The following is a 56,813-nucleotide window of genomic DNA, read 5'->3' on the forward strand; positions in this document are numbered from 1 at the left end:
TAGCCGCCGTCGACGACGGTCAGCTTGCCGGTCGGCGCGTAGGAGGAGGACACCAGGGTGTCGGGGTTCTCGGCCCACACGTCCTGCTGCGCCTGGTCCTCGAACAGGGCCAGCTGCCACGGGTGCGCGCCCAGCACCGAGGACACCCACGCGGTGGACGGGCACACGGTGCCGATCGCGCGGATCACCTCGTAGAAGGCGACCGGGGACTCCTCCATGCCGCCGAAGCGGGCCGGCTGCAGCATGCGGAACACACCGGCCTCGGTGAGCTCGGCGATGCTGGCGTCGGGCACCCGCCGCTGCTCTTCGGCCTGAACCGCGCGTTCCCGGATCGCGGGCAGCAGATCGCGGACCCGATCGAGCACCTTGTTAGTCATGCGGGCGTTCCTCCTCGTGCAGAGTTTCCTGCCATCGAAGTTATGACCATCCAGGTGTTTCGAACCGAAATAGTCCCGATGATCGGAACCTCGGTTCCGGAACCGGAGTGCGGACACTCGGGGTAGAAGCCGGCCGGGCCTATTTGTGCGCGTACTCCCAGGTGATGTCCTCGTCGAGGGCCGTGCGGATGGCGGCGTCGAGGCCGGGGTTCCAGTCGGCCGGCTGGGCGACGGCGACCCAGCCGTCGAGGACCAGGTCGCCGTAGCGGTGGCCGTGGCCCGAGGGCACGCCCTGCGCGTTGGCCAGGTCGGCGCTGATCTGCCAGAAGGTGACGATGGGCCACCAGCGGATGGACTTGGAGACATCCTGGCCGCGCGGTTCCTTCAGCCAATCCGGTTGGGTGAACAGCAGATCCGGCGACCACCACACGATGGGGTCGGAGGCGTGTTGCAGGTAGACCACCCGCGGGTCGATCCACTGGCGGTCCGGGCGGGCGAGATCCGGTGCGGTGGCGGCGAAGCGGACGATGAGGCCGTCGGCGTAGATCGGCAGGATCTCCGGCGTCCCCACGTCGCGACGCTGCTCGATCTGGCTCCAGATGCGGTTCGAGTTGGGCGGGCCCACCCACAGCACGCCGTCCACCATGCTGCGGATGTCGTCGAGTCCGGAGAACGCGCCCTCGGAGCCCTGCGAGCCCAGGCTCTCGCCGTAGACCAGCAGTTTCGGCCGATGCTCCGGGGGCAGCTGGGCCCACCGTTCGTGGACGGCGTGGATGACCAGCCGCCCGGACTCGGTGGCCTTCTCACGGTCGGACAGGAACGACAGCACGCTGGGCAGATACGAGTACTGGGTGGCGGCGATGGCGCTGTCGCCGCCGTACATGTACTCGATCGAGGAGGCGGTGGTGGAGTCCACCCATCCGGTGCCGGTGGTGGTCACCACCACCAGCACCTTGCGGTCGAAGGCGTGCGTGCGGTCGAGTTCGCGCACCACCAGGGCGGCGATGTCCTCGGGCTCCTTCGCCGAGTCCAGGCCCGCGTACACCCGAATCGGTTCGCGCGCGGGCCTTCCCGTGACCTGCGCGATCCGTTCGGCGGTCGGCGCGGTGGCCACGAACCAGCGGCCCTCCGAACCGAGGGTGTCCCATCCGGCCAGAGACTGTGGGCTGCCGGACCTTTCGGGCAGCTGCGGCTGGACGGCGCTCTCCGAGGTCTTGCCGTTGCGCAGGCTGAATGCCGAATTGGCCGTGGCGAAGAAGGCTTTGGCCAGCACGCCCTGGAACAGCAGCACCGCCAGCACGCCCACCACGACGACCGCGCCGGGGTAGGCCAGGCCGCGCGGAATGTGCCAGTCGATATTGAGCAGCCGCACGATCAGCCGGATCAGCCACCGTACCACGCGGTACGCGGCGATCACCAGGGCCAGGGTGGCCGCGGCCAGCAGTTCGGCGCGCAGGTAGCTCGACGTGGTGGTCGGTTCCATCCCCATCAGCATTTCGAGGTCGCGCTGCCAGCGGGCCGACCGGGCCAGCACCAGCGCGGCGCCGACGATGGTGCCGACCAGGATCACGACTTTGCCGACGGCCCGGGTGGTTTCGCTCGGATTCCACAGTTTGGCCAGGCCCTCGGCGGAGTCGGGCAGCCGCGGCTGCACCCACTTCGCGAACGCCCACGCCAGCACACAACCCACGCCGTAGCCGATGGCCGCGCTGATCCCGCAGACCAGGCCCTCGAACAGCCAGGTGCGGGGCAGCAGGGAGGGCGACACCGCCCACAAGAAGAAGATCCATGCCACGATCAGGCCGGGATAGTTCGGGTTGATCGCGCGTTCCACGCGGGCGATCACCGCCCACACGCGGGACGGGAACGATCGGGTGTCCGGCTGCGCGGCGTCGGCGAGCATGTCGTCGGCGGGCTTGTCGAGGTCCTGACCGTCGGCCTTCATGGCTCCGAGTCTGGTCGCCCGGACTCGCCCGGACCGCAGCGACACGCGCGCACGACACCGGCGCCGCCGGACGCCGGGGGCTCAGGCCGGTGTCCGGCGGCGCCGGTTATCCGAGATTCCCTCATCGGGAAATGAGGGGTGCGCCTCATCGGGAAATGAGGCGGCCACGAACCGCAGGGAGGTTCGCGGTGGACGACGCAGCCCCCCGCGTTGTCCGCCCACGTCTGGCAACGGTAGGGCGTTCCGTCAGCAATGTGAAACAGCTATTTTTCGGTGATTGACAAGCGGCACTTGTCAATCAGAGGTGAGCCGGTAGCGTCCGATCCTCGAAATCGGGCCGTTCCAGCAGCTCGACCAGTTCCGGGCGCGCGGCCCGGACCTCCCGCGCGATCTCGACGAACGAACGCACCAGCGGGGTCTCGTGTTCCGCGGGCCAGGCGACGGTTACCTCGTTGCGCGGGGCATCGACAATCGGCAGCAACCGGACCCGGGGAAACGGCATCCAGCGTGCCGACGCCACGGTCAGCACCACGCCGACGCCCGCCGACACCTTGTGCAGCTCCTCCAGCAGCGACTTCGACCGCGACACCACCGGCGCGGGCGTCCCGTCCCGGTGATCGTGCAACTCCCAGAACGCATTCCACACCGGATCGTCGTTGTCCGCGCCGAGCAGCGGCTGATCCAGCAGGTCCCGCACCCGGACCTCGGGCAGTTCGGTCAGCGGATGCTCGGCCGGCACCAGCGCCACCAGCGGCTCGGCGAACAGCGGCTCGACCCGGATCCCGTCCGCGCGGAACGGAAGCCGCGCGAAGGCCACGTCCACGCTGCCGTCGGCCAGTCCCGCGGCGGGCTCCTCGTAGGTGAACTGCCGCATGTCGACGGTCACGTCCGGATGCCGTTCCCGGAAGGCCGCCAGGATCGGCTCGGTGAGGGTCAGCGCCGCGCCCTCGAGGAAACCGAGCACCAGCCGGTCCGATTCGCGCCGCTGCGCCACCCGCGCCCGCTCGACGGCCAGGCCCAAGGTGGTCAGCGCGCCGCGGACCCCCTCGAGCAGCGCCTCCCCCGCCGCGGTGAGCTCCACACTGCGCGTGGTCCGGGTGAACAGCACCAGGTCCAGAGCCTGCTCCAACTGTTTGATCTGCGCACTCAAGCCCTGCTGCGCCACGTGCAGCCGCTGCGCGGCCCGCGTGAAACTCAGGTCCTCCGCCACCGCGACGAAATACCGCAACTGCCGCGAGTGCACATCCATAGCGAGCGAGTCTAGATCGAAACCGCCTGCCCGATTCGCGAGTTCACGCCCGGCGGGCGGCGGCGGTTCCGGCCCGGCGGCCGAAGAAAGTGCCGTCACCCAGTGAGGTTCCGGAGATGTAGCCGAACCCGTGCAGCCCGTTGGCGGCCCGGCCCGCGGCGTAGAGGCCCGCGATCGGCTTGCCGTCGTGGTCGAGCACGTGCCCGTCGAGATCGGTGTGCAGGCCGCCCAGGGTGAACACCGAGGCGCCGGTGCCGCGCCGGTCACCGGCCTCCGACGGCGGGCGGACCCCGGCCTTCACGTCGATGGCGGCCAGCGGCGGGGTGAGTTCCCGCAGCCAGCGCGCGGCCTTGTGGTGATCGAGATCCGCGCCCTGCCGGGCGAATTCGTTGTAGCGGCCGATGGCGGTGGTCAGCGACCCCGCGGGCAGGCCGGTGAGTTGCTCGAGCTCCTCGGGCGTCTCGGCGACGTGCGTGGGCCGCACGCCCCAGCGCTGGGGTTCGGGGACGTCCTCGAAGCCCTCCTCGTCGACGATGACCCACATCGCGGTGTCGTCGCCCGCCCAGCTGCCGCCCATGTTCTGGCGGTAGAGCGCGTGCTGGCCGATCCGGCCCGGGTAGGTGTCCTCGTTGACGAAGCGGCGGCCCAGGGCGTTGACCACCATGCCGCGCACGGCCAGCCCCGGGATCAGGGACATGCCGACCTGCCCGGCGGACATGTGACGCACCGCCGCGCCCAGCGCCTGGGCCATCCGGATGCCGGACCCGTCGTCGGTGCCCGCGCTGACCTTGGTGTGGCCGAGCAGCTGCGGCGCGTGGGCGGCGAGCATGGCGTCGTTGTCGACGAAACCTCCGGTGGTGAGCACGATTCCGCGCCGGGCGCGAATGGTGATCTCCTCGCCGTAGCGGCGCGCGACCGCGCCGACCACGACGCCGTCCTCGTCGACGACGAGCGCGCTGACATAGGTGTCGAATCGCGTGGTGGCCCCGGCGGCCTCGGCCGCGGCGGCCAGGCACTCCATGAGCAGCTTGCCGCCGAAGTCGTTGGCGGTGGGCCGATGCCCGCGCGGGGCGGGGTGGGCCAGTTCGGTGAAGGGCCAGCTGTTCTCGCCCAGCCACATCAGGCCGTCGTCGGTGGGCGGCACCCAGGTGGGGGCGTTCCACATGGTCGGCTTGAACGGCACGCCGCGGTCGACCAGCCAGTGGAAGTGCTCCACGCTGCCCGCGCAGTACTCGTCGATCTTGGCGGTGTCCGCGCCCGCGCCGAGCGCGGCCTTCAGGAACGCGGCCATGGCCTCGGGGGTGTCGTCGAAGCCGCAGGCCACCTGGATCGGGGTGCCGCCGCCGAGGTAGATCTCGCCGCCGGAATTGGCCGACGCGCCGCCCGGACCGCCCGCCCGGTCCACGATCAGCACCTGCGCGCCCGCGTGCGCGGCCTCGAAGGCCGCCGCGGCCCCGGCCGCGCCGTAGCCGACGATCAGCACATCGGTCTCGATGTCGTAGAGGCCCACCTCGCCGGCCGCCCGCGGCGTGACCGAATTCCGCACTGTCATGCCTCGACGGTGCCCGCTCCGACCGCCATTCCTTAGCGGTCCATCTTGCTGACCGATTCGCCGATCCCGTTCAACGGGACTGCGACCCGTCACACCCTCGGGTAATGGGGATGGTGTGTGAACGGCGTCACTGTGGTTGGGGACGCCTGCACGAGGAGGAGAGTCAATGCGGATTCTGGTCACCGGAGTCACCGAGCCGAGCGGCCGTGCCGTCGCGCGCATGCTGCTGGCCGCCGGCCACGAGGTATCCGGTCTGGACCGGCAGCGGCACCGCTACGTGGACCCGCGGGTCGAGGTGACCGTCGGCGACCTGTCCGACGCGCAGGTGTGCGCGCGGGCCGCGACCGGGGCCGACGCGATCGTGCACCTGGCGGGCCCGGCGGTCGCGGCGATCGCGAAGGCGGCCCAGGAATCCGGTGCGCGCCTCGTGGTTCCCGTTGCGGCGGGCGCTGATTCGAGCATCGAGAAGATCGTGGCCGGCTCCGGCGCCGACGCGCTCATCGTGCGCACCGCGCTGGTGGCGGGCCGCCGCGTCGATCACGGCGGCTGGCGCACCCTGGAGAGCCTGACCGGCGGCGGCAAGGGCAGCGTGCAGGTGCTGCACTACGACGACCTGGAGCGCTTCCTGGTGCTGGCGGCGCTGTCGCAGCGCGGCGGCGTGGTCGAACTGGCCGCGCCCGGCGAGGTGTCCAGCGCCGAGGTCAAGCGCATCCTGTCCGAGGCGGGCGTGAAATACGGTGCGTGGCTGCCGAAGTCGTCGGCGACGCAGACCAAGGTCGACGCGAGCGCGGCCCGCGAGGAGTGGGGCTTCCGCTACGGCTGGAACGCCACCGAGGTCATCGCCGACACCGCACGTGGCCTGCACGGCCGCAAGAGCGGCGGCTCCGGCTTCCGCAACCGCCGCGGCGCGATCCCGCTGCCGACCCACGTGGTGCCGCAGAACGCCCCGACCTCCGACGGCTACCGGCTGACCTCCGCCGCCCCCGAGGGGCTGCAGGGCGAGTTCGACGATCTGATCGACGACCGCATCCCGGTCTACACCGCCACCAACACCTCCGAGGCACTGCCCGGTCCGCTCACCCCGCTCACCATCGACCTGCAGGCCGGGGCCATCCGCCTGGGCAACGAGGCGATGGGCCACATGATCGCCATCGAGGGCATCGCGCTCGAGCACTGGGTGTCCCGGGTGACCAGCGTGCTCGGCCACCACATGTACATCAACGCCTCCATCGGCGTCTTCTCCGCCGAGAACATGCCCGGCTGGGACGAGGAGAGCGTGCGCCGCGACGTCTACGGCACCATCGGCGACCTCGAGCTGCACCCCAAGGGCCGTCCCGCCATGCCGACCGGTATGGCCGCCCGGGCGGGCACCTTCAAGGCGATGGGCCGGGTCGCCTCGACCGCCCTGCAGTTCAGCAAGACCGCCGAGCTGATCAATGCCGCCTCGCACGCGGAGGCGCTGAACCGCGACCAGATCTCCGAGCTCACCGACGAGCAGCTGCACGCCCGCGCCCTGCTCTGGCGCGACCGCCTCAACCAGGCGTGGCAGGCGGCCTCCATCGGCGTCATGATGACCGGCGCGGCCACCGCCGCCCACAAGGGCGAGGTCAAGATCGACCTGAACCGCCTGGAGTCGGCCAAGACCATGCTGGCCGTGGAGCGGCTGGCGGGCCTGTGCCGCAAGGACGCCGGGCTGCAGGCGCTGGCCAAGACCGGTGATGTGGGCGCGTCCCGCGAGAAGTCGCCGGAGTTCTCCAAGGCTCTGGACCAGGAGCTGGCCAAGATCGGCCACCGTGGTCCGGGCGAGTGCGAGCTCATCAACAGCACCTTCGGCGACCGCCCCGAACTGCTGGTCACCGCCGCCGGGCGGGCCGCGGAAATGCCCGCGCCGCACCGCGAGCCGGTGCCGGAGCCGACCAGCCGCACCGCCAAGATGGCCGTCGGCGCGACCGTCTACCGCGAGCGCGCCCGCGACGCCGTCGTCCGGGTCACCAACTGCCTGCGCCTGGCCACCCAGGAGCGCGCCGCGCGCCTGGTGAAGGCGGGCAAGCTCACCGAGATCGAGGACTCGGTGTTCCTGAACCTGGACGAGATCCTCTGGGCCCCGGCCGATCTGCAGGAGCGCGTGGCGCGCCGCCGGGCCGAGCGCACCCGCTTCCAGGCCGTCCGCATGCCCGACGTGGTCAACGGCCCGTGGGAGCCGGAGGAGATCTCGGGCGCGATCGCGGTGGGCGAGACCATCACCGGTCTGGGCGTGAGCCCGGGCGTGGTGGAGGGCACCGTCAAGCGCGTGCTGACCCTCGACGACGACATCGAGCCGGGCGACATCCTGGTCGCCTCGGTGACCGACACCGGCCACACCGCCATGTTCGCCTACGCGGGCGCGGTGGTCACCGATATCGGCGGCGCGGCCTCGCACGCCGCCATCGTGGCCCGCGAGTTCGGCGTCCCCTGCGTGGTGGACGCCAAGGTCGCGAGCACCGGCCTGCAGGACGGCCAGCGCGTCCGGGTGGACGGCGCGGCCGGGACCATCACGTTGCTGGCCGACGCCGAATAGGCGCGGCCCGCAACCGAATCCGCCTCGGGCGCGCCGCGCTCGCGCCCGAGGACGGTCGGTCCCGACTGGAAACCAACCAGTCTCCTTCTTACGCGAGGCCGTCCCGAAAGCGCCCCAGAGCCCGGACCGCGACACACCCCACGACGCGCTCCGTGACCGAAAGGAATACCCCCAGTGACGATCTCGCGCGCCGTACGCGGCACTCTGACCGGTGTAGCCGCCGCCCTCATCGCCATCACCCCGATCGCCGTCACCCCCGCGATGGCCGCGCCGGTGCCGGTGCTGCAGACCCCCAAGGGCGTCTCGCTGAACCTGGCCACCGCGCCGAACGCCCGTGACCTGAGCGGCATCCCGCTCGGCGGCGGCGCCAAGGTGAAGGCGGGCTCGGTCTACCGTTCCGACGCCCTCAACAAGCTCACCGCCGATGATCAGCAGAAGCTGGTGTCGGCGGGCATCGCCGAGGTCATCGACTTCCGCAGCCCGATCGAGCGCCAGCAGAACCCGGACAAGCTGCCGGGCTCCATCCCGGCCAAGTCGCTGCCGGTCTACGACCCGAACAACGACTTCTACCTGTTCTTCGCCAAGGCCGTGCAGGGCGGCCCCGAGGTCCAGCAGCAGCTGCTCGGCGACGGCAAGGGCAGCCAGTACATGATCGACTACTACAAGTGGCTGGTCACCGACGCCACCTCGCGTGGTCAGTTCTCCGCCGCTCTGAAGGAGATCGCCAACGCCAACGGCCCGGTGCTGTTCCACTGCACCGCCGGTAAGGACCGCACCGGCTGGATGTCGGCGATCCTGCTGACCGCCATCGGCGCGAACAAGGGCCAGGTCTACAACGACTACCTGGACTCCAACGAGAACCTGGCCGCCGCCAACAAGGCCACCCTCGACGGCCTGGTCGCCGCCGGCCTGGTCACCGATCGTTCGCTGTTCGAGCCGGTCCTCGGTGTCGACCGCGCCTTCCTGGATTCGGCCTTCGACGCCGTCCAGGCCAACTACGGCTCCTTCGACAACTTCCTGTCGCAGGGCCTGGGCATCGACGCCGCGACCGTCGCGACCCTGAAGTCCAAGCTGGCCTAGCTGTATCCTCCGCAATGCCGGCGCCGTGGTGGGACGGCGTCGGCATTCGCATGTCCGCCCCATGTCCGCTTCCCCATGTCGATCGCCATGCGAAAATACGCATGGTGCACGAGATCTGGCAGCTGGACGGGCGGCGCACCCGCTCGGTGAGCGCGGAGAACCCGACCGGTGAGCCCGGTGGGGGCGGGCGAGCCATCTCCGGGACCGGTGCGTTCGCGGCGGCGGGGCTGGGGCGGGGCTGGAAGGTCTCGCCGTCCATCGACCTGCGACCCGGCGAAACCGCCACGCTCGCCGACCTTTCCGGGCCCGGCGTGATCCGGCACCTGTGGCTCACCACCGATCGCGCGCTGCTGCGCGACTTCACGCTCCAGATGTACTGGGACGACGCGCCGGAACCGGCCGTCGCGGTGCCGCTGGGCGACTTCTTCTGCAACGGCTGGGACCAGCTGGCCCTCGTCGACTCCGCCATGATCGTGGTCGCGCCGGCGGGCGGTCTGAACAGCTACTGGGCCATGCCGTTCCACTCCCGCGCGCTGATCACCCTGCACAACGGGTCCGAGCAGGCCGCGCCGGTCTACTACCAGATCACCTATCTGGAAGAGGACTTACCGGGCGCCGCCGGGTATCTGCACGCCCGGTGGCGCTGCTCCGATCCGCTGGGCACGCCCGCGGAACATCCGATCGTCGAGATCGACGGCGGCCCCGGCCGCTACGCCGGAACGTATCTGGCCGTGCAGCCGCGCGCCACCGGCTGGTGGGGCGAGGGCGAGCTCAAGTTCTATCTCGACGACGACACCGAATTCCCCACCCTCTGCGGCACCGGGACCGAGGACTATTTCGGCGGGGCCTGGAATTTCGACCTCGACGGCGCTTATCGCCCCTACTCCACCGCCTATCTGGGCATGCCGCAGGTGCTGCCGCCGCATCGAATCTACGAGCCGCACCAGCGATTCGGCATGTACCGCTGGCACATTCCCGACCCGATCTGTTTCGAGTCCGGGTTGCGCGCCACCGTGCAGGCGCTGGGCTGGCGCGAAGACGGCCACTACCTACCGCTGGACCAAGCCCATGTGGCGTCCACCGCCTTCTGGTATCAATCGCTCCCCTGATCCCCCGAACGTCCCGTAACGATTGTGGGACAGCAGAAAGAATGCGATTGCTATTGCGTAAAACGCGTCGAGCGCGTGGCACGCGGGTGCATGGTATTGCTATGCGCGCCTTGGTTGTCGAGAAGCCCGGACAGTTCTCGGTCGAATCGGTGCCGGATCCGCTGCCCGGCACCGGTGAGGTCGTGATCCGGGTGGACGCTGTCGGGATATGCGGGACGGATATCCATATCGTCGAGGGCGAATTCCCGCCCACCCCCTATCCGATCGTGCCCGGACACGAATTCGCCGGGGAAGTGGTGGCGCTCGGCGCCGACGCGGCCGGGGTGCGGATCGGCGACCGGGTGGCGGTGGATCCATCGTTGTTCTGCGGCCGCTGCCACTATTGCGCGATCGGGCGCGGGAATCTGTGCGAGAACTGGGGCGCCATCGGCGACACCGTGGACGGCGCCATGGCCGAGTACGTGAAAGTGCCCGCCGCCAACTGTTATCGGCTGCCCGGGCACGTGTCGCCCGCGCACGGCGCACTGGTGGAACCGCTCTCGTGCGCGGTGCACGGATTCGACGGGCTGCCACGGCGACTCGGCTCGCACTATCTGATCTACGGCGCGGGCACCATGGGTCTGCTCATGCAGCAGCTGGCGGCCGCGGCGGGCGCGGCCTCGGTGTCGGTGGTGGACACCAATGCCGACCGGCTGGCCGTCGCCCGCACCCTGGGCGCGGATGCGGCCACCGTGTCGGCCGACGACATGGACCGGCCCGAGGGCTGGGAGATCGTGATCGATTGCAGCGGATCGGTGGCCGCGATCGAGGACGGGCTCTCCCGGGTGCGGCGCGGCGGCACCTATCTGCAGTTCGGGGTGGCCCCGGCGGCGGCGCGGGCCGCCGTCTCGCCGTTCCGCATCTACAACGACGAGATCACCATCGTCGGATCCATGGCGGTACTGCACAGTTTCGGCCGGGCGGTGGACCTGCTCGGCGAGGGCGTGATCGACGCGGACACCGTGATCACCCATGATTTCGCCCTCGAGGAATTCGGCGATGCCCTGCGGACCTTCCGCGCGGGCACCGGACGCAAGATCCAGCTGCATCCCGGACGGGCGGCACGATAGAGGGTGGTGGCCAATGGCGGTCGTTGCCGGAGTGGATTCCTCCACTCAGTCCTGCAAGATCGTGGTGTGCGACGCCGATACCGGAACGGTATTGCGGCAGCGCCAGATTCCGCACCACGACGGCACCGAGGTGCCGCCGGCCATGTGGTGGGAGGCGTTGCGCGCGGCCTGTGACCGGATGATGCGCGATGTCGAGGCCATCGCGGTGGCCGGGCAGCAGCACGGGCTGGTGGTGCTCGACGCCGCCGGGCATCCGGTGCGGGACGCGCTGCTGTGGAACGACACTCGCTCGGCGGAGGCCGCCAGTCAGCTGGTGGGCGAGCTGGGCGGGCCGCAGGCGTGGGCGGACGCGGTGGGCAGTGTGCCGCTGGCCGCGCACACCGTGGCCAAGCTGCGCTGGTTCGCCGACCACGAACCGGAACTGGCCGACCGGACGGTCCGCGTGCTGCTCCCCCACGACTATCTGACCTGGCAGCTGCGCGGCGGCGATCCGGCGATCGAGCCCACCACCGATCGTGGTGACGCCTCCGGCACCGGGTACTGGTCCCCGGCCGCCGACGCCTACCGGCCCGACCTGCTGGCCATGGCCTTCCGCGGCCGCAGTCCGGCCCTGCCCCGGGTGCTCGCGCCCGCCGAGATCGCCGGGCACACGCCGGGCGGGCGGCTGGTGGCCGCGGGCACCGGCGACAACGCGGCCGCGGCGCTGGGACTGGGCATCGCGGACGGGGACGTGGTGGTGTCGTTGGGCACCAGCGGGACGGTGTTCACCCGGGCCACGGCGCCCAGCGCCGATCCCTCCGGGGCGGTCAACGGGTTCGCCGACGCCACCGGCGCGTTCCTGCCGCTGGTCTGCACGCTCAATGCCGCCCGGGTCCTGGACGCGACCGCGGTCCTGCTCGGCACCGACGTGTCTGGCCTGGAAGTCTTGGCCGCGCAATCCCCCGCGGGCGCGGACGGTCTCACCCTGCTGCCCTACATCGCGGGCGAACGCACCCCGAATCTGCCGCACGCCACCGGCAGTCTGCACGGCCTGCGCCCGCACACGATGCGCCCGCACCATCTGGCCCGCGCCGCCATCGAGGGCATGCTCTGCAATATCGCCGAGGCCTTGGACCGCCTGCCGACGGTCCCGCATCGAATCCTGTTGATCGGCGGCGCATCCCGCTCCCGCCTCATCGCCCACGCGGCGGCCACCATCTTCGGCCGCACCGTGACGGTCCCCAACCCGAGCGAGTACGTCGCCCTGGGCGCGGCCCGCCAGGCCGCCTGGGCACTGCGCGGCGGCCCCCGCCCACCCCGCTGGCCCACCCCGCCGGGCACCGAATTCCACACCCTGGCAGCGGGAGTCGGCGCCGCGATCCGCCAGCGCTACACCGAGATCAGAGACACCTACTACCCGTAGACGACCGGGCCGTCGGACAGGTAGTCATCCCAGGTCTGGTGCCGGGTGATGTAGTTCCGGATGGCGTCGCGGGCGATCTCCTGTTTGGATCGCCCTTCCATCGCCGCCTGCGCACCCAGCGCAGCTTCTTCGTCCTCGCTGAGCCGCAAAGTCCATGCCACCGCGAATTCATACCACCCCGGTGTCACCGTGTCTGCCGAACGACCGTCCAGTTGGCAACCATCACATGACGAACAGGTAGCCGAGACCCGGGATGCACACCGGCTATTGCACTCACGCCGAGTTCAACCATCGTCAGCACCGGTCGCTGACTCGTAGCTTCACGGGGTATGACGACCGAGCGCCGCGCGCTACGCCGAACGCAGCGGGCCGTCGACGAGCACTGCCCGGTGCTGGACCTCACCACCGGCCGTACCCCGGTCGAGACCACCCTCGTCACCCAGTAGCAGCACCCCACCCACCGGAGGCCCCGATGACCGAGTCCGTCCTGCCCGAAGACCCCAGCGCCACCTGGAGTTTCGAGACCAAGCAGATCCACGCCGGGCAGCAGCCCGACGCCACGACCGGCGCCCGCGCGCTGCCGATCTACCAGACCACGTCGTACGCGTTCCGCGACACCGACCACGCCGCCGCGCTGTTCGGGCTCGCCGAGCCGGGCAATATCTACACGCGGATCATGAACCCCACCCAGGACGCGGTGGAGCAGCGGATCGCGGCGCTCGAGGGTGGCGTGGCCGCCTTGCTGCTGGCGTCGGGCCAGGCGGCGGAGACCTTCGCGATCCTGAACCTGGCGGGCGCCGGGGATCACATCGTGTCCAGCCCGCGGCTGTACGGCGGCACCTACAACCTGTTCCGGTACACGCTGCCGAAGCTGGGCATCGAGGTGAGCTTCGTCGAGGATCCGGACGATCTCGAGCAGTGGCGGGCGGCGATCCGGCCGAACACCAAGGCGTTCTTCGGGGAGACGGTGTCCAATCCGCAGAACCACCTGCTCGACATCCCCGGGATCGCGGAGGTCGCGCACGGGTCGGGGATTCCGCTCATCGTCGACAACACCGTCGCCACCCCGTATCTCATCCAGCCGTTCGCGCACGGCGCGGACATCGTCGTGCACTCGGCGACCAAGTACCTGGGCGGGCACGGTGCGGCCGTCGCGGGCGTGATCGTGGACGGCGGCACCTTCGACTGGCGCGGTGGACGATTCGCGGGCTTCACCGAACCGGATCCCAGCTACCACGGTGTCGTCTACGCCGACCTCGGCGCGCCCGCTTACGCGCTCAAGGCGCGGGTGCAGCTGCTGCGCGATCTGGGTTCGGCGATCTCGCCGTTCAACGCCTTCCTCATCAGCCAGGGGCTGGAGACGCTGAGCCTGCGCCTGGAGCGGCACGTGGCCAATGCGACCGCGGTGGCCGAATTCCTCACCGGGCGGCCCGAAGTCACGGCCGTCTCCTACGCGGGCCTGCCCTCCTCGCCGTGGTACGAGCGCGGAAAGCAGCTGGCCCCCAAGGGTGTCGGCGCGATCATCGGCTTCGAACTGGCGGGCGGCGTGGACGCGGGCAAGCGTTTCGTGGACGCCCTGACCCTGCACAGCCACGTCGCCAATATCGGTGACGTGCGCTCGCTGGTCATCCACCCGGCCTCCACCACGCATTCGCAGCTGACCCCGGAGCAGCAGCTCGCGGCGGGCGTCGCGCCGGGCCTGATCCGCCTGGCGGTCGGAATCGAGGGGATCGACGACATCCTCGCCGATCTGCGCGCCGGATTCGCCGCGACCGCTTAGCCGGTCAGAAGCGGTCGAGGGGCCGGATCCGCGGGGACACCGCCGAATTCACCTGCAGGGCGATGATCAGGCCGATGCTGAGATAGGTGCTGATCGGGCACAAGGCCACCGCCGCCGCGTACAGGAATTGCACGATTCCGATGCGGCGGCGGATGGCCGTCAGGTCCTCGGGGGTGGCGTCGGCGGTGAGCAGGCCGGCGCGGCGGGCGTAGCGCAGGGCGGCGAGTTGCGTGAGTCCCAGGTACAGCAGGTCGGCCCAGTAGACCAGCAGCGCCAGGCGCGACTGCGGGAACGCGGCCAGCAGGGCGGTCGCGAACGGCACCATGCAGACGCCGAACAGGAACATCAGATGGATCCAGGTCAGCGTGCGGTCCGCGCGATCCATCAGTCCGAGCTGGGTCTGCTGGCCGATCCAGAACATGCCCAGGGTGAGGAAACCCAGGAAGCAGATGAGGAATTGGGGGCCGACGTGGGTGAGGGCGTGCCAGACCGGCTCCTCGTCGGCGGCCGCGCCGGAGGTCCACAGGGCGCGCTGACGCCAGGTCTCGCTCGCGGGGACGTGCAGTTCCAGCACGAGCAAAGTCATTGCCACAGCGAAGATTCCGTCGCTGAGCGCACCCAGCCGACCCAGGTCCTGTGCCGCGATGCGGTGATATCTGGCCATCCGCCCCACCTCCGTATCGGACCCTAGCCGAGATCAGGGTGCGGCGCGGTGTTGCTCCCGGGCGAGGAAGTGGGCGGTGGATTTCGTTGTCTCGTACAGGGATCGGTAGTGCCGGTAGTACGGGCCGTAGTGCGCGGTGGTGTCGGGATCCGGTTCGATGGTGTCGATGATCGGGTTCCACGCCGCGGTGTCCAGGCCCAGCGCCTCGGCGGCGAGCAGGGCGTCGCCGAGGGCCGCCCCGACGGTGTCGGCCGGAAGCTGTTGCGGCAGACCGGTGATGTCGGAGACGATGCGGGTCCACAGGCCGCCCTTGGTGCCGCCGCCGACCGCGACCAGGCGGGTGGCGGGGGCGCCGGCCGCGGCCATCGCCTCCAGATTGTGGCGGACCCCGTACCCGATGCCCTCCAGAACGGCGCGGTAGAGGTCGGCGCGCTGGTGGGTGAGGGTGAGGCCCGCGATCACGCCGCGGGCGTTCGGGTCGAACAGCGGGGTGCGTTCGCCCGCGAAATAGGGCAGCATCAGCAGGCCGCGGGAGCCCGGCGGGACGTGGGCCGCCTCGTCGAGCAGTTCGGCGAAGGCGCTGCCGGTGAGCGCCCGCAGCCAGTCGGTGACCGCGCCGGAGGTCGCCATCCCGGCGGCGGAGGTGTAGGTGCCGGGCCAGGTACCGCAGGTGGTCCACAGCCCCGGTTGCGGGCGCGGCTCGGCCAGCACCTGGGTGAGGAACATGGTGGTGCCGTACATGATCATGCAGTCACCGGGGGCGCGGACGCCGATCCCGGCCGCCTCGGCCCAGGCGTCGATGGTGCCGGTGGTGACCGGGAGCCCCACCGGCAGACCGGTGGCGGCCGCCGCCTCGGGGGTGACGCGGCCGACTATCTCGGTGGGCCAGGCCAATTCGGGCAGGCGCAGGCCGGGCGCGACGGATTCGGCCCAGTCGGTGGCCCAGTCGCGGGCCATCAGGTCGTACATGGGCACGCACTGGCTGGCGGACTGATGGTCGAGGACGTAGCGGCCGGTCAGGCGGTACACGAGAAACGAACTGGCCATCAACAGCATTCGCGTGGCTGACCACACCTGCGGCTCGTGCCGGATGAGCCAGCGCAGTTTCGGGCCGACGGCCTGACTGGTGAGCGGCGACCCGCACCGCTCCAGCACGGTCAGCGGCCCCAATTCCGCGTCCAGTTCCTCGATTTCGACGCCCGCGCGGGTGTCGACCCCGTACAGGATGGCGGGCCGCAGCGGGCGGCCGTCCGCGTCGGCGGGCAGCAGGCACGGGCCGATGCCGCTCACCGCGAGCGCCTCGATGGGTTCACCGTCTGCGGCCGCCACCAGGTCGCGGGCGATGCCGACGAAGTCGGCCCACCACACCGTCTCCGCGTCGTGTTCCACCCAGCCGGGCCGGGGCGTCGACACCCGGTGCGGTCGTTCGGCGCGCGAGGCGACCACACCGTCCCGGTCGGTGAGGACGCCCTTGGAGCCGGAGGTGCCGATATCGATGCCGAGGAGCATGTCAGCCCGCCCGGGTGAATTCGTCGAGGGTGACGCCCAGCAGCTCGCAGGCCGCGCGCACGGTGGCGCGCTGATCGCCGGGGACGGCGTGAATGTGGTTGGCGCCGAAGCGGGACAGGAAGTCCCCGGCGTCGGCGTCCAGGCGGGCGAAGGCGTGCGGCCACTCCCAGGTGGACTGCTTCATCAGCGACTCGTTGGTGGCGTCGTCGTAGGTCTCGAACGCGCCGAGCATGAGTTGCATGCGGTAGTCGCCGTCGCGGCGGGTGAGGCGGGCGAAGGTCATCTCGCCGGGCGCGGCCAGGTGGTGCACCGACGCGCCGCCCGCCGGGAAGAAGAACACCTCCGGGTACAGGTGCACCCGGGCCAGGTTCTCGGCCGGGTCGTCGCTGCGGGCCGCGTACCAGGTGGCGTGCTGGCCGGAATTGCACAGATCCCAGATGTCGCGGTCGGCGTGATAGTGGCGGACGTCGGCGAAAAGCACAGGCGTGCCGGAGATCTGCTTGAGCAGCTGCATGGTGAGCGCGCCGTCCATATCGGCCTCGGTGGCGCAGACGTGCGGCTGTTTGGGCCCGTTCCAGTCGTAGGGGTCGTTGAGGAACGCCTCGGTGACGTCCATGGTGGCGAAGTACTGGGTCAGTTCGGGCTGGCCCTTGATGCCGGAGAAGTCCAGCCGCCATTCCGCGATCAGATCCCGCACCGCCAGGTACGAGCGCAGCTGCCGTTCCAGCAGGTCCGGCGTCAGTTTGACCCCGTCGTAGTGCACCCCGGCGGTATTGCGCTCCAGCCATTCTCGCGCCGCCCGCGCCTCACCGGCGTCGGCCTGGTCGGCGCGGCGCACGATCTCCCACTGGTCGATCTCCTCCACGTCGATCCCGAACACCCGCTGCCATTGATCGGTATTGGCGACCGCCGTGTTCATCCCCATGGGCCGCCCGCCGAACCGCCCGAAGGTGCTGCCGCGCAGTCCCGCGACCGCCGCGGCGGCTCGCGCCCGCACCCCGATGGCCGCGATCAGTTCCGGATCGGCCGGGTCGCCCCACAGCCGGGCGTGCTCGCGCCCGATCTGATCGAGGGCCCCGCCCGCGGCCAGCATCCCCACCATGCCCGGCTGCACCGGGTCGATGTTCGACAACAGCAGCAGCGGCCCCCGCAGCGCGCCCGCCGCCAGCATGGTGAAGTGCGGGAACGCCCACACCGCGTAGTGCAGCACGGTCAGGTCCACCCCCGCGGCCTCCACCCGCCGGGCGACCTCGACCGCCCGGTCATTGCTCGCGACCGGTTCCCGGCCCCGGATCACGGTGTGGCCGGCGGCCGTCAGCTCGGCCACCAGCCGGTCTTCGGCCGTCTTGATGAATCCGACGATGCCGCCGTGCACGTAGTCGCGGCCGTCGGAAAGACTGATCACGCCGATTCGGGCCATGGTGCCTGCCTCCCCGCAACGTTCTGATCGTCAGCACTGGGTGGGACTCTCGACTCACCGTCCAGAATCCCAGTTCAGACCGCCCGCCACGCCCGAAATCGGATTTTCGGGTCAGTCCGGGAAGATCAAGGGCGCCAGCGCGACTCCCCCTTGGCCCCACCCGGCATGCGTCACCCACAGGTCGCCGTCGTGGGTGATCACCTCCGCGGCGTGGGCCCGGATGTGCCCCACGCGGCCGGACGTGTCGAAGTGAAAGGGATTGTCGCTGCGAAAGATCTCGGTGCCGACATAGTCCGGGCGCGGACCGATCAGCAGGTACCAGGCGTCCCCGTGCCGCACCACGAAGGGTGACTCGGTGGTGCCCGCGCCGGTCCCGGTCGTCGGATCGGTGTAGGCGATGCGGCGCTCGCTCCACCGCACCAGGTCCGGACTGGTCCGATAGGCGACGACATGATTCCCGCCGGCGGGAGTGCTGGTGGCGCAGTAGTACAGGACCCACTCGTCGCCGATCCGCAGCACCATGGGGTCCCGCGCGTCGTAGCCGTCCCGGAACACCGGGCTCGCCGGATGCCGCCGCCAGTGGAACAGGTCGCTGGAGGTGGCCAGGCCCATACCCGTTGCGGTGCGGTCGATTCCGCCGCCGTCGTAGAACATCCAGTACCGGTCCCCGGCGGGGACCACGAACGGCGCCCACAGATGCCGCTCGCCCCGCTCCCGGTCCACCGCCAGCACGGAGGGCTGCTTGGTCCACGGCCCGAGCGGATCGTCCGCGGTGGCGTGCGCGAACTCGGTCTCGTCGAAGGGATCGGCCGGTTCCGGATGCGTGATCCCGAACAGATGCCACCGTCCCCCGGCATCCCTGATCAGCGAATGATCGTTGATATACCACCGCTGACCGGCCTCGCTCGGGTCGTAGACGTGCCGGAACTCCCCCGCCCGCACCGTGCCCATAACCCGTCCTCCATGTAGGACAAGAACTGTCCTAGTCGCTGTCGACAATGGATTCATGCCGGAACTCTCGCTGCGAACCCTAAACCGCACCCTGCTGCTGCGTCAGCGGTTGCGCGAACGAACCGCGATGCCCGTCGCCGACCTGATCCGGCACCTCGTCGCGGTGCAGGGGCAGGAGCCGAACTGGCCGTACGTGGGGTTGTGGTCGCGGCTGAGCGGGTTCCGGCACGAGCAGCTGTCGGGGCTGCTGGAGGAGCGAACCGTGGTGCGCGCCACCTCGATTCGGCGCACCGTGCATCTGACCGACGCCCAGGACTATCGGTGGCTGTATCCGACCGTGCGACCGGCGGTCGAACCGACGCTGCGCTCGGTCTACCTGCGCGACGCGATGAATGGTCTCGACATCACCGAATTCGGTACGGCCGGAAGGGAATTGCTGGACGGCAGGGCCGTTTCCCGGCGCGATCTGGGGAAACTGCTGTCGGAGCGTTTCCCTGGCCGCGGGGCACGCGACCTGGTCCACGGTCTCGGCGTCGTCCAGCCCCTGGTGCACCACCCCGGCGCGGGAGCGTGGGGCGCGTGGCGTGGGCGGTCGGTGTCGGTGTCGCTGGCCGAGCAGGTCGTGGGCGGGCCGTTGGCGGAGGGGCCGGCGCCGCGGACTCTGGTCCGGCGCTATCTGGCGGCCTATGGTCCGGCGACCGTGGGCGATATCCAGGAGTTCGCGGGGGTCACGAAGCTCGCGGAGGTGGTCGAGGGGATGCGGGGCGAGCTCCGGGTGTTCCGCGATGACACCGGACGCGAGCTCTTCGATGTGCCGGACGCTCCGATCGCGGAGGCGGATTCGCCTGCGCCGGTGCGGTTCCTGCCCGCGTTCGACAATTCCTGCCTCGGTCATCGGGATCGGCGGCGGATCATCCGCGACGAGGATCGGGCCCGGATCGCGAGGATCGCGTCGGGCGGCGTGCCGATGTACCTGATCGACGGATTCGTGCACGGCCGGTGGGATGTGGACGGGTCGACCATCCGGATCACGCCGTGGCACGCCCTGGCCGCGGACGACGAAGCCGCCCTGCGCGCCGAGGCGGAACGGCTGCTGCCGTTCATCACCCCGGGCGAGGGCGGCGACGTGGTGTTCGAGAAGGGGGCCGCCTAGGCGACCAGAACCTCGCGCAGGCGCTCGAGCTCGGACTCGGTGAGGCCGTTGGCGAGCAGCCACGCGGCCGCCCCGCCGTGCTCGGCGTGCAGGTTCGCCACGAAGCCGAGCATGACCTCCGGGGAGACCGCGAGGATGCCGGTGTTCGTCTGCGGCAGGCCCTCGTACGACGGGAGGGCGTCGAGACGGTCGCGGACCTTCTGGATGCGCTCGTTGGTGAGGGCGTAGTCGTGGGCGATCGCCTCGGCGGGAACACCGACCGCGTCCAGCAGGACCGCGGCCAGCACGCCGGTGCGGTCCTTGCCCGCGGCGCAATGGAACAGCACCGAGTGGCGGGCCGGATCGATGATCAGGCGCACCGACTCGACGATGTGCTCGCCGCTGCCGCCGAGCAGCTGACCGTAGAGCTCGGTCAGGTCGACGCGGGTCTTGTCGGGGACGAGATCCCGTGCGGCCAAGGAGGACTGGGGCGACTTACGGATCGGCAGGTTCGCGATGTGCACCGCGGAATCGCCGATCAGGCCGTAGCCCTCGCGCTCCACCTCGTCGGGCAGGCGCAGGTCGATGACCGTGCGCAGCCCCAGCGTGTCGACCAGCTGCGACAGGTCGTCGGAGGTGGCCTGCTGCAGGGTGGACGAGCGCAGCACGATGCCGAAGCGGGTGGTGCCGCCGCCGGCGACCGGCAGGCCGCCCAGGTCACGGACATTGTCGATCTGGGCGAAGTCGATCCAGCGGCCGGTCACGGCGTCGGTGGTCACGGGTGCGTCGGTGGTCACGGGCTCAGTGGGCACGGCCGGCCGCCGCCTCTTCGGCGCGGGTCAGGCCGCACAGACCGATCAGGTCTTCGTGCAGCTCGAACCACACGGTGTGGTAGCTGTCCATGATCGGACGCGCCACGTAGGTGTGGTCGCCCTCGCCGATGCGCTCGACGGCGCGGTCCAGGCGATCCAGGTAGCGGGACAGACGCGGGGCCAGGCCGCCCAGGCGGGCGATCAGCGGGCGCAGGGTCTGGTGGGTGCCGTTGAGGCGGGCCAGGACCGAGGCGTCGTAGTCGGCGTCGGCGTGGTCGTTGACCGTGGCCGGGTCCTTCATCTGCCAGTCGGTGATGATGACCTTGAGATCGGCGTTGAAGACGCAGAACTCGTCGTAGGCGGCGGTCAGGGCGGCCGCGTCGACGGTGCCGCGCTCCTCGGCGAGCAGCTGCTCCAGGCGCGGGCGGCCCTCCGGGGTGATCCGGAAGCCGGCCGGGGTGGTGGCGCAGTAGCCCGCGCTCACCAGATCCTCACAGCAGGAGGCGATCTCGGCGGTGTCGGCGAACAGGCTGAGCGCCAGATTGTCGGCGTTCACCCGGCCCTTGATGCCGACCAGCCGCAGCACGGCCAGTTCGGTGACGGGAGCGTTCACGGCGGTCACTTCCTCCTGTTCGGCGTTCTCGCTTGCGGCGGAACGGTTTTCCAGGCGCTCGGCCAGCTGTTCGCCGTCCACGCCCGCCCACTGGGCGAGCTGGCGCACGTCGTCGAGCACGGACTGCTCGACCGGCTTGGCGACGACCTCGCCGGGCAGCACCAGACCGGCGCCGCCGTCCACGGTGACCGTCCTACCGGTCAGCGCCGCCACCACACCCGGGCCGCAGCCGACCACGCACGGGCGGCCGAGTTCGCGGCTCACCAGCGCGGCATGCGAGGTGGTGCCGCCCAGTTCGGTGACGATGGCGCGGGCGGCGATCATGCCGTGCAGGTCGTCGGGGCTGGTGGTGGGACGGACCAGGATGACGTCCTCGCCGGCCTCGGCGCGGGTCTCGGCCTCGTCGGGATCGGTCACGACCACGCCCGAAGCCAGTCCGGGGCAGGCGGATTCGCCGCGGGCGAGGGGCTCCTGGCCGCCGGTGTCGCCGGAGGCGGGGCGCAGCACCTCGCGCACCTGGTCGGGGGTCACCCGGTCCAGGGCCTCGTCGGCGCTGATCAGGCCCTCTTCGACCATGGCGACGGCGGTGCGCACCGCGGCGCGGGCCGACCGCTTGGCCGGACGCGACTGCAGCAGCCACAGGGTGCCGGACTCGACGGTGAACTCGATGTCCTGCAGGTCGCGACCGTCGTGCTCCAGCAGCTGGGCGGCGGCGATGAGCCGCTCGTGCACGGCGGGCTGGGTGACGGCCAGATCGTCGAGCGGGCGCGGGGTCAGGCGGCCGGACACCACGTCCTCGCCCTGCCCGCCGACCAGCCACTCGCCGTAGACCGGCTGATCACCGGTATTGGGGTTGCGGCTGAAAAGCACACCGGTGCCGGACGATTCGTCGAGGTTGCCGAACACCATGGCCTGCACGGTGACCGCGGTGCCCATGGTGTCGGCCAGGCCGCGGTGGGCGCGATAGGTCTTGGCGCGCGGGGAATCCCAGGACCGGAACACGGCCTCGATGGCGCCGCGCAGCTGCTCCCACGGGTCGGCCGGGACGACGCCGTTCGCGTCACCGAGCACGGTCTCGCGGTACTGGTGCACGAACCGGGAGCGGGTGTCCTCCGCGTAGCCGGGGTTGCGGGTCTCGGCGGCCAGCGCCTGCTGCACCGCGTCGGTCATGCCCAGGTTGAGGACGGTGTCCATCATGCCGGGCATGGAGATCGCCGCGCCCGAACGCACCGACACCAGCAGCGGGCGATCCGCCGACCCGAAGCGACGGCCGGTGCCGCGCTCGATCATGGTGATGCCCTCGAGCACCTGCGCCCAGATCTCCTCGGCGATCGCGCCGCGGGTGGTGTAGTCGGCCCAGCCGTCGGTGGTGATCACGAACGCGGGCGGCACCGGCAGCCCGAGCGCCCGCATGTGATCGATGCTCCACGCCTTGCCGCCGATCTTGTCCCGCGACAAGCCGCACGCGCCGTCGAGTTCGACAACGGTGGTCGCGCCCGCCGCGAGGTCCTGGCGCTGCGCAAGCTCCGTTCCGGCCGTCATGTCACTCCTTCGAGATTCTGGATTCATTCGCACTCCAGCGCTCCGCCGCTGCTCGAGCGGCCTGCCGGGCAATATCCGTCCCCCCGACGGTTCCACTACAACGAGGGTGCCGTGTGACGCCCCGCACCCCCAAGTCCCATCCCGATGACCGGAATGGGTACGCCCGGCACACCCCAGCAGGAACCACCGGAAAGTTCGCGGCGCGTCTCGTTCTGGACTGACGGAGCGGGGGAGCGAAGCGGAGGAGCGGAGGAGGGAAGAACGAGACCAGCAGCGCCGCGAACCCGCCCGAAGCGCAGCGGAGGGCCATCGAACACGGCACGCCCGGTCAGCGGGATGGCACGGCGAAAAAGGGCGATCGGGTGAGGGGGCTGGGGCAGGATGGGCGGATGGATCGGCGGCACTCGGGCGGCATCTCCGCGGTCGGAAGTGTGACGACCATTCCGGCGCTGGTGGCCGATCGGGCGCGGCGGTATCCGGAGGCCGTGGCCATTGCCGGACCGGCCGGGCGGCTCACCTTCGCCGAACTGGCCGAGGAGGCCGCGGCGGTGACGCGGGCCGCCATCGCCTCCGGGTTGGAGCCGGGAGATCGGGTCGGGTTGTGGGCTCCCAACAGTGTCCGGTGGATCGTGACCGCTCTCGGAATGCTCGGCGCGGGCGCGACCCTGGTGCCGATCAGCACCCGGCTGCGCGGCCCGGAAACCGCCGAGGTGCTGGCCCGCAGCCACGCCAAGGCCGTGTGCACCGTGCAGGAGTTCCTGGGCGCGGACTATCCGGCCATGCTCGCCGAATCCGGTCTCGCGCTACCGGATCTGGAGCACCTCATCCTGCTCGACGACGCCCGCGGCGAGAACGCGGCGGACTGGGACATCAGCTCGTGGGCCGGGTTCCTGGCCCCGGGCGCGGTGATCGAGCCGCAGTCCGCGATCGAACGCACGGCCGCCGTCGACCCGGAGTCCATCTCCGACATCCTGTTCACCTCCGGCACCACCGGCACCCCCCGCGGCGTGCTCGCCACGCACCGCCAGACCCTGGAGGTCTTCGCCCGGTGGTCCGAGGTCGTCACCCTGCGCCCGCGTGACCGATATTTGCTGGCGAACCCGTTCTCGCACACCTTCGGCTACAAGGCGGGCATCCTGGCCTGCCTGCTCCGCACCGCCACCATGGTTCCGATGGAACGCTTCGACGCGGCCACCGCCCTCCAGCTGATCGAGAGCGAACGCATCACCGTCCTGGCCGGGCCGCCAACGCTTTTCACCGACCTGCTCGCCGCCGGCCCCGACGACTACCTGCTCGGCTCGCTACGCCTGGCGGGCACCGGCGGCTCCACCATCCCCGCCGAACTGGTCCGCCGCATTCGCGAGGACCTGCGCGTTCCCGCCGTCTTCACCGCCTACGGCCTCACCGAATCGATCGGCGTGGTGTCCATCTGCCCACCGGACTCCCCCGCCGAACTGGCCGCCGACACCGTCGGAAAACCGCTGCCCGGCAGTGAGATCCGCATCGTGGACCGGGAAGGCAAACCCCTCGAGACCGGCGAGCCCGGCGAGGTCACCGTCCGCGGCCCCAATGTCATGTACGGCTACCTGGACGATCCGGAGGCCACCGCCGCCGCCATCGACCCCGACGGCTTCCTGCACACCGGCGATATCGGCACCCTGGACTCCGACGGCTATCTGCGCATCACCGACCGGCTCAAGGACATGTTCATCGTCGGCGGCTTCAACGCCTACCCGGCCGAGATCGAACGAGTCCTGCTGCGGCACCCCGATATCCGCGATGTCGCCGTGATCGGCGTCCCCGACGAGCGACTCGGCGAGGTGGGCCGCGCCTACGTGGTCCCCGTCGCCGGGGCGGCGACCGATCCGGCCCCCATCATCGAATGGTCGCGCGCGCGGCTGGCGGGCTACAAGGTGCCGCGGGAGATCGTCTTCGCCGACGACCTCCCGCGCAATGCCGGCGGCAAGGTGCTCAAACAGCGCCTGCGCGACCCGGACTGATCAGTTCCCCAGCACCGGGCCGTCGGCCCAGCGGTACAGGTGGGCGATCGCCGGGTCCACGATGGAGCCCGGGATCTCGGCATCGAACCAGCGGTCGACATGCGTCCAGTGGTACGGGTGCAGCAGGTAGTCGCCATTGAGGCCGTCGGGGTCGGCGAACTCCTGCTCCCAGACGTGCGTCCAGCGGGCGTGGCCGGGGACCCGGCTCAGCGACCAGGACCGGATGGCCGGGATGTGGGCGGGCATGGCCATCAGGTCGGATTCGAAGCGCGACACCGTGTCCGGATGCGTGCCGGCCCGCACCGTGAGCAGCAGGGTGCGCTTGACCCGGCGGCTCGCGTCCTGCCGCACCACACGGGCGTGCACCGGAGCCAGGGGCACCACATCGGCGTCCGCGGTCAGCCCGGGCAGCACCTCGGCCGGGGCGGAATCGGCGGACAGATCCCACAGCGCGCCCTGCCCGCCGGTACTGCCGGGCAGGTCGACTCCGGCCGAACAATGCGCGACGCGGGGGTTCGCGGCGGCCGCCGAGGCGAACGCGGCGAGGCGTTGGTCGGTGTCGTCCGGGTGCGGGGCGGTGAGAATCACCCAGCGGCTCATGCCTGTTCCTCCTGCATCGCCAGGACGTGCCGCTCGCGGGTCAGCGCCACGGCATCGGTGTCGGACCAGAACGCCGCGACCGCCGGATCGGCCGCCGCCGCGGCGCGCATCCCGTAGAACTCGTAGATGCCCGGCAGCTCCCAGATGATCTGCAGGGCCACCGAATCCGCGCCGGTGTGCTCACGCAGCACCTGCGGGGCCCGCAGGCCGCGCGCGGTCGCGCCGGGCAGGTAGTCGCCGCGCCAGCGGGTCAGCCAGTCCTCGGCCCGATCGGCGGGCAGGACGACGCGGTCGAGGACGCGGACGGGGGTCGCGGGGTTCACAGCTTCGCCTCCACGTCGTTGCGGTACCGATCCACGTAGGCCGCGAGGTTCTCCACACCGTTGAGCAGGGATTCCGGTCCGAACATGGGCGGGGTCAGGACGACTCGGCTCGCACCGGCGGTGACGTAGGGGCGCACGTAGTCGGCCTCGAACTCGCGGACGAAGTCGAACGACCCCGGCCAGATCGTCATCTCGACGGCATCCTCGGAACGCCCGGCCGCCGCGGACAGTTCGCGGATCTTGTCCGCGCCGCGCGCGAAATCCTCCGAGGAGATCGTGTACGGGAACCAGCCGTCGCCGACCTTGGCGGCGCGGCGCACCGCCGGAGCGCTGTTGCCGCCCAGCACGATCGGGATCGACCGCTCGGGCTGCGGCTGGCAGAACAGATCGTCGAACGACACGTGCTTGCCGTGATAGGTCGCCGGCTCCTGCGTCCACAAGGCCCGCATCGCCCCGATGGCGTCGTCGAGCCGGGTGCCGCGTTCCTCGAACGGCACCCCGATCGCCGCGTATTCCTCCTTCTGCCAGCCGATCCCGAGCCCGAGCAGCACGCGGCCGTCGGAGATCCGGTCCAGCGTGGCCGCCCGCTTGGCCAGCACCACCGGGCTGTGCAGCGGGGCCACCACCATGGCGGTGCCCAGCTTCACGGTGCTCGACGCCGCCGCCACGAACGCCAGAGTCTCCAGCGGATCGGTCATCGGCACCCCGATACCGCCGCCGCCGGGCATCCGGCCGTCGGGCGAGTACGGATACAGCGGCTCGTAATCCTGGGCCACCACAACGTGTTCCACGGTCCAGATCGACTCCAGCCCGCATTCCTCGGCCGCCGCGGCGAACTCCCGTAGGAATCCGCCCGAGGTCACCAGTCCGTCGAGATATGGCATGAGCATGCCGATGCGCATCGGACGCCTCCGTACTTCCGGGTACCGCCCATGTTTTGGGCCTCCCGACGATCGTGGCTGTTGCCGGCGTCACAATTAGGAGGGGTCCCGTTCACTGGGACCATATATATTCGCAGGTCAGAGCTGGTTTTCTGGACCACGGCCGGTAGCCCCGCACCGGGGGTGCGGGGCTGGTGACAAGCGGATTCGGTGGACCGGCCACCAGACCCTCGGTCCGTGTCCCGGCGCGAAACGCACCGGGACACGGGAGCTTCCGAGAGGTGGACTAGATCTCCTTGCGCATCTGGGCGGTCAGGGGCTTCATGTAGCCCGAGCCGAGCAGGCGGCGCATGACGTTCATCGCCTTGGCGTCCTTGCCGATCAGGATGAGCGGCTTGTTCTTCCGGATGCCGTTGACGATCGTCGTGGCGCAGTCCTCCGGGCTGGTCTGGGCCAGGCGGTCGAAGTTGGCGGCCAGGTCGTCGCGGGAGCGGTTGGCGGCAGCCCGTGCCTTCCAGGCGATCTCGGTCTTGATCATGCCCGGGTGGACGCTCGAGACGCCCACATTGTGCCCGGCGATGATCATCTCCTGGCGCAGTGCGTCGCTGATCGCGTGCATGGCGTACTTCGACGAGCTGTAACCGCCCTGGCTGGGGCAGGCCACCAGGCCGAACATGCTGGAGACATTGGCGAAATGGCCGTCCCCGGAGGCGATCACGTGCGGCAGGAACGCCTTCACACCGTGCAGGGTGCCCCAGTAGTTGATGCCGAAGATCCACTCCAGGTCTTCCCAGGAGACTTCCTCGATATTGGCGGTCAGCGAGACACCGGCGTTGTTGATGACGATGTTGACCTTGCCGAAATCGGCCACGACCTCATCGGCGTGGGCGTAGACGGCGGCGCGGTCGGACACGTCCAGCTTGTAGGCCCGCGCCTTGGCGCCGACCTTCTCGCACAGGGCCACGGTCTCGGCGACATTGTCGTAGTTGCGGCCGGACAGGGCCAGCTGGGCTCCGTTGCGCGCCAGCTCGAGCGCGAGCGCCCGGCCGATGCCCGCACCGGCACCGGTGATCACAGCGACTTTGCCGTGGAAGTCCTTCATGGGTGTTTCCTTGTCTCGCAACGGAGTTGTTACTGGGTGGTGAAGCCGCCGTCGGCGATGAACTCGGCGCCGGTGCTGTAGGAGGAGTCGTCGGAGATGAGGAACAGCACCATGTTGGCGAGTTCCTCCGGGGTGGCCGGGCGGGCGATGGGCTGATTGGCCGCGATGCTGGCCGACCGCTCGGACGCGGCCACCATCTCGGTGGCCACGATGCCCGGGTGCACGGAGTTGACGCGGACATTGTCGGCCGCGAATTCCTGTGCGGCCGTTTTGCTCATGCCGCGCACGGCCCACTTGGAGGCCACGTAGCCGAGGATGTTCGAGTAGCCGATCAGGCCGCCGGTCGAGGAGATGTTCACGATGGAACCCACCCCGGCGCGGCGCATGGAGCCGATGACGGCCTTCATGCCCAGGAACACGCCGACCTGATTGACGTCGATCACCTTGCGGTAGTCGGCCTCCGAGAGCTTCTCGATGGCGTCGACGTGCACGATGCCCGCGTTGTTGACCAGGCCCGAGACCGGCCCGAAGGCCGCCTCGGTCCGCGCGACCACGTCGTTCCAGGCCGCCTCGTCGGTGACGTCGAGCGGGAAGAACCGGGCGGCGTCACCGATCTCGGCGGCGACGGCCTCCCCGGCCTCGACGAGCACGTCGGTGATCACCACTTTCGCGCCCTCGGCCGCGAGCTTGCGGGCGAAGGCCGCCCCCATGCCGCGCGCGCCGCCGGTGACGATGACGACCTTCGAATCAACCCGTCCCATGTCAGTTCTCCTGCGCTGCTGCGGATTCCGCGTCGGCCAGGTGGTTGGCCGCGATGTAGCCGAACACCATGGCGGGGCCGATCGTGGCGCCCGCGCCGGCGTAGTCGTTGCCCATGACGGCGGCGGAGTTGTTGCCCGCCGCGTACAGGCCCGGGATGACGTCGCCCTGGTCGTTCAGGACGCGGGCGTGCTCGTCGGTGACCAGGCCGCCCTTGGTGCCCAGATCGCCCGGCACCATCTCGACCGCGTAGAACGGGCCGCGCTCGAGCGGGGCCAGGGTCGGGTTGGGCTTGACGGTCGGGTCGCCGTAGTAGCGGTCGTAGGCCGAGTCGCCGCGCTGGTAGTCCTCGTCCCGGCCGTTGCGGGCGAAGACGTTGAAGCGCTCCACGGTGGCGGCCAGCTTGTTCGCCGGGATACCCAGCTTGTCGGCCAGCTCGGCCAGGGTGTCGGCCTGCTTGATGATGCCCGCGTCGAAGTACTTCTGGGGCAGCGGCCGCTTGGGGAAGTTGCCCAGGAACAGGTACCGGTCGCGGAAGTTCTGGTCGAAGATGAAGTGCGCGGGAATGCTGCCCGGCACCTTCTTCTCCTCCTCGTACATGGTGTGCACGACGTTCACGTACGGCGCGGACTCGTTGACGAAGCGATCGCCCTTGGCGTTGACCACGATCGCGCCCGGCTGCGAACGCTCGGCCAGCATGAAGAACGGCGGGCCGTCGGGGTTGCGCACCGAGGGGCCCCACCAGGCGTCGTCCATCAGATCGACCGCGGCGCCGGCCTTCTGGCCCGCGACGATGCCCTCGCCGACGTTCTCGGTCGCGCCCACGGTCCAGCCGGTGTTCTGCGGGCCGTCGATGTACTGCTCACGCATCTCGAGGTTGTGCTCGAAACCGCCCGCGGCCAGCACCACGCCGCGGCGGGCCTTGATGGTGACGGTGCGGCCCTCGTGCTCGGCGCGCACGCCGACCACGGTGCCGCCCTCGATGACCAGGTCGGTGAGCGGGGTGTTCAGCCACACCGGCACGCCCGCGTCGCGCAGCGACAGCCACAGCCGGGCGGCGAGCGCCTTGCCCAGGCTGAGCGGCTTGGCGCCCTTGATCATGTTCAGCGCGGTCTGCGCGCCGACCTTCATGGCGGTCTTCTTGCCGGCCCAGGTGCGGGCGATCATGTTCAGGTCGTGGAAGTCCTTGACCGTGATCGCGATGCCCTTGGGGGCGGACATGGTCGGACGGTTGATCTTGTCCAGATCCGCGCCGAGCAGGCGACCGTCGATGATCTTGGGCTCGATGCTGCGACCCTGCGCCAGACCGCCCGGGAACTCCGGGTGGTAGTCGGAGTAGCCGCGGTCGTAGGCGAACGCCCAGTGCTTGGAGCGGGCGCCGATGTAGCGGAACATCTCCGGGCCCTGCTCCAGGAACGCGCGCTGCTTGGCCTCCGGAACCCGGTCGCCGACAACGGCTTTCAGGTAGGTACGGGCCATCTCCGCGCTGTCCGGCACACCCGCGGCCTGCAGCACCGGGTTGTTCGGCACCCAGATGCCGCCGCCCGAGCGCGCGGTGGAGCCGCCGAACAGGCTGCTCTTCTCGATCAGGGTGACCGACAGGCCCCGGTAGGCGGCGGTCAGCGCGGCGGTCATGCCGGCCGCGCCGGAACCCACCACAACGACGTCGAATTCGAATTCCATGAATCTCGTTCCTTAGTAGCCGCAGCTGGTCAGCATGCCGCCGTCGACGACGAATTCGCCTCCGGTGCAATAGCTCGAGGCGTCCGAGGCCAGGAACAACGCCACCTCGGAGACCTCGACCGGCTGACCCCAGCGCGGAATGGGCAATTCGGAGAAGAAGGAGTTGCCGTCCACCCCGGACGCGCCCGCCACGGACGCGGTCATGGGGGTGGCGATGCCGCCGGGATGGATCGAGTTCACCCGGATACCCGAGTGCCCCAGTTCCCGGGCGGCGGACTTGGTGAGACCCCGCAGCGCGAACTTGCTCGCGCTGTAGGCCGACAGACCGGCCGCACCGACGAAGCCCTCGACCGAGGACACGTTCACGATGGACCCGCCACCGGCCTCGATCAGGGCGGGCGCGGCCGTCTTGATGCCGAGGAAAGCGCCCGTCACGTTGATGTTCATGATGGTCTGGAACTCGTCCAGGCTCATCTCCACGATGCGCTTGAACCGCAGGATGCCGGCATTGTTGACCAGCACATCCAGCTTGCCGAACGTGGCGACGGCCGCGGAAACCGCTGCCTGCCAGTCGCTTTCGCTGGTGACGTCCTGATGCACGAAGTGGACGGCGTCGCCCAGCTCGGCGGCCAGAGCCTTGCCCTCGTCGTCGAGCACGTCGCCGAACACGACCTTCGCGCCCTCGGCCACGAAACGGCGCACATGCTCCGCTCCCATGCCCCGGGCGCCGCCGGTCACCAGCGCTACCTTGCCGTCCAGCTGTCCCACCTGATCCCGTCCTTCCGCTGCTGTTCAACCGACGCTAAGTCCCGATGCGGAAGACCGGCACGGTGTGGTCCCGGCCACTGAGACAACCTCATGACCTGAGGCTATGGGTGCAGTTGTATTCCGTTTAGGCATAGCGGCGCGGTTAGGAGCTCGGATGAAGTTCTCGATGATCTTCGAAGCGCAGATGACCGATCCCACCGCCGCCCACGAAGCCCAGGTGCTGCGCGACTGCGTCGAGCAGGCCGTGCTGGCCGACCGGGTCGGGTTCGACACCGTCTGGGCGGTCGAGCACCACGGACTCAAGTGGTACGCGCACATGAGCGCGCCGGAGATCTTCCTGACCTGGGTGGCCGCGCAGACGCAGCGGATCCGCATCGGGCACGGCGTGGTGTGCATGCCGTTCAACTTCAATCACCCGGTCCGCGCCGCCGAACGCGCCGCCATGCTCGACGTGCTGTCGGGCGGCCGCCTGAACCTGGGCGCGGGCCGCGGCGCGACCGCCGTCGAGACCTCGATGTGCGGAGTCGATCCCGACCGCACCTACCAGGAGGTCGAGGAATCGCTGCGGATGATCGCCGCCGCCTGGCAGGACCCCGAGGGCGAATTCGAATACCACGGTGAACTGCTCGACATCGGCCCGCACCACCTGCTGCCACGGCCGGTGCAGCGGCCCCATCCCCCGCTGTTCATGGCCTGCACCAAGAAGGACACGCTGAGACTGGCCGCCGAGTACGGAATCGGCGCGCTCGTCCTGGGTTTCGCGGGCATCGAGGAGATCGCCGAACTGCGCCGCATCTACGACGACGCGATCGCGGCCCGCACCGGCGAACGCCTGGTGTCCACCGTCGTCAACGACCACTTCGCGGCACTGTGCCCGACCATCGTGCTCGACGACCGCGAACGGGCCCGCCAGATCGGCGCGCGTGGGCAGCGGTTCTTCGCCCAGTCCATCAAGTACTACTACGGCGCGGGCCCGGTGCCCGACGAGGCCGTGGACCCGGGCGTGGACGAACTCGCCAAGATGCGCGAGGTCGCCGACGAGCACGTCGCCTACCTGCACGAGGCCAAGATCCCGGTGAAGACCGGGGCCACGGCCATCTTCAACACCGAGCACGCCTACGGCACCGCCGAGGACGCCATCGCCTACGTCGAGCGGCTGCGCGACGCCGGGGCCGACGAGATCCTGTGCCTCATCCAGATGGGCACCGTGCCCCAGGAGGCGTGCCTGGAAACCATCCGTCAGTGGGGGGAGAAGGTCATCCCCCACTTCCGCAAGTAACCAGCAGACAGAAAAGGAACCGAAATGGCTGATCTGACAGGCAAAGTCGCCCTGATCACCGGCGCCGCTCGCGGCCAGGGCGCGGCCGAGGCCACGCTGTTCGTCGCGCGCGGCGCGAAGGTCGTCATCACCGACGTGCTCGAGACCGAGGGCAAGGAGCTCGCCGAATCCCTCGGCGAGAACGCCCGTTTCGTGCGCCACGACGTCACCGATTCCGCGAGCTGGGACGCCGCGGTCGCGGTGGCCGTCGACACCTTCGGCAAGCTCGACGTGCTGGTGAACAATGCCGCCATCTACACCATGAAGCCGATCGCGGAGACCACTCCCGAAGAGCTGGAACGGATCCTGCACGTCAACCTGGTGGGTGCGTTCCGCGGCATCAAGGCGGTGCTGCCGGCCATGACCGCCAACGGCGGCGGCTCCATCGTGAACATCTCCTCGCAGTCCGGGCTCGAGGGCCTGATGAACCACTCCGCCTACGGCTCCTCCAAGTGGGGTCTGCGCGGCCTGTCCAAGGTCGCCGCCCTGGAGCTGGGCCTGTCCCAGATCCGGGTCAACTCGGTGTACCCCGGCCCCATCGCCACCCCGATGGTGCCCTACCTGACCACCGGCCCCGGCAGCTTCCCGACCCTGCCGCTCGAGCGCACCGGCCGGCCCGACGAGGTCGCCGAACTGGTCGCCTTCCTCGCCTCCGACGCCTCGGCCTACATCACGGGCGCGGAGGTGGCCATCGACGGCGGCCTGGCCGCGGGCAAGTTCATCCCGCGCGGCATGTAGTTCCGCGAACCCCGCAGTGACACAGCGCGATCCAGGAAGGCCCGTAATGACCCTGTCCCCCGAATGGCAGACCTTCGTCGACGCCGCCACCGCGGCGTTCCCGGCATTGGGCACCGAGGTGTTCGACGCCGCCGAAGCACGGGCCTTCCTGGCCGCCCGCCGCCCCGCCCCCGTCGAGCCCATTCCCGTTGCGGGAGTGGAGGATCGCGCGGTGCCGGGCCCCGCCGGCGCGCCCGAGGTGCCGGTGCGGGTGTACCGGCCGCTGGACGCCGAACCCGCTCCGGCCATCGTGGTCTTCTACCACGGCGGCGGATTCGTGCTGTGCGGCTTGGACTCCCACGACCGCTTCTGCCGCACCATGGCCAACGAGGCCGGGGTGATCGTGGTGTCGGTGGACTACCGCCGCGCCCCCGACGCCCGCTTCCCGGCCGCGGCCGACGACGCCTCCGCGGTGCTGCGCTGGGTCGCCGAGCACGCCGAAGACCTGGGCGGGGACCCCGGCCGGATCGCGGTGGCCGGGGACAGCGCGGGCGGCAATCTGGCCACCGTCGCCGCCATCGCCGCGCGCGACAACGGCGGACCCGACCTCGCGTTCCAGCTGCTCATGTACCCGATGCTGGATCCGGCCTGTGACCGGCCGTCGCACACCGAGAACGCGGAGGGCTACTTCACCACCGCCGCGCACATCCGGTGGTACTGGGAGCAGTACCTGTTCTCCGACGCCGAGAAGTCCGACCCCTACGCCAATCCCACCATCGCGGATCTGACCGGGCTGCCGCCCGCGCACATCGCCACCGCGGAATTCGATCCGCTGCGCGACGAGGGCGAGGCCTACGGGCAGCGGCTGCGCGAGGCCGGGGTGGAGACCGAGATCCACCGCTGGAAAGGCACCGTGCACGGGTTCATGTCGATGGCCTTCCATCTGCGAGAAACCCAGCACGCCAATAGAACCGCGTTCACCGCGCTGCGCCGGGCGCTGGCCCCTACACCCGTCGTCTGAATTTCACCGCTCGTTCCCGGCCCGACCGGTTAGCATCACCTGCGTTCGTCCGTTTTGAAACGTCAGGAACTCACTTGCCGGTTGCACGCCTCACCCCGGTCACCGGAGCGGCCACGCTCACCGCGGCCCTGGCCCTGTCGGGGCTGGCCCTGGCGGGCGGCGCCGACGCCGCACCCCAGTACTACGGCACCCTCGCCCTGTCCCGGCTGAAGAACACCGCCGTCTCCGGCACCGACACGAACCGGGTCGTCGCCGACGCCGCCGCCATCCGCGACTGCGCCAGCTACGACTGCGAGATCGTGCTGCGATTCACCGACGGCTGCGGCGCGGTCGCCCAAGGGGCGGACGGCACGTGGGGCTGGGCCGTCGGCCCCAGCCTGGCCGAGGCCGAGCAGAACGCGGTCGCCGGGCTGGGCCAGAGCGCTCCCCCGTTCCCCGACCTGGGCAGCGCCCAGCCGCGCGCCGCCCGGGTGGCCACCAGCGGCTGCACCGAAAACGCTCGGTAGCAACCGCTTTCGATCGGCGGCAACCGAACAGCCGCGTCAGTGCGGGTACTGGGCCTCGTAGGCCGCCCGCTCGGCGGCGCGCCGCGCGGCCCGGGCCGGACTCTCCAGATCCTCCGGGAAACCGTGCTTCACCAATCGGTGGGCACGGTTCATCGGCATGTAGGCCACGATGTAGAACAGCGCCAGCAGCAGGCCGAGCAGGATCACCGAAAGCTGTAGCCACAGCTCGCCCGGCAGCAGGAACGCCAGCGCGAACACCGGCAGCAGCGGCACCAGCTGGCGCACGATGTGCCGGGGCACCGCCCACGAACCGGTGAGGTCGTTGCGCACCCATTCGCGCAGGTCGTCCGGCATCACGCTGCCGAAGGAGTAGGCCAGCCACTGAGCAGGGTTGGGGCGCTTCATTTCCGGTGTCCCTTCGTCGATCCGGTGCGTTCGGTCTCCGCCGAAACCGACTGCCGCGCCGCGGCATTCACCCGGTTCAGCACATCGCGCAGTTCCTCGAGATCCGCCAGGCTCACCCCCAGCCGCGCCACCACGGCCGGGGGGATCTTCTCCGCCTCGGCGCGCAGCTCGCGTCCCGCGTCGGTCAGATCCACGACCAGGTTGCGTTCGTCGTGGCTGTCCCGCCGCCGGGTGATGAGCCCCGCCGCCTCCAGCCGCTTGAGCAGCGGCGACAGCGTGGGCGAGTCGAGCTGAATGGCCTCGCCGATGTCCTTGACCGACATCGGCGCCTCACCCCACAGCGCGAGCATCACCAGATACTGCGGATGTGTCAGGCCCATCGGTTCCAGCAGCGGCCGATACACCGCCAGGACCGACCGGTTCGCCACGGCCAGCGCGAAACACACCTGCCGGTCCAGCCGCAGCGGGTCGTCGACCTCCACCGTTCCGCCCTCCTCGCTCGTCTTCGTTAGGGCAATAATAGTTAATGCACTAACTGTTCGTCGACGACCCGGCGGGTAATTGGCGTCACATCACTCCCACATCGCCCGCATGGCCACGATCCGGCCGGTGTCCATGTAGTCGCGGAACAGCGTGACCTGGCCGTTCTCGACTCGGATCACATTGACCGACGTCCGCGCCCAGGCCCGCCCGGTTCCGGGACGGGTGACGTCGACGTCGATCTCGGTGATGAGGGTGTTCGGATCGGCGGTCTCGTGGATGACCGGGCGAATGGCGTGAATCTCGATGCCGGACATGCCCGACCAGCGCTGCGCGAGGTACGCGCGAATCTGCTCGCGGCCCTCGATCCGGGACGGCTCGCCCGGAATGAGGAACGGCATCTCGAACACGACATCCGGAGCGAGCAAGGCCGCGAACCGGTCCGCATCGCGTGCGGGCAAGGCGTCGAAGAGTCGAATCACAAGGTCACGAGGGGTTTCCACGGAAGTTGTCATGAGTGTCTCCTAAACGGAACGTTGGACCCGCTTAATAATCGGGGCGTGCGCCCCGCTTGTCAACGGCTGGGTAGGCTGTCGGACGTGACGGACAGACCCCTGCGCGCCGACGCCCGCCGCAATCGCGAGCGGGTCCTGGCCGCGGCCCAGGAAGCCTTTGCCGCCGAGGGCATCTCGGTGCCGCTCGACGAGATCGCGCGGCGGGCGGGCGTCGGGGCGGGCACCGTGTACCGCCACTTCCCCACCAAGGAAGCGCTTTTCGAGGCCGCCATCCTGGATCAGGTCGAGAAGATCACCGCGTACGCGCGCGAACTGACCGCGGCCGAGGATCCCGGCGCGGTGTTCTTCGAGTTCCTGGCGATGATGGTGCTCGAGGGCGGGGTCAAACGGGATCTGGCAGACGCGCTGCGCTCCGGCGGCGGCGAATATCCGCGCACGGTGTCGCACGACCTGAAAGAGGCGCTGGGGATGTTGCTTTCCCGCGCCCAGGACGCCGGGGCCGTCCGGCCCGAGATCAGCGTCGACGATCTGCTGACCATCATCAAGGGCGTATTCCTCGCCGTCCACGAAGCCGGAGCCGCACCCGGATTGCGTGAGCGCACCTTCGCCGTGATCGCGGATGGCTTGCGCACAAACCGCTGACCTGCGATTACGCGCGGACAGCCTTGTCTTCGATCGCTATGCGGGACATGCACTGGCCAGTACACATCCTGGCCAAACGCCCAACACGAGTGCTTCCATTCGGAAGGTACGCCGAGAAGTAGCCAGCCGATCTAGGAGGCTTGATGCTCGCGAACCTTCCCCCGCACGTCAGCAGACGGGTGGACCGCTTCTACTCCGTCCGCTGGAACGAGGAATGGGGCGGACGGCACATGTTGCACGGCCGGCGGAAGCCGCCCGGAGCAGTGCAGATCGACAGCAACGACTATCTGGCCCTCACCGGCGATCCACGACTCACCGAGCCCATGAGTGACGCGCTCACCGCAGACACCAAACTCGCCTCCGGCGTCTTCCTGCACGACGAACATCCGCAGCTGCGGCTGGAGAACGACCTCGCGGCCCTCATGGACGCGCCGGCCGGAGTGCTGTGTCAATCCGGATGGGAAGCCAATATCGGTCTGCTACAGGCAATCTGCACTTCCGAGACGCCGTTCTACGTCGACTATCTCGCGCACATGTCGCTCTGGCACGGGGCGAAACTGGCGGGTGCGCCGATTCATCCGTTCCATCACAACGACATCGATCACCTGAACACGCTGATCGCCGACCATGGGCCGGGTGTCATCGCGGTGGACTCGCTGTACTCCACCAACGGCAGTCGCGCGCCCCTGGTCGCGCTGTGCGCCATCGCGGCGGACTCCGGAAGCGTGCTGGTCGTCGACGAATCCCACTCGCTCGGCATCGACGGACCGGACGGCGCGGGTGCGGTCGCCGACGAGAACCTCGGCGACCGTGTGCATTTCCGGACCGCCAGCCTGTCCAAGGCGTTCGCGGGCCGCGCCGGATTCATCACCGCTCCCGACCGGCGATTCGCCGAGTACTTCAAGATGGAGTCCTTCCCCGCCATCTTCTCCTCCACGCTGCAACCGCACGATATCGCCGGACTCACCGCCGCGCTCTCGGTCATTCGTGACGCCGACAAGCGGCGACTGCGACTGCGGAACGTCTCTCGAACCGTTCGGGATGCCTTGCGGCAGATGGGATTCGACCTGGAGAGCTGCGACAGCCATATCGTTCCGGTCCTCGGCGGACCGCCCGATCGCACCATGGCGGTCCGGGATCTGCTCGAGGAATACGGCGTGTTCGGTTCGGTCTTCTGCGCACCCGCCACCTCCCGGGATCGGGCGCTCGTACGGTTCTCGCTGCACGCGGCGCTGACCGATCAGGACGTCGACCGGATCCTGACGGCTTGCCAGGCGGTCCGCGACACCTTCGGCGCCCGGCCGCCCGCTCGCCTGCCCCGCGCGTCCTGATCCGCTCGCAATCACGAAGCAATGGTCGCTGAAATATTGCGGAATAAACTGAACCATGGGTGAATCGCGCCCATGGTTCCGCAATGTCCGCGTGTTTTCCCGACTCTGATGCTTGGATGCTCCATGTGCTGACCAATTGCCGCCGGAGTTGACAACGGGAGATCAGATTCGATGAAGCGTGCGATCCGCGCCGTCGCCCTCACTGCCTGTCTAGCCCTGGCAGCCTGCGGCAATAGCCCGAAACCCGACGACGCGCCGCCACCGCCGCCCCCGCGGACGCTCACCATCGGCATCAAATTCGATCAACCCGGACTCTCGGTCGAGGGCGTCGACGGCAGACCACGCGGGTTCGACGTCGACGTCGCGACCTATATCGCCGGGAAGCTGGGCGTCACGCCCGAGCACATCACCTGGCGCGAGGCCCGCACCGACCAACGCGAAACCCTCCTGAGCTCCGGCACCGTCGACTTCGTCGTCGCCTCGTACTCCATCACCGCCGCCCGACAGCAGCTGGTCTCCTTCGCCGGGCCTTACCTGCTGGCCGGCCAGGACCTGCTGGTGCGACAGAGCGAACGCGCCATCGACCAGCCCGAGGACCTCGACGGCCGCACCGTCTGCACCGCCGAGGGCTCCACCGCCGCCGACAAGATCCGCCGCAGCTTCGCCCGCTTCGTCCGCCTCACCACCCGGGACAGCTACCCGCAGTGCGTGGCCGACCTGATCAGCGGCACCGTCGACGCCGTCACCACCGACGACGTCATCCTCGCCGGCTACGCCGAGGAGCACCCCGGCACGCTGCGGCTGTCCGGCCACCGGTTCACCCGCGAACGCTACGGCGTCGGAGTCCGCAAGGGCGACATCGAATTGCAGGGCCGCATCACCTCGATCATTCGGATGATGATCGACGACGGCAGCTGGCGGCGCGCACTGGAAAAGCACCTCACCGCGACCAGTTACAAACCGCTGCCCGCGCCCGCGGTATTCAACGCCCCCGACCGCACTGTCGAACCCGGCGACCCCACCACCCTCGACCCGGAATTGGTGAAAGCCGCCAAAGCCGTCGCCGCCACCTCCAATGCCCGCGACTGGGAAGGATTCCGCTCCCTGGTCTGCCCCGAGAACGCCGACGCCATCGACGAAATTGTTTTCCAATACACCCCCCAATACGACAAAACCCTGGGCCCGGAAATACGCAATGCCGGTTACACCAATACCGTCACCGGCGTCACCCAATCCGGCGCCGACTCCGCTACCTTCGCATTCCACGAGACGTTCACCAATGTGCCCGAGAAATACCGGCACTACTTCAAGGACGTCGACTACACCGGCGCCATGGTCCGGCGCGAGGGCTCCTGGAAGCTGTGCAGCCTCACCGCCGACTTCGTCGAACCCTGACCGCGAAATAATGCGGTGCGCCGGGACGGGCGGTGGACCTACCGTGAAAGGCAGTCGATCGAAAGGACTGTCCGATGTTTCCCGTCGAGCTGCGCGGTACCCGAGCGCAGACGCTCATGTGGGCCCACGAGCACGAGGTCGGCGCGGCCGCGCTTCAGCAGCTGCGCGATATCTCGCAACTGAAATGGGTGTACGGCGTCCGCGTGATGCCGGACGTGCACCTGGGCAAGGGCGCGACAGTCGGATCGGTCATCGCCATGCGGGACGCGGTCGCCCCCGCGGCCGTCGGTGTGGACATCGGGTGCGGTATGGAAGCGGTGCTCACCTCGCTCACCGCGTCCGACCTGCCCGACAACCTGCACTCGCTGCGCTCCCGCATCGAGGCGGCGCTGCCGGTCGGCTTCGCGGCGCACCGCGAACCCGTCGACGTGAACCGCCTGAACGCCGAGGTCTTCGGCCAGCGCGCCGCGGGCACCACCATGCGCGCGGGCTGGGAGCGGTTCTGGAAGGGCTTCGACACCCTGGATCCGATCGTGCGACCCCGGGAAGCGAAGGCCCACAACCAGATGGGAACCCTCGGCGGCGGCAACCACTTCCAGGAACTGTGCGTCGACACCGAGGACCGGGTGTGGATCCTGCTGCACTCCGGAAGCCGCAATATCGGCAACGAGATCGCGCAGCGGCACATGGCCGTCGCCCGCGACCTGCCGCACAACCAGGACCTGCCGCACCGCGACCTGTCGGTATTCCTCTCCGGCACGCCGGAAATGGACGCCTACCGGCGCGACCTGACCTGGGCCCAGGAGTACGCGGCCCGCAACCGGGCCGTCATCCTGGCACTGGTCTGCAAGGCCGTGCGCGATGAATTCGACGGGCTGGCAGTGCGTTTCGACGAGCCCATCTCCTGCCACCACAACTATGTGGCGGAGGAGATCATCGACGGAATTCCGATGCTGGTCACCCGCAAGGGTGCGGTCCGGGCCGGCGCGGGCGACCTCGCGCTGATTCCCGGTTCCATGGGAACGCGGTCGTATGTGGTTCGGGGCAAGGGGAATCCGGCCTCGTTCCAGTCCGCCTCACACGGGGCGGGACGGCGGATGAGCCGCAACGCGGCCAAGAAGCAGTTCACCGTGGCCGACCTGGTGAAGCAGACCGAGGGCGTCGAGTCCCGCAAGGACGCCGGGGTGATCGACGAGATCCCCGCGGCGTACAAGGACATCGACCAGGTCATCGCGGCCCAGGCGGATCTGGTGGACGTGGTCGCCACGCTGCGGCAGGTGCTGTGCGTGAAGGGGTGAGAACGGGTCAGCGGCGGCGGAACGTCGCCGCTGCACCCGCACCCACCAGCAGGATGCCCACGATGAGCGGGAATCCGGTCTGCAACCACTGGTAGAGCGCGACATGCATCTCGTCCGACAGGGGTAGATCGCCGATCAGTCGGAAGGTGTCGTCCGGGAAGATGAAGTGGATGATCCCGGGCAACACTCCCCACACCAGCCCCGCCACGACGGTGCCCGCCGGGGAGTAGGCGGCCAGCGCCGCCACCACCAGGAAAAGCGCTGCGGCCAGCAGGATCTGGAAGGTCGAACCGACCCGGTCCGCGAAGTCCCCCAGGATCGCCCACTGTCTGGTCCCGGCCGCGCCGCGGGCGGCCAGCGCGATCCCGACGGGGGTGATCAGCAACCCCGCCAGGGTGCCGGCCACCGTCCGCGACACCGTGCTGCTGCTACGGAACTGCGCCCCGGGCGGAGTCCACCCCGCGGGCGACGGAAACTTCTCCGGCATGTACGTCTCCCTGCGCGCCCCCGGACGCCTTCGTGCCCGGAACCCTATTGTCCGTCCGCACAGCGGATTCCGCCCGATCTTGACGGCACCGCAATCGAGGCGGGTTCCAACGGTTGTCTCACGCGCGCAATGCCCGCTCGGGAGGGCGGCCACGTTCGGCGCCGCCGGGACGCCCGGGTGGAAACGCACCACCGGCCGGCTCCCGGGACTCCCCACGGTTCGGCTGCTGATCGACATCGCGGCCACCGCCGGGGCGCCGGATCCCGAGGCCGCCGCGCAATGCCTGTGGGCGGGGATGCACGGCCTCATCACGCTGTGCCAGGACCGGCCGAGCTTCCGTGGCTGCCGCTCGATCGCCTGGTCGACACCCTGATCGCGGCCCACTCCGGCACCGGATAACCGACCGCGCGGGGGTCCGAAGTTCGCCGGACATCCGGGCGGCGGCGCCGCGGTGTCGGTGCGGTGAGGCACGATGGAGCGCGTGACCTCGACCGACTCCTCCCCCACCGCCCCCGTGTCCACCGATCTGCGCGAGGACGCGGAACGGCTGCTGCGGGAGCTGGCCGGGCCCGCCGCGCGGCTCCGGGAGGACCAGTGGGTCGCGATCGAGGCGCTGGTGGTGCACCGGCGGCGGGCGCTGGTGGTGCAGCGCACCGGGTGGGGTAAATCCGCCGTCTACTTCATCTCCGCGAAGCTGCTGCGGGCCCAGGGGCGGGGGCCGACGGTGATCGTGTCGCCGCTGCTGGCGCTGATGCGCAACCAGGTGTCGTCGGCCGAGCGCGCGGGAGTCGTGGCGGCGACCATCAATTCGGGCAATGTCACCGAATGGGACGAGATCCACGCGCGGGTGGCCGCCGGTGACGTCGACGTGCTGCTGGTCAGCCCGGAGCGGTTGAACAATCCGGACTTCCGGGATTCGGTGCTGCCCAAGCTGGCCGCCGACGCCGGACTGGTGGTGATCGACGAGGCGCACTGTGTATCGGACTGGGGGCACGACTTCCGGCCGGATTACCGCCGGATCCGCACGCTCATCGCCGATCTCGGCTCGGCGGTGCCGGTGCTGGCCACCACGGCCACCGCCAACGACCGGGTGGTCACCGATGTGGCCACCCAGATCGGCACCGACACCCTGGTGCTGCGCGGCAGCCTGGACCGGGAATCACTGCATCTGTCGGTGGTGACGATTCCGGACGCGGTGCGGCGCACGGCCTGGCTCAGCAAACGACTGCACGAACTGCCCGGCTCGGGCATCGTCTACGCGCTCACCGTGGCCGCGGCCCACGACCTCGCCGACGTGCTGAACTCGCACGGGCACCACGTCGCCGCCTACACCGGGCAGACCGACCCCACCGAACGCGAGGCGCTCGAGGCCGCGCTGCTGAACAACGAGGTGAAGGCGCTCATCGCGACCTCCGCCCTCGGAATGGGTTTCGACAAGCCCGATCTCGGCTTCGTGGTGCACCTGGGCGCGCCCTCCTCCCCCATCTCCTACTACCAGCAGGTGGGCCGCGCGGGCCGCGGCACCGAACGCGCCGAGGTGGTGCTGCTGCCCGGTCACGAGGACCGCCAGATCTGGAGCTACTTCGCCTCGGTGGCCTTCCCGCGCGAGCACATCGTGCGCTCGGTGCTGGCCGCCCTCGACACCGAGCGGCCGCTGTCGACCGCGGCATTGGAACCGCTGGTGGAGCTCAATCGCTCACGCCTGGAGATGGTGCTCAAGGTGCTGGACGTGGACGGCGCGGTGCGCCGGGTGCGCGGCGGCTGGCTCGGCACCGGCGAACCCTGGGTCTACGACACCGAACGCTACGAGCGCCTGAGCGTCGCGCGGGAGGCCGAGCAGCAGGCCATGATCGACTACCAGTCGACCAGCCAGTGCCGGATGACGTTCCTGCGCAGCCAACTCGACGACCCGGGCCTGGTGCTCGGCACCCACTGCGGGCGCTGCGACAACTGCACCGGAGCCACCCAGGACACGGCGGTCGACGACTCCGACCTGGCCGACATCCGCACCCGCCTGGACCGCCCCGGCATCGACCTGGCGCCCCGCAAGCAGTGGCCCACCGGCCTGGCCAAACTCGGAATCCCCTTGTCCGGCAAGATCACCGACGGCCCCGAGACCGGTCGCGTCCTGGGTCGCCTCAGCAATCTCGGCTGGGGCCAGCGGCTACGCCCGCTCCTCGACGGTCCCGACGCCGCCGTCCCCGACGAGGTCTTCCGCGCCTGCACCATCGTGCTGCGCGAATGGGGTTGGGCCCAGCGCCCGACCGCCGTCCTGGCCCTCGACTCCGGCGCCCGCCCCCTGCTGACCCGCTCCCTGGCCGCCCGCCTCGCCGAGATCGGCCGCCTCCAGGATCTGGGCGTCCTCACGCTGCGCCCCGACCTGCCGCCGGTCTCCGCCGCCAATTCCGCCCACCGGGTCGCCGCCCTCCACAATGCCTGGGAGACACCGGATCTCACCGCCGTCGACGGCCCCATCCTGCTGGTCGACGCCCTCACCGACACCGGCTGGACCTTCACCATGGCCGCCCGCCAGCTCCGCGCCGCCGGTGCCGACGCGATCCTTCCCTTCGCGTTGGCCACCCCTTCCTGACCTTCGGGCGTACCGTCGAACAGGGAAGGGAGAGAGCATGAGTACGGGGAACAGCGGCGACGAGGCCAACGATCCGCGGGCGCGCTGGCGCCGGCTGCCGCCCGAGCCGGCGCAGTGGATCGAGGAGGTCGACCGGGAGCATTCGGCCGTCGACTTCGGCTCGGACCACGACCCGGACGGCAAGGCCGCCACCTACGGGGGCACCGCCGGGCCCTGACCCGCTCAGGCGTCGGGGGTGGGCCGCCGGTTCTCGAGGTTCTCGATGGCGTCGACGTAGCGCAGCATGAGTCGCGCGAAGTCGAGGCGGTCCTGTTCCGGCCACTCGGCCGTGATGTATTCGAAGGCGGCGCGCTGCTGTCCACGGAAGCGGGTCATGAACTCCAGGCCCTCGGGGCTGAGTTCGAGGACGGCGCGTCGGCCGTCCAGCTGCGAGGGGACGCGCAGCAGGTAGCCCGCCTTGATGTTGTCGGTGACCATGCGACTCGCCACCGACGGGTCCACGCACATGGCCGCGGCGATACCGCCGACGGTCATCTCCCCCGGTTCGTCCTGCCCGCAGCCCAGGACCAGGCCCAGCACCAGGGCGCGGGTGGAGTCCTTGGCGCTGATCGGGTTCTCGACCTGCTGCAGGACGCCGCGGCGGAGCTTGCCGAAGGCCGGGCCGATGGCATCCAGCAGCTCGTCGGGGGTGCGGTCGTCCGTCGTCATCCCCACATCGTATCTGCATGCATGTCGGCATCTGCGTGCATCCTAGAACATATGTGTTGACTAGCAACTGTGTGCATGACAGCATGCATTTCATGACCATTCTCGTCACCGGCGCTCGCGGCCAGATCGGCCGCGCCGTCCTCACCTCCCTGCACACCCGCGGTCTCCCGGTCCGCGCGGCCAGCAAGGCCCCCTCGGCCCTCGACCTCCCCGCGGGGATCGACGCCGTCGCCCTGCCCGACGATCTCGAAAGCCTCACCGCCGCACTGAAAGACGTGCGCCAGGTCTTCCTCTACGCCAACCCCGCCGCCGCGGACACCTTCGCGCGGGCCGCCGCGGCCGCCGGGGTGGAGCACGTCGTCCTGCTGTCCTCCTCCGCGGTCAACGATCCGAACGCCGCCGACAACCCCATCGGCGCGAGCCACCTCGCCGTCGAGAACGCCCTCGCCGCAGCGGATCTCGCCACCACCGTGCTGCGCCCCGGCGGCTTCGACAGCAATGCCTTCGGCTGGATCGCCGCGGTCTCGTCCGGCACGCCGATCGAGCACGCGTACCCCGACGCCGCGCTGGCCATGATCCATCCCCTCGATATCGCCGACATCGCGGTCGCCGCCCTCACCGGCGGCGAATTGCGGGGCCGCACAGTCACTCTCACCGGACCGGAGGCGATCAGCTTCCGCGCGCAGATCGGTCACCTCGCCGCGGCCCTCGGCCGCGACATCCCGATCACCACCATCACCCCGGCCGAGGCCGAGGCACAGATGTCGCGCACCATGCCGCCCTACATCGTGAGCGCCCTGCTGAACATCTGGGCCATCACCACCGACACGCCCGAAGCCCCGGCCGACACCACCGAGACCCTGCTCGGCATCCCCGCCCGGACCTTCGAACAGTGGGCCCGGGAGAACGCGCCCGCCTTCACCACCTCCTGACGACTGGGTGCGCCCCGCGCCACGCCGAGCTGGTTCCGGTGACCTCGCGCGGGTTGCCGGTGAGTCGCGGAATCTGCCGACCATCGGGGGCCCGGCGCGTAGGATCGGACGAATCCCGCAGTCGCCGAACGATCCCGGGGAGTTCAGCATGGCGTCCGCATCACCCAAGATTCCACCGTTGCCGCTCCTGCGCGCCGTCACCTGGCTGCGCGACAGCCTGGCCGTCCTACACCGGCGGCTGGTCCCCGGCCACATCGCCCTCTTGGAATTGGGGACGGCCGGATACGTCTCGCAGGCCATCTGCGCGGCGGCCGAGCTGGGCATCGCCGACGCGCTGGCCGATGGCCCCAAACCGGCCGCCGAGCTGGCGCGCACCCTGAACGTGGACGAGGACGCGCTGCGCCGACTGCTACGCCTGCTGGTCAGCTGGGGCGTGTTCGACCAGCGCCGCGACGGGACCTTCCAGCTGACCGGCATCTCGCAGGGGCTGCGCACCGAGGCCGACGTCTCCCTGCGCGATCTGTTCGTCTTCTTCGGCTCCGAACTGCATCGCAAGCATTGGACGCATCTCGCCACCTCGGTCCGCGCCGGCGGGTCGCTGTGGCCGGAGCTGGAGGGCATGGAGTTCTTCGAGTTCGCCGAGCAGCACCCCGAGGTCGGGCAGGTCTTCGACCGGGCCATGACCAGCATCGGCAGCCTCTCCACCGAACCGTTGCAGGCGGCCTTCGACTTCGGCCGCTTCGGCTCGATCGTGGACGTCGGCGGCGGCCGGGGCAGCCTGCTCGTCGACATCCTGCAACGCCATCCGTCCATGCGCGGCACCGTGTTCGACCTGCCGCGGGTGGCCGAGGGCCTCGAGGAGCAGTTGCTGGGCCCCGGGCTCACCGGCCGCCTCACCGTCGAACCCGGCAGCTTCTTCGACGTCGTGCCCAAGGGCGCGGACGCCTATCTGCTCAAGCACATCGTCCACGACTGGAACGACGCCGACGCCGAGCGCATCCTGCGCACCGTGCGCACCGCCATGGAATCCGAAGCGCGGCTGCTGATCATCGAGATGGTGATGCCCGAGCACCACCGCCCGCATCCGGGCAAGGTCATCGACCTGGAGATGCTGATCCAGACCCGCGGCGGCCGGGAACGGACCCAGAACGAATTCGGAAACCTGTTGTCCCGCAGCGGTTTCGTGCTCACCGGGGTCACCACGACCGCCGCCCCGGACTGTGTCATCGAGGCTCGACCGACGGTCTGAACGAGGCGCCCGCGGGGCGTGTGCGGCGCAATCCACACGCCCACCGCGGGCTACCTCCTACCGCCCGGTTCCCATGGCGTCACCGGCGTTTCAGGCGGTACGGCGGATCCGCGGGCCGACAACCCCTGCGGCCCGATCGGTCCAGCCGTCCGCCATCTGCGCCAGCAGGAACCAGGCGGCGTGCACTTGTTCGTCCGACACGTTCTCGGCCGTTCGGAGCAGATGCACGGCGCGCACGTGCGCGGCCGCCATCGCATCCACCACGGCCCCCAGGGATTCGGCCCGCGCTGCACCCCTCCGCAGCGCTCGGCTCGCCACCCACTCGTCGATGAACGTCACCAGCTGAGCGCGTAGCTCGTCGATTCCGCCCACGTCGCCGGAGTGGACCCGGCGTCGCTGCAGATGCAGTTCGGCCAGCGCGCGGGACCAGCGGGTGACCGGGTGGTCCTCGGGCTGATCCCCGATGTGACCGCAGAACGCGGCCAGCAGCTCGTGCCAGTCGGGTAGCGGCGGGTCGTCGTATCTGGTGTCACGACCGCTCGCCCGCCACAACTGGGTGCTATCAGGTTGGGGTACGTACATACCTACCTCCACGGGCGCTGCGGGCGCACCCGGAGCCGCGGGCGGCCACCGGACCGCGAGCCCGGCGCGGCAAGGGCGGACCGCGCCGGATCCGGGCAACCGCTATCGGCGAAGGGCACATCTCGATGCGGCACCGGGTGCACTTCCAGCATGAACCGATCGCCGGTCCCGCCCACCGCCCTTCCCCCGCCCTCCCACTGCCCCTGCAATAGGAGAACGACCGCCCAGTCTGTACGGTTACTTGCCCTCTCCCCCAGCGCAATTCGCCCGTAACCGACGCTCGACTAAACCTTCACCAGGTCGTCGGCGTGCACCACCGGACGCTGCATGCTGTCGGGCAGCACGGCCGTGGAACGGCCCTTCATCGTCTGCAACTCATCGCTGTCGTAGGCCGCCACGCCACGAGCGACCAGCCCGCCGTCCGGCGCGATCAGATCGATCACGTCACCACCGAAGAAGTGACCCGTCACCTCGGTGATCCCCGCGGCCAGCAGGGAATGGCGACGCTCGGCCACGGCCGCCACCGCGCCCGCGTCCAGATGCACCGCGCCCCGCGCGTCGGCGGCGTGCCGGACCCAGAACTTGCGGGCCGACAACCGAACCGGGCGCGCCGCGAAGGCCGTACCCACCGTCGCACCCGACAACGCCGCCGCCGCGTCCGACGCGGCTGCCAGCAAGACGGGCACGCCGGCATCGGCGGCCAGGCGCGCGGCGGAGAGCTTCGACGCCATACCACCGGTACCCAGCGCACCACCCGAACCGGCGATCACACCGTCCAGATCCGCGCTGCTGCGCACCTCGGGAATGAAGTTCGCCGAACCCTTGCGCGGATCACCGTCGTAGAGGCCGTCCACATCCGACAGCAGGATCAGCGCGTCCGCGCCCACCAGATGCGCGACCAGCGCCGCGAGCCGGTCGTTGTCGCCGAACCGGATCTCTTCGGTTGCGACAGTATCGTTCTCGTTCACCACGGCGATGGCGTGCAGCGACCGCAGCCGGTCCAGGGTCCGCTGCGCATTGCGGTGCGGCTCGCGGCGACCGAAGTCGCCCGCGCTCAACAACACCTGCCCGACCACCCGGTCGTAGCGGGCGAACGAGGTCCCCCACGCGTGCGCCAGCGCCAGCTGACCGACACTCGCGGCGGCCTGCTTGGTGGCGAGATCCTTGGGCCGCTTGGACAATCCGAGCGGGGCCATGCCCGCGCCGATGGCGCCCGAGGACACCACCACCAGGTCCGAACCCGCGCGCATGCGGCCCTCGACCGCGTCGGCCAGCTGATCCAGGCGACCGGTGTCCAGACCGCCTTCCAGACTGGTCAGCGCCGACGACCCGATCTTCACCACGACGCTGCGCGCGGACGCGATGGCCCGCCGCGCGGCACTGAGCCCGTCAGCGCCGAGCTCCGCCGCTCCCTTGGCCTGTGCGCCACTCGAACTCACTTGCACCACACCTCAATTCGCCCGCGATACCCACGCACCGTCGCACCCGAATTCATTGTCCGTCCGCACCGGCCGCTCGCCTCCTCGCGAACGGCCGCGCGACACTGTATTACTCGTCGTCGTCGGTGACCAGACCACGGCGCACACGCGAGGCGTGCTTGCGCTCGGCCGCGCCGATGCGCTCGGTCTGATCCAGACGCGGGTCCACGCCGCGGCGGGTCATCAAGGTCTCCACGCCCGCGGAGATCGAAGGCTCCCAATCGAAGCAGTAGTCCGCGATGGTCACCGAAGCGCCGGGCTCCGCACCCAGCTTGACCAGCTCGTCCTCGACACCGAGGCGAGCCAGGCGGTCCGCCAGGTAACCCACGGCCTCGTCGTTGTCGAACTGGGTCTGGCGCACCCACCGCTCGGGGCGCTCGCCCACCACGATGAAGCCGCCCTCGACCTCGGGATCGCGAATCACGCGGAAACCGCTGTCGCCCTTGACGACCGGGCGGATGATCGCGCGCTTCGGCTCCGCCTTCGGATGCGCGGTGCGGTACTCGGCGACCATCTCGGCCAGCGCGAAGGTCAACGGGCGCAGGCCTTCCCGGCTCACCGCCGAGATCTTGAACACCGGCCAGCCGCGCTTCTCGAATTCCGGCAGCACGAACTCGGCCAGCTCGTCGGCATCGGGGATGTCGGCCTTGTTGAGAATCACCACGCGCGGGCGATCGGCCAGATCACCCAGACCGGTGTCACCGGCCAGCGCGGGCTGATACGCGGCCAGCTCGGCCTCGAGCGCGTCCACATCCGACACCGGATCACGGCCGGGTTCCAGCGTGGCGCAGTCCACCACGTGGGCCAGCACCGCGCAACGCTCCAGATGCCGCAGGAAGTCCAGGCCCAGACCGCGGCCCTCGCTCGCACCCGGAATCAGACCGGGCACATCGGCCACGGTGAAGGTGGTGTCACCCGCGAGCACCACACCGAGGTTCGGCACGAGCGTGGTGAACGGGTAGTCCGCGATCTTCGGCTTGGCCGCCGAGAGCACCGACACCAGCGACGACTTACCGGCCGACGGGAAACCCACGAGACCGACATCGGCGACCGACTTCAGCTCCAGAACGACATCGCGCTCCTGGCCGTCCTCGCCGAGCAGCGCGAAACCGGGCGCCTTGCGCGCCTTGGACACCAGCGCCGCATTGCCCAGCCCGCCGCGACCGCCGCGCGCCGCCACATACTGGGTGCCCGCACCGGTCAGGTCCGCGAGCACCTCGCCGTCGAGGCCCGTCACCACGGTGCCGTCCGGCACCTTCAGCAGCAGCCCCTCGCCCTGCTTGCCATTGCGGTTGCTGCCCTCACCGGGCTTGCCGTTGCCGCCCTTGGCATGCGGGTGGAAATGGAAGTCCAGCAGCGTGTGCACGTTCGGGTCGACCTCGAGGATCACGTCCCCGCCATTGCCGCCATTGCCGCCATCGGGACCACCCAACGGCATGAACTTCTCCCGGCGCACCGAAGCGCAGCCGTGCCCACCCTTGCCCGCGCGCACGTGCAGCTCGACACGGTCGATGAATTTGGACATATCGGTGATCATCCTCCTTCAGGACTTGTCGACTGGATGTGACGCCCCGGGCCTCGGCAGGAATGCCGGAAGCGGGGCTGAAACAGCAAAGCGGGCCAGGGTTACAACAAACCCTGACCCGCTTCGAAAAGCTAGTGGAGCGAACTCCGGTGCGCCGGTCAGGCGTTCACCGGCTCCGGCACCACGATGTTGACGGTCTTGCGACCACGCTTGGTGCCGAACTGCACCGCGCCCGCCTCGAGAGCGAACAGCGTGTCGTCGCCGCCACGGCCGACGTTGACGCCGGGGTGGAAGTGCGTGCCGCGCTGGCGGACCAGGATCTCGCCGGCCTTGACGGTCTGACCGCCGAAGCGCTTCACACCGAGCCGCTGGGCATTCGAATCGCGACCATTGCGCGAGCTGGATGCACCCTTTTTATGTGCCATGACTAACTCCTCGTGCAGGGGTGACGAACCCCAAGTCGGATTACTTGATGCCGGTGACCTTCAGGACCGTCAGCTTCTGACGGTGGCCCTGACGCTTGTGGTAGCCGGTCTTGTTCTTGAACTTGTGGATGCGGATCTTCGGGCCCTTGGTCTGTTCGACGACCTCGGCGGACACGGAAACCTTCGCCAGCTTGTCAGCATCGGAGGTCAGCTCGGAGCCGTCAACGACGAGCACCGGCGCCAGCGACACCGCAGTGCCCGGCTCACCCTCGATCTTCTCGACCTTCACCAGGTCACCGACCGCGACCTTGTACTGCTTTCCGCCGGTCTTGACGATTGCGTACGTTGCCATCGGTCGGCTGCCCTTCTTTCTTTACAAGTGCTCGGCACTATGCTCACACGGCCGGTCATCCGATTCACACCGGGGACCGCCGCAGACTGGTCTGGGGTATTCACCGCCGCCTCGGGCCAGTGGTTCTGCGAACCGAACCGGGCCCACTCACAGCACTAGTCACAACAGAGTGCCGTCGCAGGGGGCAGCGACTGACCAAGACTACAGGACAGGCCTGACCCCGACCAAACCGGGCCGCCCCGGCCGAAAACACGAAAGCCCGCCGGGTGCGACCGGCGGGCCATCCTGACCGACAGCGCGATTACTTGGCGCTGACGCTGCTGCTGCCGGCGGAGAGCAGCTTGGTGATGGTCTGCACGAGCACATCGCTCAGGAAGTCGGCTGCGGAACCCATGGTATTTCCTTCTTCAGTCGTGATCGGACGCCCGGAGCCTGTGCGCCCGACATGGCCGGACCGTGAGCGATCCGTGAATGGCGTTCATCACCCCGGGGAAAAGCTGTGGCCCCGCCGGAATCCGGCGGGGCCACAGCTCATCTCACGCTGACCGGCTAGTTCTCGCCCTCCGGCGCACCGGCGGGACGGCCCGCGGACCGGCGACGCGGGCGAGCCCGCGGCGGCACCACGGCCGGAGCCAGGTCGTCGAGGTTGAAGCCCGGCTTGTCGGCCTGATCACCGCTGGAGAGCACGAACACCGCGCCCTTGCTGTCGGTGGCCGGGGCCGACGCCGTGCGCGCCACCCGGCGACGGGCGGGACGACGACCCGAGGCGACCGGCTCGGCCGCGGCGGCCTCCAGGGCGGCGATCGCCGCGACGGCCGCGTGCGCCTCGGCGATCGGCGATTCGATCGCTTCCGGCTCGGACTCGACCACCACGGTGTCCACGGCGGGCGCGGACTCGGCGGCCTGCGCACCGGACGCGGCCTGTGCCTCCTCCACCAGCTCGGCGGCCTCCGCCGACGCGTCCAGGGCGGCGACCTCGGTCATCGCCGCCGCGGCGGCGCCGTTGGTGAGCGGCGCGCCCTCGGCGACGCCGTCCTCGTCGGGGTGGTCGGTGTGCGCGGCCATGGCCAGTGCGACCGGGTGGGCCCGCTTGGTGGCGGCCTTCTCGGCCTTCTCCGCCTCGTCCTCGTGCTTCTCGGCCGGTTCCTCGGCCACCGGCTCGACGGCCGGGGCGGCCTCGGCGGCGGCCGCGTTGCGGTCCTTGCGACGACGACGCGACCCCTCGCGACGGCTCACGCCCTCGCCGCTGTCCCCCGCCGGAGCCGAGGACTCGACCGGGTAGTTGTGCACCAGGATGCCGCGGCCGTGGCAGGTCTCACAGGTGGTGGAGAACGCCTCGACCAGGCCGGTGCCCAGCTTCTTGCGGGTCATCTGGACCAGGCCCAGCGAGGTGACCTCGGAGACCTGGTGACGGGTGCGGTCGCGGCCCAGCGCCTCGGTGAGGCGGCGCAGCACCAGATCCCGGTTGGACTCCAGGACCATGTCGATGAAGTCGACCACGATCATGCCGCCGATGTCGCGCAACCGCATCTGGCGCACGATCTCCTCGGCCGCCTCCAGGTTGTTGCGGGTCACCGTCTCCTCGAGGTTGGACCCGCCCGCGCCGGTGAACTTGCCGGTGTTGACGTCGACCACGGTCATCGCCTCGGTGCGGTCGATCACCAGGGTGCCGCCCGAGGGCAGCCACACCTTGCGGTCGAGCGCCTTGGCCAGCTGCTCGTCGATGCGCAGGCTGCCGAAGACGTCCACCGCGCTGTTGTCGTAGCGCTCGACGCGGGCCAGCATGTCCGGAGCGACCGTGCGGACGTAGTTCTCGACCGTGGTCCAGGCGCGCTCGCCCTCGATGACCAGCTTCGAGAAGTCCTCATTGAACAGGTCGCGGACCACCTTGACCAGCAGGTCCGGCTCCTCGTACAGGGTCTTCGGCGCGCCGGAGCCCTGCTTGGACTGCTCCTCGATGGTGCGCCAGGTCGCCTGCAGCCGCTCCACGTCGCGGGCCAGCTCCGGCTCGGAGACGCCCTCGGAAGCGGTGCGGATGATCACGCCGGCGTCCTGCGGCACGATGTCGCGCAGGATCTCCTTGAGCCGCTTGCGCTCGGTGTCGGGCAGCTTGCGCGAGATACCGGTCGACGAACCGCCCGGCACGTACACCAGGAAGCGACCGGCCAGGCTGATCTGCGTGGTCAGGCGAGCGCCCTTGTGGCCCACCGGATCCTTCGACACCTGCACCAGCACGGTGTCACCGGGCTTGAGCGCCTGCTCGATCTTGCGCTCCTTGCCGCCCAGACCGGCGGCCTCCCAGTTCACCTCGCCCGCGTACAGGACGCCGTTGCGACCGCGGCCGATGTCGACGAAGGCGGCCTCCATCGACGGCAGCACGTTCTGCACCTTGCCCAGGTACACATTGCCGACCATGGACGCCGAGCCCGTGGAGGTCACGAAATGCTCGACCAGGATGTTGTCCTCGAGCACCGCCACCTGGGTGGTGGAGGTCGGGTGGTCGGCGAAGTGCTTCTCGCGCACCACCATCACCCGGTCCACCGCCTCGCGGCGGGCCAGGAACTCCGACTCGGTCAGGATCGGCGGGCGGCGGCGGCCGGCCTCGCGACCGTCGCGGCGGCGCTGGCGCTTGGCCTCCAGGCGGGTCGAACCGCTGATGCCCTGCACCTCGTCGACCTGGGCGCGGCGCTTGCTGCGCGGCTCGCGCTCGTGCACGACCGTGTTCGGCGGATCGTCGTCGGAGACCTCGGGCTCGTTGTCGTCCCCGCCCTTGCGGCGGCGACGGCGACGGCGACGGCGGCTGCTCGAGCCCTCGGGCACGCCCGCGTCGTCATCCTCGTCGGCGGTGTCGGTCTCGGCGGATTCGGCCGACTCGTCCTCGGTCTCGGACTCCTCGCCGTCCTCGCCGTCGGCGTCACCGTGCTGCTCGCCCCGGCCCCGGCCGCGGCCGCGACGGCCCCGGCGACGGCGGCGCGAGGTGCCCTCACGCTGCTCACGATCCTGATCGGCGTCCCAGTCGCCCTCGTCCTCGGCGTCCTCGGCGGCGGTGTCCTCGGTCACCGCGGTCGCCTCGGTCACCGACTCCTCGGCGACCGGCTCCTCGGCGCGCGGCTTGCGCTCACGGCGCTTGCGGCGGGTCTCCTCGACCGCGGTGGCGTCCGGCGACAGGAACAGCGGCGCCGCGACGACGGCGGACGGCTGGTACTGGACCTGTTCCTCGGCCTGCGCCTCGCTCAGGAAGGGGCTGGCGAACAGGGTGGACTGCGCGCCGGCGGCCGGGGCGGCGGCCTCCGCGGCCTCCACTTCCTCGGCGGCCAGTTCGTCGGCGGCCCGGTCGTCGTCCGCGGCGATGGCGGCGTCGACGGTGGTCTCGGCGATCGGCTCGGGCCCGGCGGGGGCGGCCTCGACATCACGCGGTCCGAAGGCGTCGCGCACGGTCTCGGCGACGGTCCGGTCCAGGCTGGATTGCGGGCTTCTCGCCTGCGCGCCCATCTCGGTCAGGTGGGCCAGAATACGTTTGCTGGTGGTGCCCAGCAGCTTCGCCAGTGCGTGCACTCGGATCCGTTCCGGCAATTGTCCGGCAGCCGGGGTGATCTGAGCGCCCCCTTCACCGTTCACCTGCGATGCGTCCTGCGGCTCTTGATCGGCCACGAAATCTCCTCGGGGCCCCCGGGCGCGTTCCTCCGAGGAGCGACGCGGCCGACGCGGGGGCGCTGTCTTGTTGGCCTCACACCCGGAGGCGCGAGATCGTAAGTCTTCGCGCCGCGTGGCCCGTTATCACCGGTATCTCGTCGTTCGGGCTAACAGTTCACGTGGCGCCTGGTTGGTTGGCTCAACTCCGTGTCACGAGCGTTCATCCAGCGTGCCTGCCCGGCGGCCGAGTCTTGGAGCCGTCGGCGGCAGCGATGATCGTCCGTCGCTCCGCGGTGTCAATCGGAGGTGAACGATGCCTGCCGCAAACGGCCGGCGTCGGTCACTTCCAGAGCCAGTATCCCACACCGTGCCGGGGCGTCGTGCCCACGCGGCCCGGAGCGGCCTCGCGAGTCTCACGAGCGGCCGCTGGGTGGCAGGTCCGGGGGCGTGGCCCCGGACCCGGCCGAAGAGGAAGCGGGAGCAAACGCTCCCGGAAGATCAGTGCGCGAACCCGGGGAACCAGATGTCGATCTCGCGCTTGGCGGACTCCGGCGAGTCCGAGCCGTGCACGAGGTTGAACTGAGTCTCGAGGGCGTAGTCGCCGCGGATGCTGCCCGGGACGGCCTTCTCGACCGGGTCGGTGCCGCCGGCGATCTGGCGGAAGGCGGCGATGGCGCGCTCACCCTCGAGCACGGCCGCGACGACCGGGCCGGAGGTGATGAACTCGATCAGGGAACCGAAGAACGGACGCTCGGCGTGCTCGGCGTAGTGGACGACAGCCACTTCCTCGGAGACGTTCACGAGCTTCATGGCCGCGAGCTTCAGGCCCTTGCGCTCGATGCGGGTGATGATCTCCCCGACGAGGCCACGGGCCACGCCGTCGGGCTTGATGAGTACCAAGGTCTGCTCAGTCACCCGTGAAGCCTAACCGTCGCTTGCTCGGCAGGAAAAACGCAGGCCGGGGCTGATGTCCCGGCCTGTCCGATTCCGGGCGGTATTTCAGGCCCCCGACATGCGCTGGCTGGGCAGGGTTCCCGCCTCCATGCGCTTCTTCACGTCCGAGCGCAGGAACAGCACGAAGACCCACACGGCGACGAACACCACACCGATCACCAGGATCGAGATGTGGATGAAGCCGCCCAGCAGCAGCGCCACCTGCAGGGCCAGGTTGAACGGGATGGCCCAGGAGCGGCGCTGCACGCCCGCGCCCAGGAACATGACCACGGCCAGGCCCACCACGTAGAGCACCGACCACCAGCGCAGGCCGCCGCCGACCGCGCTGATCACCGGCAGCGCGAGCAGCACGGTGATGGCCTCCAGGACCAGGGTCCCGGCCATGACGCCGCGCAGGCCCTTCCACGGGTCGGCGGCGGGGGGCGGGACCTCGGGGGTGGCGTCGCTCATGCGGGATCCTTTCCGAACAGGCTGCGGGCGGACCCGGCGGTGACGACCGAGCCGGTGATGACTATGCCCGCGCCCGAGACCAGTTCGCCGTCCTCCCCGCCTTCGGCGAGGGCGATGGCGGTTTCGATGGCGTCGGCCAGGTCGTGGGCGACGGCCACGCGTTCGTCGCCGAAGCGCTGGACCGCGAGGTTGGCCAGGTCGTCGACGGGCAGGGCGCGCGGGGAGCCGTTCTCGGTGACGACGATCTCGTCGAAGACCGGTTCCAGGGCGTCGAGGATGCCGCCCGCGTCCTTGTCGCCCAGTACCGCGATCACGCCGACCAGTTTGCGGAAGTCGAATTCGCTGGTGAGGGTCGCGGCCAGCGCCTTGGCGCCGTGCGGGTTGTGGGCGGCGTCGATGAAGATGGTGGGCGCGCTGCGCATGCGCTCCATCCGGCCGGGGCTGACGCAGCTTCCGAATCCGGCTCGCACGGCATCGATGTCGAGCTGACGGGACGCGCCCGCGCCGAAGAACGCCTCGACCGCGGCCAGGGCGAGCACCGCGTTGCGGGCCTGGTGCTCGCCGTGCATGGGCAGGAAGATCTCGTCGTACACGCCGCCGAGGCCCTGCAATTCGAGCATCTGCCCGCCGATGGCGATCCGGCGCGACAGCACCTGGAACTCCGAGCCTTCGCGCGCCACCGCGGCGTCGACCTCGACGGCCCGGCGCAGCAGGACGTCCATGACCTCGGGTTCCTGCTGGGCGATGACGGCGACGGTGTCGCGTGGCGACAGTTCGTCCTCGGCGGCCTTCTTGATGATCCCGGCCTTCTCCCCCGCGATGGAGGTGAGGTCCGGGCCGAGGTATTCGGTGTGGTCGAGGCCGATGGGGGTGATGACGGCGACCTGACCGTCGATCACAT

At 69.9% G+C, this 56,813-nt stretch carries 52 protein-coding genes and 1 pseudogene (2 of these 53 only partly in view); 21 read left to right on the plus strand and 32 right to left on the minus strand.

What is annotated here, in order from left to right:
* The 4 genes from hsaA to ABZ382_RS18105 all read right to left on the minus strand — a co-directional run.
* A protein-coding gene (gene hsaA, locus ABZ382_RS18090; RefSeq protein WP_357090110.1) for a 3-hydroxy-9,10-secoandrosta-1,3,5(10)-triene-9,17-dione monooxygenase oxygenase subunit crosses the window boundary here: on the minus strand, positions 1-377 show its 5' portion. The gene continues 784 nt to the left of window position 1, outside the view; 377 of the gene's 1,161 nt are visible here — the first part of the coding sequence; its start codon is at positions 375-377; the stop codon falls past the left edge of the window.
* A gap of 139 nt (positions 378-516) precedes the next feature.
* Positions 517-2,322, minus strand: a complete 1,806-nt coding sequence (locus ABZ382_RS18095) for an alpha/beta hydrolase (RefSeq protein ID WP_357090113.1) — start codon at positions 2,320-2,322, stop codon at positions 517-519.
* Between the two features lie 298 nt (positions 2,323-2,620).
* On the minus strand, positions 2,621-3,571 hold the full coding sequence (locus ABZ382_RS18100; protein WP_357090116.1) for a LysR substrate-binding domain-containing protein: 951 nt from the start codon (positions 3,569-3,571) through the stop codon (positions 2,621-2,623).
* 43 nt (positions 3,572-3,614) lie between these two features.
* A complete protein-coding gene (locus ABZ382_RS18105; RefSeq protein ID WP_357090118.1) occupies positions 3,615-5,123 on the minus strand; it encodes an FAD-dependent oxidoreductase in 1,509 nt (502 codons plus the stop codon).
* A gap of 166 nt (positions 5,124-5,289) precedes the next feature.
* Between ABZ382_RS18105 and ABZ382_RS18110 the strand changes: the two genes are divergently transcribed.
* The 5 genes from ABZ382_RS18110 (at position 5,290) to xylB (ending at position 12,380) form a co-directional block, all read left to right on the plus strand.
* Complete coding sequence (locus ABZ382_RS18110) at positions 5,290-7,680, plus strand: PEP-utilizing enzyme (protein ID WP_357090121.1); 2,391 nt, start codon at positions 5,290-5,292, stop codon at positions 7,678-7,680.
* Positions 7,681-7,854: 174 nt separating this feature from the next.
* Complete coding sequence (locus ABZ382_RS18115) at positions 7,855-8,760, plus strand: tyrosine-protein phosphatase (protein ID WP_357090124.1); 906 nt, start codon at positions 7,855-7,857, stop codon at positions 8,758-8,760.
* Positions 8,761-8,861: 101 nt separating this feature from the next.
* Positions 8,862-9,869, plus strand: coding sequence for a glycoside hydrolase family 172 protein (locus tag ABZ382_RS18120; protein WP_357090127.1), 1,008 nt, complete (start codon positions 8,862-8,864; stop codon positions 9,867-9,869).
* Between the two features lie 101 nt (positions 9,870-9,970).
* Complete coding sequence (locus tag ABZ382_RS18125) at positions 9,971-10,978, plus strand: zinc-dependent alcohol dehydrogenase family protein (protein ID WP_357090130.1); 1,008 nt, start codon at positions 9,971-9,973, stop codon at positions 10,976-10,978.
* Between the two features lie 13 nt (positions 10,979-10,991).
* Positions 10,992-12,380 (plus strand): xylulokinase, encoded by a 1,389-nt coding sequence (xylB, locus tag ABZ382_RS18130; RefSeq protein ID WP_357090133.1) that lies wholly within the window; start codon positions 10,992-10,994, stop codon positions 12,378-12,380.
* On the opposite strand, the gene ABZ382_RS18135 is transcribed toward xylB, so the two are convergent.
* Positions 12,371-12,541: a CopG family transcriptional regulator gene (locus ABZ382_RS18135; RefSeq protein ID WP_357090135.1), complete on the minus strand. Its 171-nt coding sequence runs from the start codon at positions 12,539-12,541 to the stop codon at positions 12,371-12,373. The two genes, xylB and ABZ382_RS18135, sit on opposite strands and share 10 nt — an antisense overlap.
* 201 nt (positions 12,542-12,742) lie before the next feature.
* Here ABZ382_RS18135 and ABZ382_RS18140 point away from each other — a divergent pair.
* Positions 12,743-12,826, plus strand: a pseudogene (locus ABZ382_RS18140) (OsmC family peroxiredoxin); the annotation flags it as partial.
* A gap of 26 nt (positions 12,827-12,852) precedes the next feature.
* Positions 12,853-14,160, plus strand: a complete 1,308-nt coding sequence (locus ABZ382_RS18145; RefSeq protein ID WP_357090136.1) for a bifunctional o-acetylhomoserine/o-acetylserine sulfhydrylase — start codon at positions 12,853-12,855, stop codon at positions 14,158-14,160.
* A 4-nt stretch (positions 14,161-14,164) separates the two neighbouring features.
* On the opposite strand, the gene ABZ382_RS18150 is transcribed toward ABZ382_RS18145, so the two are convergent.
* The 4 genes from ABZ382_RS18150 to ABZ382_RS18165 form a co-directional block, all read right to left on the minus strand.
* Positions 14,165-14,824 carry a TMEM175 family protein gene (locus ABZ382_RS18150; protein WP_357090138.1) on the minus strand — a complete coding sequence of 220 codons (660 nt, stop codon included), beginning with the start codon at positions 14,822-14,824 and terminating at the stop codon, positions 14,165-14,167.
* Between the two features lie 33 nt (positions 14,825-14,857).
* Entirely contained in the window at positions 14,858-16,333 is a 1,476-nt protein-coding gene (locus ABZ382_RS18155) for an FGGY-family carbohydrate kinase (protein WP_357090140.1), read from the minus strand.
* A 1-nt stretch (position 16,334) separates the two neighbouring features.
* Positions 16,335-17,753 (minus strand): L-fucose/L-arabinose isomerase family protein, encoded by a 1,419-nt coding sequence (locus tag ABZ382_RS18160; RefSeq protein ID WP_357090142.1) that lies wholly within the window; start codon positions 17,751-17,753, stop codon positions 16,335-16,337.
* A 111-nt stretch (positions 17,754-17,864) separates the two neighbouring features.
* Positions 17,865-18,704, minus strand: coding sequence for a glycosyl hydrolase family 32 (locus tag ABZ382_RS18165; RefSeq protein ID WP_357090144.1), 840 nt, complete (start codon positions 18,702-18,704; stop codon positions 17,865-17,867).
* A gap of 55 nt (positions 18,705-18,759) precedes the next feature.
* Here ABZ382_RS18165 and ABZ382_RS18170 point away from each other — a divergent pair, with 55 nt between their 5' ends.
* A complete protein-coding gene (locus tag ABZ382_RS18170) occupies positions 18,760-19,857 on the plus strand; it encodes a winged helix DNA-binding domain-containing protein (protein WP_357090146.1) in 1,098 nt (365 codons plus the stop codon).
* Here the strand turns inward: ABZ382_RS18170 and ABZ382_RS18175 are convergent.
* Positions 19,854-20,633, minus strand: coding sequence for a tyrosine-protein phosphatase (locus tag ABZ382_RS18175; protein ID WP_357090148.1), 780 nt, complete (start codon positions 20,631-20,633; stop codon positions 19,854-19,856). The two genes, ABZ382_RS18170 and ABZ382_RS18175, sit on opposite strands and share 4 nt — an antisense overlap.
* Before the next feature lie 4 nt (positions 20,634-20,637).
* Positions 20,638-22,803: a pyruvate, phosphate dikinase gene (locus ABZ382_RS18180; RefSeq protein WP_357090150.1), complete on the minus strand. Its 2,166-nt coding sequence runs from the start codon at positions 22,801-22,803 to the stop codon at positions 20,638-20,640.
* Between the two features lie 389 nt (positions 22,804-23,192).
* Here ABZ382_RS18180 and ABZ382_RS18185 point away from each other — a divergent pair, with 389 nt between their 5' ends.
* Positions 23,193-24,803: a FadD3 family acyl-CoA ligase gene (locus tag ABZ382_RS18185; RefSeq protein WP_357090152.1), complete on the plus strand. Its 1,611-nt coding sequence runs from the start codon at positions 23,193-23,195 to the stop codon at positions 24,801-24,803.
* Here the strand turns inward: ABZ382_RS18185 and ABZ382_RS18190 are convergent, their stop codons facing one another.
* From ABZ382_RS18190 to ABZ382_RS18220, 7 genes are all read right to left on the minus strand, one after another.
* Positions 24,804-25,403, minus strand: a complete 600-nt coding sequence (locus tag ABZ382_RS18190) for a Dabb family protein (protein ID WP_357090153.1) — start codon at positions 25,401-25,403, stop codon at positions 24,804-24,806.
* Positions 25,400-25,726 (minus strand): hypothetical protein, encoded by a 327-nt coding sequence (locus ABZ382_RS18195; protein ID WP_357090155.1) that lies wholly within the window; start codon positions 25,724-25,726, stop codon positions 25,400-25,402. The genes ABZ382_RS18190 and ABZ382_RS18195 overlap by 4 nt, the downstream gene beginning before the upstream one ends.
* Positions 25,723-26,628, minus strand: a complete 906-nt coding sequence (locus tag ABZ382_RS18200; RefSeq protein WP_357090157.1) for an LLM class F420-dependent oxidoreductase — start codon at positions 26,626-26,628, stop codon at positions 25,723-25,725. The genes ABZ382_RS18195 and ABZ382_RS18200 overlap by 4 nt, the downstream gene beginning before the upstream one ends.
* 265 nt (positions 26,629-26,893) lie before the next feature.
* On the minus strand, positions 26,894-27,709 hold the full coding sequence (locus tag ABZ382_RS18205) for an SDR family NAD(P)-dependent oxidoreductase (protein WP_357090159.1): 816 nt from the start codon (positions 27,707-27,709) through the stop codon (positions 26,894-26,896).
* Positions 27,710-27,738: 29 nt separating this feature from the next.
* Positions 27,739-28,470, minus strand: coding sequence for a glucose 1-dehydrogenase (locus ABZ382_RS18210; RefSeq protein ID WP_357090161.1), 732 nt, complete (start codon positions 28,468-28,470; stop codon positions 27,739-27,741).
* Between the two features lies 1 nt (position 28,471).
* The gene (gene kstD, locus ABZ382_RS18215; protein ID WP_357090163.1) at positions 28,472-30,151 is read right to left on the minus strand and encodes a 3-oxosteroid 1-dehydrogenase; all 1,680 of its coding nucleotides are present in this window, start codon (positions 30,149-30,151) and stop codon (positions 28,472-28,474) included.
* A 12-nt stretch (positions 30,152-30,163) separates the two neighbouring features.
* Positions 30,164-30,919 carry a glucose 1-dehydrogenase gene (locus ABZ382_RS18220; RefSeq protein ID WP_357090165.1) on the minus strand — a complete coding sequence of 252 codons (756 nt, stop codon included), beginning with the start codon at positions 30,917-30,919 and terminating at the stop codon, positions 30,164-30,166.
* Positions 30,920-31,073: 154 nt separating this feature from the next.
* On the opposite strand from ABZ382_RS18220, the gene ABZ382_RS18225 reads away from it, so the two are divergent.
* The 4 genes from ABZ382_RS18225 to ABZ382_RS18240 all read left to right on the plus strand — a co-directional run bounded on the left by ABZ382_RS18225 (position 31,074) and on the right by ABZ382_RS18240 (position 34,481).
* Positions 31,074-32,198, plus strand: a complete 1,125-nt coding sequence (locus tag ABZ382_RS18225) for an LLM class flavin-dependent oxidoreductase (RefSeq protein ID WP_357090167.1) — start codon at positions 31,074-31,076, stop codon at positions 32,196-32,198.
* A gap of 24 nt (positions 32,199-32,222) precedes the next feature.
* Positions 32,223-32,975 (plus strand): glucose 1-dehydrogenase, encoded by a 753-nt coding sequence (locus ABZ382_RS18230; protein WP_357090169.1) that lies wholly within the window; start codon positions 32,223-32,225, stop codon positions 32,973-32,975.
* A gap of 46 nt (positions 32,976-33,021) precedes the next feature.
* A complete protein-coding gene (locus ABZ382_RS18235) occupies positions 33,022-33,975 on the plus strand; it encodes an alpha/beta hydrolase (RefSeq protein ID WP_357090171.1) in 954 nt (317 codons plus the stop codon).
* Positions 33,976-34,049: 74 nt separating this feature from the next.
* Entirely contained in the window at positions 34,050-34,481 is a 432-nt protein-coding gene (locus ABZ382_RS18240) for a DUF4189 domain-containing protein (RefSeq protein WP_357090173.1), read from the plus strand.
* A 36-nt stretch (positions 34,482-34,517) separates the two neighbouring features.
* Here the strand turns inward: ABZ382_RS18240 and ABZ382_RS18245 are convergent, their stop codons facing one another.
* From ABZ382_RS18245 to ABZ382_RS18255, 3 genes are all read right to left on the minus strand, one after another.
* Positions 34,518-34,886 carry a DUF5313 family protein gene (locus tag ABZ382_RS18245; protein ID WP_357090175.1) on the minus strand — a complete coding sequence of 123 codons (369 nt, stop codon included), beginning with the start codon at positions 34,884-34,886 and terminating at the stop codon, positions 34,518-34,520.
* A complete protein-coding gene (locus ABZ382_RS18250; protein WP_357090177.1) occupies positions 34,883-35,368 on the minus strand; it encodes a MarR family winged helix-turn-helix transcriptional regulator in 486 nt (161 codons plus the stop codon). Before ABZ382_RS18250 ends, ABZ382_RS18245 begins: the two co-directional genes overlap by 4 nt.
* Positions 35,369-35,458: 90 nt before the next feature.
* Complete coding sequence (locus ABZ382_RS18255; protein ID WP_357090179.1) at positions 35,459-35,881, minus strand: nuclear transport factor 2 family protein; 423 nt, start codon at positions 35,879-35,881, stop codon at positions 35,459-35,461.
* An 84-nt stretch (positions 35,882-35,965) separates the two neighbouring features.
* Here ABZ382_RS18255 and ABZ382_RS18260 point away from each other — a divergent pair, with 84 nt between their 5' ends.
* The 4 genes from ABZ382_RS18260 (at position 35,966) to ABZ382_RS18275 (ending at position 40,547) form a co-directional block, all read left to right on the plus strand.
* Positions 35,966-36,523, plus strand: a complete 558-nt coding sequence (locus ABZ382_RS18260) for a TetR/AcrR family transcriptional regulator (RefSeq protein WP_357090181.1) — start codon at positions 35,966-35,968, stop codon at positions 36,521-36,523.
* Between the two features lie 143 nt (positions 36,524-36,666).
* Positions 36,667-37,854, plus strand: a complete 1,188-nt coding sequence (cqsA, locus tag ABZ382_RS18265) for an alpha-hydroxyketone-type quorum-sensing autoinducer synthase (protein WP_357090183.1) — start codon at positions 36,667-36,669, stop codon at positions 37,852-37,854.
* A 171-nt stretch (positions 37,855-38,025) separates the two neighbouring features.
* Complete coding sequence (locus tag ABZ382_RS18270; RefSeq protein ID WP_357090185.1) at positions 38,026-39,249, plus strand: glutamate ABC transporter substrate-binding protein; 1,224 nt, start codon at positions 38,026-38,028, stop codon at positions 39,247-39,249.
* A gap of 74 nt (positions 39,250-39,323) precedes the next feature.
* Positions 39,324-40,547, plus strand: coding sequence for an RtcB family protein (locus ABZ382_RS18275; protein ID WP_357090187.1), 1,224 nt, complete (start codon positions 39,324-39,326; stop codon positions 40,545-40,547).
* Positions 40,548-40,554: 7 nt separating this feature from the next.
* Here the strand turns inward: ABZ382_RS18275 and ABZ382_RS18280 are convergent, their stop codons facing one another.
* Positions 40,555-41,034 (minus strand): hypothetical protein, encoded by a 480-nt coding sequence (locus ABZ382_RS18280; RefSeq protein ID WP_357090189.1) that lies wholly within the window; start codon positions 41,032-41,034, stop codon positions 40,555-40,557.
* Between the two features lie 472 nt (positions 41,035-41,506).
* On the opposite strand from ABZ382_RS18280, the gene ABZ382_RS18285 reads away from it, so the two are divergent.
* Both ABZ382_RS18285 and ABZ382_RS18290 read left to right on the plus strand, forming a co-directional pair.
* Positions 41,507-43,624 carry a RecQ family ATP-dependent DNA helicase gene (locus ABZ382_RS18285; RefSeq protein ID WP_357090191.1) on the plus strand — a complete coding sequence of 706 codons (2,118 nt, stop codon included), beginning with the start codon at positions 41,507-41,509 and terminating at the stop codon, positions 43,622-43,624.
* Positions 43,625-43,661: 37 nt separating this feature from the next.
* Positions 43,662-43,841 (plus strand): hypothetical protein, encoded by a 180-nt coding sequence (locus ABZ382_RS18290; protein WP_357090193.1) that lies wholly within the window; start codon positions 43,662-43,664, stop codon positions 43,839-43,841.
* A 5-nt stretch (positions 43,842-43,846) separates the two neighbouring features.
* On the opposite strand, the gene ABZ382_RS18295 is transcribed toward ABZ382_RS18290, so the two are convergent.
* On the minus strand, positions 43,847-44,332 hold the full coding sequence (locus tag ABZ382_RS18295) for a MarR family winged helix-turn-helix transcriptional regulator (RefSeq protein ID WP_357090195.1): 486 nt from the start codon (positions 44,330-44,332) through the stop codon (positions 43,847-43,849).
* A gap of 92 nt (positions 44,333-44,424) precedes the next feature.
* Here ABZ382_RS18295 and ABZ382_RS18300 point away from each other — a divergent pair, with 92 nt between their 5' ends.
* Complete coding sequence (locus ABZ382_RS18300; protein ID WP_357090197.1) at positions 44,425-45,264, plus strand: NAD(P)H-binding protein; 840 nt, start codon at positions 44,425-44,427, stop codon at positions 45,262-45,264.
* Between the two features lie 148 nt (positions 45,265-45,412).
* On the plus strand, positions 45,413-46,513 hold the full coding sequence (locus ABZ382_RS18305; protein ID WP_357090199.1) for a methyltransferase: 1,101 nt from the start codon (positions 45,413-45,415) through the stop codon (positions 46,511-46,513).
* A 90-nt stretch (positions 46,514-46,603) separates the two neighbouring features.
* On the opposite strand, the gene ABZ382_RS18310 is transcribed toward ABZ382_RS18305, so the two are convergent.
* The 9 genes from ABZ382_RS18310 to ABZ382_RS18350 form a co-directional block, all read right to left on the minus strand.
* Complete coding sequence (locus ABZ382_RS18310) at positions 46,604-47,095, minus strand: DUF4254 domain-containing protein (RefSeq protein ID WP_357090201.1); 492 nt, start codon at positions 47,093-47,095, stop codon at positions 46,604-46,606.
* 284 nt (positions 47,096-47,379) lie between these two features.
* Positions 47,380-48,459, minus strand: coding sequence for a glutamate 5-kinase (gene proB, locus ABZ382_RS18315; RefSeq protein WP_357090723.1), 1,080 nt, complete (start codon positions 48,457-48,459; stop codon positions 47,380-47,382).
* A gap of 184 nt (positions 48,460-48,643) precedes the next feature.
* Positions 48,644-50,098, minus strand: coding sequence for a GTPase ObgE (obgE, locus tag ABZ382_RS18320; RefSeq protein ID WP_357090203.1), 1,455 nt, complete (start codon positions 50,096-50,098; stop codon positions 48,644-48,646).
* A gap of 158 nt (positions 50,099-50,256) precedes the next feature.
* Positions 50,257-50,523 carry a 50S ribosomal protein L27 gene (gene rpmA / locus ABZ382_RS18325; RefSeq protein ID WP_040806195.1) on the minus strand — a complete coding sequence of 89 codons (267 nt, stop codon included), beginning with the start codon at positions 50,521-50,523 and terminating at the stop codon, positions 50,257-50,259.
* A 40-nt stretch (positions 50,524-50,563) separates the two neighbouring features.
* The gene (gene rplU / locus ABZ382_RS18330) at positions 50,564-50,875 is read right to left on the minus strand and encodes a 50S ribosomal protein L21 (RefSeq protein WP_357090204.1); all 312 of its coding nucleotides are present in this window, start codon (positions 50,873-50,875) and stop codon (positions 50,564-50,566) included.
* Between the two features lie 549 nt (positions 50,876-51,424).
* Positions 51,425-54,448, minus strand: a complete 3,024-nt coding sequence (locus ABZ382_RS18335; protein ID WP_357090725.1) for a translation initiation factor IF-2 N-terminal domain-containing protein — start codon at positions 54,446-54,448, stop codon at positions 51,425-51,427.
* Positions 54,449-55,006: 558 nt separating this feature from the next.
* Complete coding sequence (gene ndk / locus ABZ382_RS18340; RefSeq protein ID WP_357090206.1) at positions 55,007-55,423, minus strand: nucleoside-diphosphate kinase; 417 nt, start codon at positions 55,421-55,423, stop codon at positions 55,007-55,009.
* Positions 55,424-55,507: 84 nt separating this feature from the next.
* Positions 55,508-55,912 (minus strand): DUF4233 domain-containing protein, encoded by a 405-nt coding sequence (locus tag ABZ382_RS18345; protein WP_357090208.1) that lies wholly within the window; start codon positions 55,910-55,912, stop codon positions 55,508-55,510.
* Positions 55,909-56,813 carry the 3' portion of a folylpolyglutamate synthase/dihydrofolate synthase family protein gene (locus ABZ382_RS18350; RefSeq protein ID WP_357090727.1) on the minus strand. 466 nt of this gene lie beyond the right edge of the window, so the window shows 905 of its 1,371 coding nt (coding positions 467-1,371); the start codon falls outside the window, past its right edge — the gene reads right to left on this strand; the stop codon is at positions 55,909-55,911. The genes ABZ382_RS18345 and ABZ382_RS18350 overlap by 4 nt, the downstream gene beginning before the upstream one ends.

Origin of the sequence: Nocardia sp. NPDC005825 (assembly GCF_040630175.1) — a bacterium.
Taxonomy (GTDB): domain Bacteria; phylum Actinomycetota; class Actinomycetes; order Mycobacteriales; family Mycobacteriaceae; genus Nocardia.

Excerpts from the sequence above, each read along its gene's own strand:
- ABZ382_RS18095 (WP_357090113.1), bottom strand. The coding sequence starts at position 2,322 with ATGAAGGCCGACGGTCAGGACCTCGACAAGCCCGCCGACGACATGCTC.
- ABZ382_RS18100 (WP_357090116.1), bottom strand. The coding sequence starts at position 3,571 with ATGGATGTGCACTCGCGGCAGTTGCGGTATTTCGTCGCGGTGGCGGAG.
- ABZ382_RS18105 (WP_357090118.1), bottom strand. The coding sequence starts at position 5,123 with ATGACAGTGCGGAATTCGGTCACGCCGCGGGCGGCCGGCGAGGTGGGC.
- ABZ382_RS18110 (WP_357090121.1), top strand. The coding sequence starts at position 5,290 with ATGCGGATTCTGGTCACCGGAGTCACCGAGCCGAGCGGCCGTGCCGTC.
- ABZ382_RS18120 (WP_357090127.1), top strand. The coding sequence starts at position 8,862 with ATGGTGCACGAGATCTGGCAGCTGGACGGGCGGCGCACCCGCTCGGTG.
- ABZ382_RS18125 (WP_357090130.1), top strand. The coding sequence starts at position 9,971 with ATGCGCGCCTTGGTTGTCGAGAAGCCCGGACAGTTCTCGGTCGAATCG.
- xylB (WP_357090133.1), top strand. The coding sequence starts at position 10,992 with ATGGCGGTCGTTGCCGGAGTGGATTCCTCCACTCAGTCCTGCAAGATC.
- ABZ382_RS18145 (WP_357090136.1), top strand. The coding sequence starts at position 12,853 with ATGACCGAGTCCGTCCTGCCCGAAGACCCCAGCGCCACCTGGAGTTTC.
- ABZ382_RS18150 (WP_357090138.1), bottom strand. The coding sequence starts at position 14,824 with ATGGCCAGATATCACCGCATCGCGGCACAGGACCTGGGTCGGCTGGGT.
- ABZ382_RS18155 (WP_357090140.1), bottom strand. The coding sequence starts at position 16,333 with ATGCTCCTCGGCATCGATATCGGCACCTCCGGCTCCAAGGGCGTCCTC.
- ABZ382_RS18160 (WP_357090142.1), bottom strand. The coding sequence starts at position 17,753 with ATGGCCCGAATCGGCGTGATCAGTCTTTCCGACGGCCGCGACTACGTG.
- ABZ382_RS18165 (WP_357090144.1), bottom strand. The coding sequence starts at position 18,704 with ATGGGCACGGTGCGGGCGGGGGAGTTCCGGCACGTCTACGACCCGAGC.
- ABZ382_RS18170 (WP_357090146.1), top strand. The coding sequence starts at position 18,760 with ATGCCGGAACTCTCGCTGCGAACCCTAAACCGCACCCTGCTGCTGCGT.
- ABZ382_RS18180 (WP_357090150.1), bottom strand. The coding sequence starts at position 22,803 with ATGACGGCCGGAACGGAGCTTGCGCAGCGCCAGGACCTCGCGGCGGGC.
- ABZ382_RS18185 (WP_357090152.1), top strand. The coding sequence starts at position 23,193 with ATGGATCGGCGGCACTCGGGCGGCATCTCCGCGGTCGGAAGTGTGACG.
- ABZ382_RS18190 (WP_357090153.1), bottom strand. The coding sequence starts at position 25,403 with ATGAGCCGCTGGGTGATTCTCACCGCCCCGCACCCGGACGACACCGAC.
- ABZ382_RS18200 (WP_357090157.1), bottom strand. The coding sequence starts at position 26,628 with ATGCGCATCGGCATGCTCATGCCATATCTCGACGGACTGGTGACCTCG.
- ABZ382_RS18205 (WP_357090159.1), bottom strand. The coding sequence starts at position 27,709 with ATGAAGGACTTCCACGGCAAAGTCGCTGTGATCACCGGTGCCGGTGCG.
- ABZ382_RS18210 (WP_357090161.1), bottom strand. The coding sequence starts at position 28,470 with ATGGGACGGGTTGATTCGAAGGTCGTCATCGTCACCGGCGGCGCGCGC.
- kstD (WP_357090163.1), bottom strand. The coding sequence starts at position 30,151 with ATGGAATTCGAATTCGACGTCGTTGTGGTGGGTTCCGGCGCGGCCGGC.
- ABZ382_RS18225 (WP_357090167.1), top strand. The coding sequence starts at position 31,074 with ATGAAGTTCTCGATGATCTTCGAAGCGCAGATGACCGATCCCACCGCC.
- ABZ382_RS18230 (WP_357090169.1), top strand. The coding sequence starts at position 32,223 with ATGGCTGATCTGACAGGCAAAGTCGCCCTGATCACCGGCGCCGCTCGC.
- ABZ382_RS18235 (WP_357090171.1), top strand. The coding sequence starts at position 33,022 with ATGACCCTGTCCCCCGAATGGCAGACCTTCGTCGACGCCGCCACCGCG.
- ABZ382_RS18245 (WP_357090175.1), bottom strand. The coding sequence starts at position 34,886 with ATGAAGCGCCCCAACCCTGCTCAGTGGCTGGCCTACTCCTTCGGCAGC.
- ABZ382_RS18255 (WP_357090179.1), bottom strand. The coding sequence starts at position 35,881 with ATGACAACTTCCGTGGAAACCCCTCGTGACCTTGTGATTCGACTCTTC.
- cqsA (WP_357090183.1), top strand. The coding sequence starts at position 36,667 with ATGCTCGCGAACCTTCCCCCGCACGTCAGCAGACGGGTGGACCGCTTC.
- ABZ382_RS18270 (WP_357090185.1), top strand. The coding sequence starts at position 38,026 with ATGAAGCGTGCGATCCGCGCCGTCGCCCTCACTGCCTGTCTAGCCCTG.
- ABZ382_RS18275 (WP_357090187.1), top strand. The coding sequence starts at position 39,324 with ATGTTTCCCGTCGAGCTGCGCGGTACCCGAGCGCAGACGCTCATGTGG.
- ABZ382_RS18280 (WP_357090189.1), bottom strand. The coding sequence starts at position 41,034 with ATGCCGGAGAAGTTTCCGTCGCCCGCGGGGTGGACTCCGCCCGGGGCG.
- ABZ382_RS18285 (WP_357090191.1), top strand. The coding sequence starts at position 41,507 with ATGGAGCGCGTGACCTCGACCGACTCCTCCCCCACCGCCCCCGTGTCC.
- ABZ382_RS18290 (WP_357090193.1), top strand. The coding sequence starts at position 43,662 with ATGAGTACGGGGAACAGCGGCGACGAGGCCAACGATCCGCGGGCGCGC.
- ABZ382_RS18295 (WP_357090195.1), bottom strand. The coding sequence starts at position 44,332 with ATGACGACGGACGACCGCACCCCCGACGAGCTGCTGGATGCCATCGGC.
- ABZ382_RS18300 (WP_357090197.1), top strand. The coding sequence starts at position 44,425 with ATGACCATTCTCGTCACCGGCGCTCGCGGCCAGATCGGCCGCGCCGTC.
- ABZ382_RS18305 (WP_357090199.1), top strand. The coding sequence starts at position 45,413 with ATGGCGTCCGCATCACCCAAGATTCCACCGTTGCCGCTCCTGCGCGCC.
- ABZ382_RS18310 (WP_357090201.1), bottom strand. The coding sequence starts at position 47,095 with ATGTACGTACCCCAACCTGATAGCACCCAGTTGTGGCGGGCGAGCGGT.
- obgE (WP_357090203.1), bottom strand. The coding sequence starts at position 50,098 with ATGTCCAAATTCATCGACCGTGTCGAGCTGCACGTGCGCGCGGGCAAG.
- rpmA (WP_040806195.1), bottom strand. The coding sequence starts at position 50,523 with ATGGCACATAAAAAGGGTGCATCCAGCTCGCGCAATGGTCGCGATTCG.
- rplU (WP_357090204.1), bottom strand. The coding sequence starts at position 50,875 with ATGGCAACGTACGCAATCGTCAAGACCGGCGGAAAGCAGTACAAGGTC.
- ABZ382_RS18345 (WP_357090208.1), bottom strand. The coding sequence starts at position 55,912 with ATGAGCGACGCCACCCCCGAGGTCCCGCCCCCCGCCGCCGACCCGTGG.